Source organism: Pedococcus cremeus, from assembly GCF_900111375.1.
In the GTDB taxonomy this organism is placed as follows: domain Bacteria; phylum Actinomycetota; class Actinomycetes; order Actinomycetales; family Dermatophilaceae; genus Pedococcus_A; species Pedococcus_A cremeus.
Genome location: NZ_FOHB01000001.1, coordinates 676,649 through 730,782 on the forward strand (window position 1 = coordinate 676,649; position 54,134 = coordinate 730,782).

Consider the following 54,134-nt stretch of genomic DNA (forward strand, 5'->3'; position numbering starts at 1 on the left):
CGGGATCACCGCACGGCCCTAGTTCGAAGACTGGTGCCTCGTCCACGCCGTTCCCCGGATGCGTCGGACGACTCCGGAGCCTAGGGGCGGACTCGAAGGCCCACCACTCGAGCGGCGAGGGGAGCCGCCTCCAGCACGCGCCGCACACGGGATGAGACGCGGCGGTCAGAGCGCCGGCAGGCCGTCCTCGAGGTATGCCGTGGGGCCGGCATACGAGGACAGGAAGGCCAGCAGCCGCTGGTTGTAGGGGGCGACGCGTTCCTCGAGCTCTTCCTCGCCGACCCAGTGGACTGCTCGGATCTCCCTGGGCTGCAACGCCGCTCGTGCGACAAGGTCGTCGGCCACCACGCCGAGGTCGAAGACGAACACGGTCGCGTCGGTCCACCCCCGCCACGGCGGCAGCCAGTTCACCGCGAGCAGGCCCTGCGGCCGCACCTCGACGCCGAGCTCCTCGCGCACCTCACGCACGACGCACTCCGACGGCGACTCCATCGGGTCGACCACCCCGCCGGGGAGATCCCACTCGCCCTTGTAGGTGAGCTCGCACAGCAGCACCTGTCCGGCGTCGTTGCGCAGCACGCCCTGGGCGATGGCGCGCTTGGTCGGCAACGTCGCGTTGAGGATGCCGATGAAGCCCTCGCGCGTCCCAGGGTCGGGGTCGTCGCGCAGCCGGCCGAGCACCACGGTGTCGTGCCGCTGGTCACCGAGCGTGGTGTTGCCCCGCATCACGCCCTCGCGCCGCAGGCCGGAGCGCTGGGCCACCCGCAGAGCGGCGCGGTTCAGGGGGTTGACGTGGGCCTCGACGCGCTCGAGTCCGAGCTCGTCGAAGCCGAACCGCACGAGCATCCGCACCGCCCGCGACGCGAGCCCCCTCCCGCGGTAGGGCTCGTCGACCGCGCAGGACAGGACTCCGACGTGGTGGTCGCGCAGCTCGACCCCGACCGACCCCACGGGCCGGCCGTCCCACTCGCAGACGAAGCGCAGCTGTTCCTGCGCGGGGTCGTCAGGGCCGCACGGCCGCAGCACCAGGTCGCCGTCGGCGATGGCGGGCTGGTCGGGCATGCGGCCAGCCTACGGCGGGCTGTCGGCGTTCGCTGGCAGGGTCTGCGTCATGGATCTCGTGCTCGCCCTGCTCGCCGGCCTGGTGCTCGGCGCTCTCGCCTCCGCCGTCGTCGTCCGTCAGCTCGGTGCCGTGCGGGCCGCGGCGACGACCGCCGAGCGCGACCTGCTGCGCGAGCGGGTGCTCGACCTCGAGGCGGCGCTGGCCGACGACGCCCAGACCGCGGCCGCGCTCGCGCCGCTGCGCGACACCCTCAAGCGCGTCGAGACCCAGGTCGGCACCTTGGAGCGCGACCGCACCCACCAGTTCGCCGCGCTCGAGCGCACCATCGCCCAGGTGCACGCCTCCACCACCTCGCTCGACCGCCAGACCCAGAGCCTGGCCGGCTCGCTCAACGCGTCCACGGTGCGTGGCGCCTGGGGCGAGGTGCAGCTGCGCCGGGTGCTCGAGCACGCCGGGCTGCTCGCCCGGTGCGACTTCGACGAGCAGGTATGCCGCGTGAGCCGGCACGGCAAGCAGGTGCGCCCCGACGTCGTGGTCCAGCTGCCAGGCCGCAAGCACCTCGTGGTCGACTCCAAGGCCCCCATGACCGCCTTCCTCCAGGCCCAGGCCGACGACCTGCCGGCCGAGCGGCGCGGGGAGCTGCTGCGGCAGCACGCCGCCCACCTCGAGGGCCACGTCCGTTCCCTGGCCGACAAGGACTACTGGTCGGCGTTCGAGGCCGCGCCGGAGATGGTGGTCTGCTTCGTGCCGAGCGAGGCCATGCTCTCCGCGGCCCTGTCCGCGAACCCCAGCCTGCACGAGGAGGCCATGGCACGGCGCGTGGTGCTCGTCGGGCCGGGGGCCCTGCTGGCGCTGCTGCGCACGGTGGCGTTCACCTGGCAGCAGGACGCCCTCACCGCCAACGCCCGAGAGCTCATGAAGCTGGGCCGCGAGCTCTACGACCGGCTCGGCACCCTCGGCTCGCACACCGCCAAGATGGGCACGGCCCTGCAGCGCTCGGTCGAGGCCTACAACCAGATGGTCGGCGCCCTCGAGGCCCGGGTGCTCGTGTCGGCCCGCAAAATGCGCGACCTCGACGTCGTGGAGGCCGAGCTGCCCCAACCGGCTCCGATCGAGGCCGGCCCGCGGGTGCTCACCGCCATGGAGCTCATCGAGCAGGCGACCGCCGAGGACCGTCGCCCCGACCTCGACCTCGGCCTGCGCAGGCAGAGTGACTCGCCGGCTGTTGGTGGCGAAAAGACCCGCGAGGCCGGCTGACCTGCCAGACTCTCCGCAGTCGCCACGTCGATCTGGGGGGATCCGTCCGCATGCGCCGTTCTGTCCGCAGGGCCGGCACCGGCCTCGTCGCCACCGCCTTGGCCGCCACCGTCCCGCTCGCCGGCGCGATGCCCGGCTCAGCCGCCGCGCCCGCCACGACAGGGCTTTCTCGCTCTGCGGCTGCGCAGCCACAGTCTGCTGTCGCGGCTGCCGCCCTTCCCCTCGGCTGCCAGCCGCTCGCCTCGGCGCTGATGCCGACGGGACAGCTGGCCGAGGTGATCACGGTCAATGAGCACCCCCTGCGACCCCCGTACTGGGAGGACATCTACCGCTCCATCGCCCCAGCCGGCTCGGTCACGGCCCTCGCCAGCACCTCGACCCAGTGGGACCGGGTGAACTACCCGCCCGTGTACCTCTACAGCCGCCAGTTCTTCGTGCGCAGCGGCGCCCTCTACTTCGGCTCCACGACCTACAACACCGTCAAGCAGACCAAGAGCTTCACCTCCCGTCAGGTCGGGTCCAGCTGGCAGCCCTTCCGGCACCTCGCCGACTCCTCCGATCCCTGGACCGGGTACAAGAAGGCCGGCTCGCTCTACGGCGTCAACAGCAACACCGGCACACTCAACCGCTACCGGGTGAGCGAGCAGACCTGGGGCAAGCCGGTTCTGACGCACACGGGCTCCAAGACCGGGTTCGGCAGCATCCGGTCGCTGACCCTGGCCTACCAGTACCGCCCGTGGGCCAGCGACGGGCAGGACGCGCTGCTGGCCACGACCAGCAAGGGCGCGCTGCTGCTGATCACCATGCCGCGCACGGGCTCTTTCGCCCCGCGGACCACGGTGCTGCGGTCCTCCACGTGGTACTTCGACGACCTCGCCGTCTCGAACTGCGGCTCCGGCTGGGCGCTCATCGCCGTGAAGAAGGGCGTGAAGCAGGCGCACCTCTACTACATCCCCGCCTACAACGGCTCGCGCACGCGCTTCACCTACGTCGGCCGCATCGGGACGACGTGGTCCGCCTCGCGCACTGCGGGCTTCTGGAGCGACGCAGAGGTCCCACTGCGTCAGTGGAACCCATAGAAGCTCAGTCCGAGATGGCGTAGTCGATCGGCTTGCAGACGCCGCCGTTCGACTTCTCCGCCGAGCAGGCCGTCAGCCCGACGTGCAGGTCCATCTCCGCACGCACCGCGAACCGGTCCCCCGCCTTCGACGTCGGCGGGTCGATGTGCAGCTCGCCGGTCTCGTCCGTCCACACGTTCATGAAGATGTTGAGCGTGGTGCTGATCTCGTCGGGCTCGACGCCGAACTGCTCGAGCCCCAGGCACAGGTTCTCGAAGCAGCTGGGGTGGTAGGCACCCTCGAACTCCGGGTAGAGCAGGTCGAACGTCTGCTGGCTGCACGGCGTCAGCAGGAAGTCGTGCCGCCCGCAGGTGTCCTCGACGATGGTGGCCATCGGACGGCTGCGGTTGCTGTAGAGAAGGTCGCCCGTCGTGAAGTAGACCTTGTTGCCGTAGTCGATGGTGCGCCCGCTGGAGAGCCACTCCCCGTGGTCCTCGGCACTGAACGCGAAGAAGTCGCTGACTTGTACCCCGGTCGGGTCGACCACCGTCAGCACCTGCCCGGCCCGCAGCAGGAAGCCCGTACCGGTCTGCGGCGCCATCCGCGTGAAGCCGTCGGCCGGCGAGGAGGTCGAGGCGGCTGAGGTCATGCGGGGGTTCCTTCCTTCTCGGTGGCTGCTGTGTCAGGGGCGACGGCCTCGGGGTCGGGCTCGAAGGGCGGCTCCCAGCCCTCCTCCAGCTCACGGCCGGAGTACTGGCGGGCCTCGGAGACCGAGCCGTAGTCGCTCACCATCGGGTTGACCGTGCCCTGGAGGTCCTCGTCGCGGCGTCGGATCGTGTCGCGCATCCGCTCGAAGCCACCGCTCTCCCGCAGGGCCTGGAACTGCTCGTGCAGGTTGAACACCAGCACGGGCACCGGGAACCGTCGTGCGTCGCGGGACGCCTCGGGGTTCAGGCCGACGATGAAGAACGGTGTGCCGGCAACGCTGAACCCGAAGTGAGGGTCGCTGGGGTCGGCCGACACCTCCGGCGCCCACGGCTCCTCGTCGACGTCGTGGAGCCGCTGCAGGAGCGCCCACAGCATCTCCTCGAAGTGCTTCTCGTCGCGCACCTGCGGGCCGCGGAAGCCCGCGACGAAGGACGCGAAGCCCTCCTCGGCGTCGACCGACCCGGTGTACTCGCGCAGCTGCTCGAACAGGTGACGGGCGGTCTCCGGGCTCTCCATGTCGTCGTGCAGGACGACCGTCGCGCGGTCGCGCCGGAAGACCGACTTCGCGCCCAGGCAGGGGTAGTCGGGTCCGAGCACACGCTCGGACAGCAGCTCCTCGAGCTCCTCGACGGAGCTCACGGCGGCATGCGACATCGGCGACCTTCCTCGGACGGGTGCACAGGCTCTGACCTGCGCACTCGAGCCTAGGTCGGCCCCAGTGGAGTCGCGCGCCAAGTGGTGGTGCGCCGGATCACACGCCAGGCGGCGGCCGATGCGCTAGTGCAGGCTGCCGGCCTCGCTGAACGAGCCGTCGTGGCGCATCTTGTCCGACATGCCGCGCGCCTTGAGGTCGCGACGGATCTCGTTGGGCAGGGCGAAGAGCAGGCTCTCCTCCGCGGCCACGACCGGCTCGACGTCCTCGTAGCCGCGCTGCGCGAGGTAGTCGAGCACGTCGCGCACCAGCACCTCCGGCACCGACGCGCCCGAGGTCACGCCGACGGTCTGCACGCCCTCCAGCCAGGCCTCGTCGATCTCCTCGGCGTAGTCGACCAGGTGTCCGGCACGGGCGCCGTGCTCCAGGGCTACCTCGACGAGCCGCACCGAGTTCGAGGAGTTCCGCGAGCCGACGACGATCATCAGGTCGGTGTCCGGCGCCATCTGCTTCACCGCGAGCTGGCGGTTCTGGGTGGCGTAGCAGATGTCGTCGCTCGGCGGGTTCTGCAGCTTGGGGAAGCGCTCCTTCAGCCGCCTCACCGTCTCCATGGTCTCGTCGACCGACAGGGTGGTCTGCGAGAGCCACACGACCTTCTCCGGGTCGCGCACGGTGACGTTCTCCACGTCGTCGGGGCCGTCGACGAGCGTGATGTGCTCAGGCGCCTCGCCGGAGGTGCCGACGACCTCCTCGTGGCCCTCGTGGCCGATCAGGAGGATGTCGTAGTCGTCACCTGCGAACCGGACGGCCTCACGGTGCACCTTGGTCACCAGCGGGCAGGTCGCGTCGATCGTCTTGAGGCTGAGCGCCTTGGCCTCCTCGTGCACCACCGGCGCGACGCCGTGGGCTGAGAAGATCACGGTGGCACCCTCGGGCACCTCGTCGGTCTCCTCGACGAAGATGGCGCCCCTCTTCTGGAGGGTGGTCACGACGTGCTTGTTGTGGACGATCTCCTTGCGCACGTAGACCGGCGGCCCGTAGAGCTCCAGCGCCTTCTCGACCGTCACCACGGCCCGGTCGACGCCGGCGCAGTACCCACGCGGGGCAGCCAGCAGGACACGTTTCGAGGCAGAGGTCATGCCTCCATGGTAGGTGGCGGGTCCGGAACGCCCGAATCCGCGAGGCCGGTATGCCGCCGCCGGTGACCCGAGGTCTGGGACCTGGGCCAACCCCGCGTTCTTGACCCGAAGTCTGGGACCTCGGGCCAACCCGGCGCTCTTGACCCGAAGTCTGGGACTTCGGCAGCCCTTGGGCCGCCGACCGCGATCCGGTATGCCGCGCCCCCGGTCGCGAGGCCGGCCGCCTGCGGGTAGGCAGGGAGCCATGATCCGCGGACGCACCCCGGCCAGCCCGCTCGGCATCACCCTCGACGCCGCCGACGCGCAGGCCCTCGCCCGCTTCTACCGCGACCTGCTCGGGTGGGAGCTAGTCGAGGACACGTCGGCCTGGTGCACCCTGCGGGCACCCGGCTCACCGGTCACGCTCGCGGTCAAGGGCGAGCCGCTGCACCAGCGACCCACCTGGCCGGCCCGCGAGGGGGCCCAGCAGATGCAGGCCCACCTCGAGCTGCCGGTGGACGACCTCGACGGCGCCGTGCACGATGCCGTCGAGCTCGGCGCGGAGCTGCCCGGCCACCAGCCGCAGCCCCACGTGCGTGTCCTGCTCGACCCCGCCGGCCACCCGTTCTGCCTCTACACCGAGCCAGACGCCTGAGCCGCGCCTGCGCGCCTGTCCGCCCGCGGTGCACCACGCCCGTCCGCCAGTCGCCCCGCGACGCACCACCCCCGTCTGCGCCCGGGCGTGGTGCGCCGCCCCTCCGTCGGCGTCGGCTCCTAGAGTGGCGTCCGTGACGCCGCCAGACCTGCCCGAGCGGGCCGCCGACACCACGGCCGACCAGCCCTGGCCGGTGCGGCTGCTGAGCATGCGGATCGCCGAGTACGTCGAGAAGATGTCGGTGCTCTGGGTGGAGGGCCAGGTCGTGCAGCTCACCCGCCGGCCCGGTGCCCGCACCGCCTACCTCACGCTCCGCGACCCCGACGTCGACATGTCGCTGTCGGTGGCGATCCAGGTCAACGCGCTCGACGCGATGCCCACGCCGCTCAGCCAGGGCGCGCGGGTCGTGCTCCAGGCCAAGCCGGTCTTCTGGACCCAGCGTGGCTCCCTGATGCTCGACGCCCGCCAGATCCGGCCGGTCGGCGTGGGTGAGCTGCTGGCCCGCCTCGAGCACCTCAAGCGCACGCTGGCCTCGGAGGGCCTGTTCGACCGCGAGCGCAAGAAGCCCCTCCCCTTCCTCCCCCGCACCGTGGGGCTGGTCTGCGGCCGGGCGAGCGCGGCCGAGAAGGACGTCGTGGAGAACGCCCGCCGCCGCTGGCCGACCGTGCGCTTCGCCATCCGCGAGGTCGCCGTGCAGGGCCCGACCGCCGTCACCGAGGTCACCGCGGCCCTGGCGGAGCTCGACGCCGACCCCACGGTCGAGGTCATCGTCATCGCCCGTGGCGGTGGCTCGGTGGAGGACCTGCTGCCCTTCAGCAACGAGAGCCTGCTGCGCGCCGTGGCGGCCGCCCGCACGCCGGTGGTCAGCGCCATCGGGCACGACGTCGACAGCCCGCTGCTCGACCACGTCGCCGACTGGCGGGCCTCGACGCCGACCGACGCCGGCAAGCGGGTGGTGCCGGACGCCGCGGACGAGCGCCGCGGCATACAACAGTCGCGCGAGCGGGGCCGAAGGGCGCTGGCCGGGCGCATCGCCGGCGAGCGGCGCCACCTGACCTCGCTGCGCTCCCGCCCCGTGATGGCCGACCCCACGGCGATCATCAGGGCGCGTCGCGAGGAGCTCGAGGCCCTGCGGCAGCGTTCCCGGCACCGCGTCACCGCGGCCGTGCACCGCGCCGCCGACCAGGTCGCGCACCTGCGCGCCCAGGTGCGCACCCTCTCTCCCCTGTCCACGCTCGAGCGCGGGTATGCCGTGGTGCAGCACGCGGACGGACGGATCGTCATGGACCAGGCCGACCTCGAGGTCGAGGAGCTCCTGCGGGTGCGGGTGGCCCGAGGGGACTTCGCGGCCCGTGTCGTGGGGCTGCCCTAGGGTGTTCGCCATGGCGAAGGACACCCAGGCGCCCCCAACCCCGGCCGAGGAGTTCCCCGACATCGCGGAGCTGCCCTACGAGGCCGCGCGCGACGAGCTCGTCTCGATCGTCGCCCAGCTCGAGGGCGGCCAGGCCGGCCTCGAGGAGAGCATGCGTCTGTGGCGGCGGGGCGAGGCCCTGGCCGCCCACTGCAGCACCTGGCTCGACGAGGCGGAGGCCTCGCTGGCCGGCACCGACGAGGAGTGACCGGCCGAGGAGTGACCGGCGGAACTGTGACCAGCCGAGGAGTGCCGAGCCCGGGCGACTAGCTCGTCGGCTTGACGACCTGGAGCTTCTCCGCGAAGGCCTTCAGCTCGTCGAACGTACCCGTGCCGGTGATGAGGGTGGTCAGCCCGTCGGCGGTCTTCCGGGTGTCCAAGAGGCTGCGCTGCACCTTGGGGGTGCGCTCGAACGTCGTCCAGGTCCGCTCGGCCGCCTGCACCTCACCGGTGCGCTTGGCGCGGTTGGTCTGCGCCTCGATCCACCCGCTGGTGGCGCCCTTGGTCTGCTCGAGCGCGACGTAGTTGCCGCTGGGGGCGGTGTAGCCGGCATGCCAGGTCTGCAGCCCGTCGGTGCTGCGGACGTAGCGGACGCTGGTGGCCTTCCACCCCTCGGGCAGGCCGACCGGCTGCGAGATGCCCCAGCCGCTCTCCCGGGCCACGCCGACGGCGGCCGCGCCCACGTCGACGGGCGGCTGCGAGATGGTGCTGACCCGCGGCACGATGGCGATGAGCAGCGCCACGAGGGCAGCCACCACCAGCAGGGAACGGGCCATGTTGGACACCGAGCCGGAGGCGTAGGAACTGCGGGGCGACGTGCTCACCCCCATATGGTCCCTGACGGTCACCTCTCCGCGCGAACCGCCCCACCCCGCTAGAGTCGGGCGCATCACCCGCTGCCGCGTGAAGGAATGCCGCATGCCCGAAGACACCCTCCCCAGTGCCCTCCGCGTCGGTGGGGAGGCGCCGGACCGCAACCTCGCCCTGGAGCTGGTCCGGGTCACCGAGGCCGCGGCGATGGCCGGCGGCCGGTGGGTCGGCCGCGGCGACAAGAACGGCGCCGACGGCGCGGCCGTGGAGGCCATGCGAACGCTGATCTCGACGGTGTCGATGAAGGGTGTCGTCGTCATCGGCGAGGGTGAGAAGGACGACGCCCCCATGCTCTACAACGGGGAGCAGGTCGGCGACGGCAACGGCCCGGAGTGCGACGTCGCGGTCGACCCCATCGACGGCACCACCCTGACCGCCAAGGGCATGTCCAACGCCGTCTCGGTGCTCGCCGTGTCCGAGCGGGGCTCGATGTACGACCCGAGCGCCGTCTTCTACATGGACAAGCTGGTCACCGGGCCCGAGGCCGCCGACGTGGTCGACATCCGTCTCCCGGTGAAGGAGAACATCCGCCGCATCGCCAAGGCCAAGCGCGAGAGCCCCGAGGACGTCACGGTCGTCATGCTCGACCGCCCCCGGCACGCGGACGTCGCGCGCCAGGTGCGCGAAGCCGGCGCCCGGCTCCGCTTCATCTCGGACGGCGACGTGGCCGGCGCGATCATGGCCGCCCGCGACGACACCGGCATCGACCTGCTCCTCGGCATCGGCGGCACCCCGGAGGGCATCATCACCGCCTGCGCGATCAAGTGCCTCGGCGGTGTCATCCAGGGCCGCCTGTGGCCCAAGGACGACGACGAGCGCCAGCGCGCCCTCGACGCCGGTCACGACCTCGACGCCGTGCTCTCGACCAACGACCTCGTCACCAGCGAGAACTGCTTCTTCGTCGCCACCGGCATCACCGACGGCGAGCTGCTCCGGGGCGTCCGCTACCGCGCCGGGAGCATTACCACCCACTCCCTCGTCATGCGCTCGAAGTCGGGCACGATCCGCCTGATCGAGAGCCACCACCAGCTGGCCAAGCTGCGGGCCTACAGCTCGATCGACTTCGAGCGCAACACCGCGGCGGGCCAGGCGTGAGCGACCCGGCCGTGGACGAGCACGCTGTCACCGGTGACGCGGGGAACGACCGCGTCCTCGTCGTCGGCGAGGCCCTCATCGACCGTGTCCGCGACGCCGACGGCGACGTCGTCGAGCACGTGGGCGGCAGCCCCGCCAACGTGGCCGTCGGCCTGGCCCGGCTCGACCAGCGGGTCGACTTCGCCACCCGTCTAGGTCCGGACGCCCGCGGCACCCGCATCGCCGACCACCTGACCCGGCACGGCGTCTCGCTCCTGAGCACCACCGTCGGGGAACAGTCGACGTCGGTGGCGGAGGCCCACCTCGACGCGGCTGGGGCCGCCGAGTACACCTTCGACCTGCACTGGGACCTCCCCCACGTCGAGGTCCCGGCCGGCACGACCCACGTCCACACGGGCTCCATCGCGGCCATCCTCGAGCCGGGCGCGCGCTCGGTGGCGGCGGCCCTGCGCGACGCCCACGAGCAGGCCACGGTCTCCTACGACCCCAACATCCGGCCCGACATCATGGGCGACCTCGACGTCGTCCGTGGCCACGTCGAGGAGCTGGTCGCCCTCTCCGACGTCGTCAAGGCCAGCGAGGACGACCTGCTGCTGCTCTACCCCGGCTCGGCGGTCTCCGACGTGCTGCGCCGCTGGGGAGCGCTCGGCCCCGCCCTCGTCGTGGTGACGCGCGGGCCCGACGGCGTCGTCTTCGGTCTCAGCACCACCGGCGAGGTCGCGTCCGCCCCCACCCTGGCGCAGGCGGTCGTCGACACCGTCGGCGCGGGTGACTCCTTCATGGCCGGGCTGCTCTCCGGGCTGGCCTCGGCCGGCCTGACCGGCGCAGAGGGCCGCAAGCGGCTGGCCGACGCCACGCTGGCCGGCGTGCGGCCCGCCATCGACCGGGCGCTGGCCTGCGCGGCCGCCACCGTCGCGCGAGCCGGCGCCTACGCGCCCAGCCTCGACGAGCTCTGAGAGGTATGCCGCAGCCGGTCACCTTCGACGGCCACCCGCGGCCGGCCACCGTTGCCCCCGTGGCGTCGCGCAACCGGGGAGCCGCGGGGCCGCGCCGGCCCCGCGGCATACCACTGCGTGGAGGCGCCCGCGGGGCGCCACGGCGCCGGTCGTAGAGTGACCCCGAGTCCGCCGCGTCCCTGAGGAGCACACCTGCCCATGGCCGAGTTCGTCTACGAAGACCTGCTGCCGACCGGTCCTGACCAGACCGACTACCGCCTCCTCACCACCGAGGGTGTGCGCACGGTGGAGGGCCCGGGCGGCCGAACGTTCCTCGAGGTGTCGCCGGAGGCGCTGCGCACCCTGACGGCCGAGGCCATGCACGACATCGCGCACTACCTTCGTCCGGCCCACCTCGCCCAGCTGCGGCGGATCATCGACGACCCCGAGGCCTCCAACAACGACAAGTTCGTCGCGCTCGACCTGCTCAAGAACGCCAACATCGCCGCCGGCGGTGTGCTGCCGATGTGCCAAGACACCGGCACGGCGATCGTCATGGGCAAGCGCGGCCAGCACGTGCTGACCGAGGGCACCGACGAGGCGGCCGTCGCCCAGGGTGTCTACGACGCCTACACCAAGCTGAACCTGCGCTACTCCCAGATGGCCCCGGTCACGACGTGGGAGGAGAAGAACACCGGCTCCAACCTCCCCGCGCAGATCGAGCTGTACGCCGACACCGCGCCGGGCCACGAGAACACCTACAAGTTCCTCTTCATGGCCAAGGGCGGCGGCAGCGCGAACAAGTCGTTCCTCTACCAGGAGACCAAGGCGATCCTGAACCCCGAGCGGATGATCGCCTTCCTCGACGAGAAGCTGCGCTCGCTCGGCACCGCCGCCTGCCCGCCGTACCACCTGGCCATCGTCATCGGCGGCACGAGCGCCGAGTTCGCCCTGAAGACAGCCAAGTACGCGTCGGCGAAGTACCTCGACGAGTTGCCCACCACCGGCTCGGCCGAGACCGGCCGCGGCTTCCGCGACACCGAGCTCGAGGAGCGCGTGCTCGAGCTGACCCGCGACTTCGGTATCGGCGCCCAGTTCGGCGGCAAGTACTTCTGCCACGACGTCCGCGTGGTGCGCCTCCCCCGGCACGGGGCCTCCCTGCCCGTCGCCATCGCCGTCTCCTGCTCGGCCGACCGCCAGGTGCTCGGGAAGATCACCCCGGAGGGTGTCTTCCTCGAGCAGCTCGAGCGCGACCCGGCTCGATTCCTCCCCGAGACCACCGAGGAGCACCTCGAGGCTGCCGAGGGCGAGGCCGTCTCCGACGACGTCGTGCGCATCGACCTCAACCGTCCCATGGACGAGATCCGCGCCGAGCTGTCGAAGTACCCGGTGAAGACCCGTCTGTCGCTCTCCGGCCCGCTCGTGGTGGCGCGCGACATCGCCCACGCCAAGATCAAGGAGCGCCTCGACGCCGGCGAGGAGATGCCGCACTACCTCAAGGACCACGCGGTCTACTACGCCGGCCCCGCCAAGACGCCCGAGGGATACGCGTCCGGCTCGTTCGGCCCCACCACCGCCGGCCGGATGGACAGCTACGTCGACCAGTTCCAGGCCGCCGGCGGCTCGATGGTCATGCTGGCCAAGGGCAACCGGAGCAAGCAGGTCACCGACGCCTGCCAGGCGCACGGTGGCTTCTACCTCGGCTCCATCGGCGGCCCGGCCGCCCGCCTGGCGCAGGACTGCATCAAGTCCGTCGACGTGATCGAGTACCCCGAGCTCGGCATGGAGGCGGTCTGGAAGATCGAGGTCGAGGACTTCCCGGCGTTCATCGTCGTGGACGACAAGGGCAACGACTTCTTCGCCGAGACGGCCAAGCCCATGGCCATGAGCATCGGCAGGCGACCGGGCCTGCTCTGACAGGAGGACAGCAATGGACACCAGTGCGTTCGACGACCTTCTCGAGGCGAACCGCAAGTTCGCCGAGAGCTTCACCCTGAGCGGGTTCGACGGCGTCGCCCACGCGGGCGTCGCGATCGTCACCTGCATGGACTCGCGCATCGACCCGCTGGGCATGCTCGGGCTCAAGCCGGGTGACGCCAAGATCTTCCGCAACCCAGGCGGCCGCATCACCCCACAGGCACTCGAGGCCCTCGTGCTCGGGGTACACCTCCTGGGCGTCAACCGGATCCTCGTCATACCCCACACCCGGTGCGCGATGGCCACCCACACCGAGGAGCAGCTGCACGAGGAGGTCGGCAGGAAAGCCGGGCAGGATGCCTCCTGGCAGCCGTTCGGCGTGGTCGAGGACCAGGTCGAGGCCCTGCGGCAGGACCTCGCGAAGGTGCGCTCGCACCCGCTCGTCCCCGACTCCGTGGCCGTGGGTGGCTTCGTCTACGACGTCGACACGGGCCTGCTCGAGCCGATCGGCTGACGGCCCGCCGTCCGCGACAGGGACGACCGGGAACCCCGCCTGCGGGGCGCCCAGTCGCGGGTTGGGCCCGACGAAACCGTGCCTGCCCGTGAATCGCTCCCCCCGGGCCGATCGAGCCGGTGAACCCCTCCCGGCGGGCGCGTGACCGGCCTACCCTTGGTGACCTGACCACCCGGGAGGAGCCATGGACGACGTGCAGCGCTGGCTGGCTCTGTCGGCCGACGTCCTCGGCGAGCCCGACCCCCAGGTCGCCGAGGTGATGCTCGCCGAGGGGCTGTGCTCGTGGGGCCACGCGTACCTGACGGTGCGCGCGGTCACCAAGCCCGTCGTCCACCTCGACGAGGTCGCGGTGTACCCGCCGACCCCCTGGGAGGACACCGGCACCTGGGAGTCGGTCGTCGAGACCGGCGCGCAGGCCCACCCGCTGTACGCCTACAACGCCACCACCCGCACGTCTGCACCGACGACCATGGCCCAGGTGCTCGGCTGGGGCTGGGAGCTGCCCGAGGTGGTCTCCGCGCTGATGGAGGATCTCGGCTTCACCGAGCACCAGATGACCATCCCGCTCGCGGCGAACCCCCACGGTGCCCGTGACGCCTACGCCCTGGTCAGCGAGGATCCCTACCTCGACGACGACGTCGAGCGCGCCGCCACGCTGCAGTCGCTGGTGGCAGGCCTGGACGCGCACGTGCGGCTGCTCCGCGAAGCCCGCGCGCGTGGCGACGGCGCCCCCGACCCGCTCGGGGTGCCGCTCACACCGAGGGAGCGGGTGGTGCTCGACCTCGTCGCCCAGGGCCACACCGTCGAGGGCATCGCGACGCGTCTGGCCATCTCGCCCCGCACGGTGCACAAGCACCAGGAGCACCTCTACCGCAAGCTGGGCGCTGTGGACCGCCTCTCAGCGGTCCTCAGCGCCCAGCGTCGAGGTCTGCTCAGGTCCCCCGACCGCTGACCAGACCTGATCCCCCTGCATCGGGACCAGGACAAGCGTCGCGGCGGCAGGGCACCGGGCGCCATACGCACCAGTGCGTAGGCCGCGTGGGCTCCTCGACGGCCGCGCGGGCGCGGGCGTGCGGTCCCTACTGCAGCGAGAGACGGGCGCGGACGACCTCGACGAGACGGTCCGCCACCGCCTGGGCCTGCTCCTGCTCGGCGGCCTCGACCATGACCCGGACCACGGGCTCGGTGCCCGACTTGCGCAGCAGCACGCGGCCCGAGCCCGCGAGGGCGGCCTCCTCGGCCTTGACGGCCATCTGCAGCTCCTCGTCGGTCTCGACGCGCGACTTGTCGACGCCCTTGACGTTGACGAGCACCTGCGGGAGGCGGGTCATCACCCCGGCGAGCTCGGCGAGGCTCCGCTGCGTGTCGGCGACGCGAGCGGCCAGCATCAGGCCGGTGAGCACACCGTCGCCGGTGGTGCCGTGGTCGAGGAAGATGACGTGTCCGGACTGCTCGCCGCCGAGGGAGAGCTCGGAACGACGCATCTCCTCGAGCACGTAGCGGTCGCCCACGCCGGTCTGCACGACGGAGACACCCTCGCGCTCCATGGCCTGCAGCAGCCCGAGGTTGCTCATCACCGTGGTGACGAGGGTGTCCTTGGCGAGCGTTCCGCGGTCCTTCATGGCGAGCGCGAGGATCGCCATGATCTGGTCGCCGTCCACCTCCACGCCGTCGGCGTCGACTGCGAGGCACCGGTCGGCGTCGCCGTCGTGGGCGATACCGAGGTCGGCACCCCGTGCGACGACGGCCTCCTGGAGGTGCTCGAGGTGGGTCGAGCCGTAGCCGTCGTTGATGTTGAGCCCGTCGGGCTCGGTGCCGATCTCGTGGACCGTGGCGCCGGCGAGGCGGAACACCTCCGGCGAGACCTGGCTGGCGGCGCCGTGTGCCCCGTCGATGACGACCTTCAGGCCGTCGAGGCGGTTCGGCAGCACGGTCAGCAGGTGGCTGATGTAGCGGGTGTGGCCGTCACGCATCTGGTGCACGCGACCGACGTTGGCACCGGTGGGCCGGGTCCACTCCTGGTCGAGCCGGGCGGCGATCTCGTCCTCGACCTCGTCGGGCAGCTTGTGGCCACCCGCGGCGAAGAACTTGATGCCGTTGTCGGGCATCGCGTTGTGCGAGGCCGACAGCATGACGCCGAAGTCGGCGTGGGTGTCGGCAGTCAGGTAGGCGACTGCCGGGGTGGGCAGCACGCCGGCGTCGTAGACGTCGACCCCGGCGGAGGCCAGGCCGGCCACGACCGCGGCGGAGAGGAACTCACCCGACGCGCGCGGGTCGCGCCCGACCACGGCCTTGGGGCGGCGGCCCTGGGCGAGCGAGGCGTCCCCGAGGACGTGCGCTGCTGCCACTGAGAGGCTCAGGGCGAGCTCCGGGGTGATGTCGACGTTCGCGAGGCCGCGGACGCCGTCAGTGCCGAAGAGTCGTGCCATGAAGGGGGAACCTTTCGCGGTCAGGGGCACGCGGCACACCCGGCAGGAGTGACCGCCGCCCTCGTGAGCAGGCGCGTCCGACGCAACCTACTCCCGAAAACGCCGATGGCGGCACCCGACACTTCCGGGTGCCGCCATCGGCAGGCGCGGATCGAGGACCAGCGCTTGTGGAGCCGAGCGGTGAGACCGGCGCCAGCCGGGATCAGCGCTTGGAGTACTGCGGGGCCTTGCGGGCCTTCTTGAGACCAGCCTTCTTGCGCTCCGGGACGCGGGCGTCGCGGGTCAGGAAGCCGGCCTTCTTCAGCGTCGGACGGTTCAGCTCCTCGTCCACGCCGTTGAGCGAGCGCGCCACGCCGAGGCGGACCGCACCGGCCTGGCCGGAGGGGCCACCACCGTGCACGCGCACGAGCACGTCGTAGGCGCCGTCGAGCTCGAGCACCTTGAGGGGCTCGTTGACGAGCTGCTGGTGGACCTTGTTCGGGAAGTAGTCCTCGAGCGTGCGCCCGTTGATCTTCCACTCGCCGGTGCCGGGGACGATGCGCACGCGGGCGATGGCCTGCTTGCGTCGACCGGTGGCGGCGCCCGGGGCCGAGGCGCTCGGGCGGCGGGTCTGCTCGCCGGAGACGGGGCCCTCGGACTCGGAGGTGTACTCGGTCAGCTCGACGTCGTCGCCCTGGGCGTCGATGTTCTCAGTGGTGTCAGCCACGAAATATCCTCAATTCGCTTTCTGCACAGGTCCTTGGCGGACTTACTGCGCGACCTGTGAGATCTCGAAGGGCTGCGGCTTCTGCGCAGCGTGCGGGTGCTCGGGGCCGGCGTAGACCTTCAGGTGGGTCAGCTGCTCGCGCCCGAGGGTGGTGTGCGGCAGCATGCCGCGCACGGCCTTCTCCACGGCCTTGGCCGGGCTCTTGGCCAGCAGCTCGGTGTAGGAGGTGCTCTTCAGGCCGCCCGGGAAGCCCGAGTGGCGGTAGGCCTTCTTCTGCTCGAGCTTGGCGCCGGTGAGGGCGACCTTCTCGGCGTTGATGACGATGACGAAGTCACCACCGTCGACGTGGGGCGCGAAGGTCGTCTTGTGCTTGCCGCGCAGGAGAACGGCGACCTGGCTCGCGAGGCGGCCCAGCACGACGTCCGTCGCGTCGATCACGTGCCAGGTGCGAGTGACCTCGGCCGGCTTCGGTGTGTAGGTGCGCAAAGTGTCTTACCTTACGTTCGGTTCTTCACTGGGTGCGTATGCCGCGTGCTCCCGAGGGCGCTGATGTCGCCCTGGAGGGCGCGCGACACAACAGTGCTCAAGTTTACGGGTGGCGGACCACTCGCCCAAATCGCACCACGTCGGCCAGGAAACCCCCGCTGACCTGCGGCGATGCACAAGCACAATGTTTGTGCACAAATCTTGTGCAAAGAGAGTGTGCACAGGTATTGTGCACGTATGAGCACCACCGACGACGCCGGCTTCACCGGCATCCGGCTCGACGCGGCGGCCCTGCGGGTCCTGGCCCATCCCCTGCGTTCGCGCCTGCTGAGCACCCTCCGCCGGGGAGGCCCCGCCACCGCGACCGCCCTGGCAGCCACGCTGGGCACCAACTCGGGCGCGACCTCGTACCACCTGCGCAAGCTGGAGTCGGTCGGCCTCGTCGCCGACACCGGCGAGGGCGAGGGCAAGCGCCGCCTGTGGCGGGCGGCCACCGACTTCCACTCCTTCGACCCGAGCGACTTCGCCGGTGACGAGGACTCCGAGACCGCGCTCAACTGGCTGGTCCGTGACTACATCCGCCACCTCGCCGAGCAGTTCGAGCGGTGGCTCGACGTCGAGCAGGCCTGGCCGATGGCCTGGCGCGACGCCGCCGGCATGAGCGACTCCTTCGTCATCGCCACCCCCGAACAGCTCCAACAGCTCAAGGCCGAGGTCGACGAGGTCCTCGCCCGCTACCGCCGGGTGGGGCAGGGCAACCCGGAGGCCCGCCGTGTCGCCGTCTACTCGGTCGCCTACCCCATCGACCTCGACCGTGCCCCCCGGGCGGACAGCGCACCCCGGGGCAGGGCCTCCAGGACGAAGGAGCAGCCATGAGCCACACCCCTGCGCCGCTCTCGGCGGCCGCCGCCCGACGGGTCTTCCTGCTGCTCACCGTGACCCGCTGGTTCCCGGTGGGCCTGGTGATCGGCATCCTCACCCTGATCGCCCTCCAGCGCGGCATGAGCGTGGCCCAGCTGGGCGTCATCTTCTCGGCGCAGGGTTTCGTCGTCCTCGCCCTGGAGCTGCCGACCGGCGGGTTCGCCGACGCGCTCGGCCGGCGGCCGGTGCTGGTCGCCTCGGCCGTGGTGAACCTGGCGTCGTGGGGGCTCTTCCTGGCGGCGCACACGTTCTGGGTGTTCTTCGCGGCGCTCGCGCTGCAGGGCGTCTTCCGCGCCCTCGACTCCGGTCCCCTGGAGGCGTGGTACGTCGACACCGCCCACGCCGACGACCCGACCGTGCCGGTGGAGAAGGCCCTCGCTGCGGCCGGCACCGCCCTCGGCGTGGCCATCGCCGCCGGTGCGCTGGTCTCCGGTGGGCTCATCGCCTGGCACCCGGTCAGCGCCGTCACGGCCATCGAGCTGCCGGCCTATGTCGCTCTCGCCCTGGGCGTCGTCCACCTGGTCGCCATCGCCGTCCTCATGAAGGAGCCGCGCACCCACGTCGACGCCACCGGGTTCCGCCGCGCCATGCGCTCGGCGAAGGAGGCCCCCCGCACCGTGGCGGACGGCATACGGCTCCTCGGCTCCTCACGGGTGCTGCTCACGCTGGTGCTCGTGGAGGTGTTCTGGAGCGTCGGGATGATCGCCTTCGAGACCTTCCACCCCATCCGGCTCGCCGAGCTCGTGGGTGGCGAGGACCGTGCGGGCGCGATCCTCGGCCCGGTCTCCGCGGCGGCGTGGGGCCTGTTCGCCGCCGGCTCGGCCGCGGCCGGGCTGTCGACCCGGCGCATCGGCGTGGCGTGGACGGCGGTGGCCGCCCGGGTGCTGCAGGGCGTGTTCATCGTGGTCATGGGACTCATGGGCGGTCCGGTCGGCCTCGTGACGGCGTTCCTCATCACCTACACGCTGCACGGGTTCGCCGGCCCGGCGCACGCCACGCTGCTCCACCGCCAGGCCACGCCCACCAACCGGGCGACGGTGCTCTCGATGAACTCGATGGTCGCCGGCGGCACCTTCAGCCTGGCCCTGCTGGTCCTCGGCCCGTTGGCGGAGCAGACGTCGACGGCGCTGGCCATCATCGTCGCCGGCGCGTTCAGCATCCTCGGCGCGGCCCTCTACCTCCCGGCCGTCCGCCAGGAGCGTGCCCTCCCCGAGGCCGCGGTCGAGGCGCAGCCGGTCGTCGCCTGACGACTCCCCTCAAGCCCTCCCGGTTCCGGCGGCGGACCGTCCTCCCTACCGCCGGACCCGGGAGCCCCACCTGCGAGCGACGTCGGACAGCCACGCCTGACAGCCACGCCTGACAGCCACGCCTGAGAGCCACGCGCCGGCCACGGCAGACTGGGGCCCATGAGCTACCCGCCCCCGATCTACCGCAGCGACACGGGCGAGGCCAGTGCCTGGCTGCGGCCCGCCGACGCCGCGCCCGAGCTGCAGGGCGTCAACACGCAGGTGCACTACCTCGCCACCGGCGCCACGACGGGCGGCCTCTTCGGGCTGTACCGCTACGAGATGAGCGCGGCGCGCAGCGGCCCGGACCCGCACTTCCACAAGACCATGGCCGAGTCGTTCTTCGTCCTGCGGGGCACGCTGCGCCTCCACGACGGCACCGGCTGGCGCGACCTGCGGGAGGGCGAGTTCGCGCACGTGCCGCCCGGCGGCATCCACGGCTTCCGCAACGAGTCGGGCGAGCCGGTCTCGATGCTGCTGCACTTCGCACCGGGAGCACCGCGGGAGTCCTACTTCGAGGCGGTCGCCGAGGTGGCCAGGGGCGAGCGCACCCTCAGCCCCGAGGAGTGGACCGAGCTGTACAGCCGCCACGACCAGTACATGGTGTGACCGGCGTGCGCACCTTCCTCCTCGGCCTCGTCACCGGGGTGCTCGCCGTCGTGGTCGGCCTGGCCGCGGTCGTGCTCGTCGCCGCTGACCCCGGCCGCCCCGGGGCGGCCGGGGTCCCGCCGCAGCCGGGCGCCACGTCGCGCCCGCTGCCCTCGCCGCCGACGGACCTGCGGCGCGGCGAGACCTGGCTGCAGGCAGTCGTCCTCGACTCCTCCGCGGTGCTGACCTCCGACGGCGGCTTCCGTGACGTGCACGCCACCGGCCAGGACGTGCGCATGACCAGCAGCGGCCTGCGCGCCGGCACCCTCCGCCTCGTGGCGACCCTCCCGTTCGACGCCGCGGCTCGCCAGGTCGGCCGCGGGGTCCAGCTGTATGCCGCGGGCGGCGGGAAGGCTGGCGTGCGCCGGACCACGACCCTGCTCGGTCGCCAGGTGCAGGTGCGTGCGACCGGCACCGTCCGGGCGGTCGGCGGCCAGCTCGTCATCGAACCCGAGACGGTCGACCTTGGCGGACCCGAGGTGCTCGACGCGGCCCTGTCCGCGACCGTCCGCCGCCTGGTGACGATCCGTCACACCGTCCAGGGGCTCCCGGCGGGCATGCGGCTCACCCACGTCGAGGTGACCGACGGCGGGTTCCGGGCCACGCTGGACGGCACCGGAGTCGTGCTCACGGGCTGATCGCCACACCGACGGGAGCCGGGGCCGGCTCCGCCCCGGCCCGAACGAGGTCGCGCGACCCGCGCACCAGCATCGGCGCGAACGACGCGAGCGCCATCACCACTGCTGCGGTCAGGATCACCCGGCCCGCGCCGACCGCGTGGGCCAGCGGGCCGGCGAGCGCGTTGCCCGCGGGGATCGCGACGAACGACGTGAGGATGTCCCACGACGCCACGCGCGCGAGCACCCTGTGCGGCACGCCGTCCTGCAGCGCGGTGTCCCAGCAGACCGAGAAGTACATCAGCCCGCCGAACCCGACCGCGCCGGCCACCACCACGGCCGGCAGCGTGCCCGGCCAGGCGAACGCCGCGGCATACACCGCCATCAGGGCGACGCAGGGCCAGCCGACGAGCAGCGGCCGCGAGGGCGGCAGGCGCAGCGCCACCACGCCGCCGAGCAGCCCACCGGCACCCGAGGCGGCCGAGATCCAGCCGAGCGAGGTGGGTCCACCAAGGTCGCGGACGGCGATGACGTCGACGAGGACCACGACGGCACCGAAGGCTGCGTGGTATGCCGTGGCGGCGAGCAGCCCGGCCAGCAGCCAGCTGCGGCTGGTCACCTCGCGCCACCCCTCGCGCAGCTCGGCGAGCATCCCCGTGCGGTCGGCACGGAGCGCGTCGACGCGGATCGCGGCGACGGTCGCGGCGGAGACGAGGAACGACACGGCGTTGAGGACGAACGCCCACGGCGCCCCGGCCCACGCGACGAAGACCCCTGCGCTCGCGGGCCCTGCGATGAAGGCACCGTTCTGGAGGATGTTGAGGGTGGCATTCGCGGCATGGCGGCGCGAGGCGGGCACCAACAGCGGCCGCAGCGAGGTGAACGCGGGTCCGAAGAACGCCGCCGCTCCCCCAGTGGCCGCAGCGAGTGCGCAGAGCGCGAGCGGACGGTCCTGCCCGGTGGCGAAGTAGGCCGCGGTCCCGAGGGTGCTCGCGGCCCGGACGAGGTCGCTGACGACCATGATCCGTGCGGGCGCGACCCGGTCGGCCCACACACCACCCACGAGGGTGCAGGCGAGCCGGGCAGCCATGGTCACCGCCAGGACGAGGCCGAGCTCGGTGGCACTGCCTCCCCCGGCCACCACGGCGACGGCCAGGGCGATCGGCCCGAACGCGTCGCCGAACCACGAGAGGCCCTGACCGGTGGCGAGGAGCCGGAAACCGGCGGGTGCAGGGGTGCTGGTCATGGTGGACCATAGTAGTTAACCGTCTAACTATTAGCCAGTTGATTTTCAGACGGTGTGCACACCTGCGAGGATGGCGGCATGGCACAGCAGCGGGACTGGGTCGACCAGCACGTCGACCGGTGGCGACGGACCTTCGACGGCTTCGACCCCGAGGTGGAGGGAGCGATCGTCCGCATGGGGGCGATCAACCGGCACATCAAGCGCGCCAACACGGCAGCGTTCGGGGAGATGGGCCTCGCGCCCTCCGAGTACGACACCCTGCACACGCTCCTCATCCAGCCTGAACCGGCCGAGACCACCCCGGCACAGCTCGCCGAGGCGTCCCACGTCACGCGGGCGGCGATGACCTCACGGCTGGACCGCCTGCTCGAGCTGGGCTACGTCACCCGGGAGAGCGACCCCCTCGACCGGCGCCGGATCCTGGTCCGACCCACGCCGGCCGGCCGCGCGGTCTGGAAGAAGGCGCTCGAGCTCGCCCTGGTCCAGGAGAAGGCGACCCTCGGGGTCCTCAGCGACCGCGAGCAGGTCCAGCTCAACACCCTGCTGCGCAAGGTCGTCCTCGGCATCCAGCCCTGACCCCTCTCACGGGGCTGGGCCCCGTCACCGCACGCCTCGACGTGTCGGTGACGGGGCCCAGCTCGGCGTGGGTGCCCTGGTGGCTCAGTGCTGGACGAACACCGCCACGGTGCGTGCCGGCACGGTGGCCGATCCGCTGGCAGCGTCCCACCCGGAGGTCTTGACCACCGGGTCGGAGCCGTTCGCCTGCACCGGCGAGAGCGACAGGGCAGCTCCCGCGAGGCCCGGCACCTTCTGGTTCACCGGCTCGGCGGAGGCGTTGAACACCACCACGAGGCCCTTGAGCGCCGGGTCCGCGTCGGTGCCCTTGGTGTCGTCGACGCGCATGGCGATGACGCCCTGGTGCGCGTCGGCGGTGCCGCTCGCCGGGAACGAGACCTTGGCGTTGATCGCATCCGCCGTCCCGAGGCGGAACAGCGGCGAGGAGAACCGCAGCCGCAGGAGGTCCTGCGCCTGGGCGCTCGCGCTCTGCACGTCGGAGGCGCCCGGCTTCAGCGCAGGGTTCCCGAGCAGCGGCTTCATGTAGGACCACTTGCCGCCGTTGTCGCCCTTGAGCGGCAGCCCGTGCCCGAAGCCGTTGTCCTTGCCGGTCCAGTCGAGGGTGTTGAACCAGTCGCCACTGTCGTAGCTGTTGCGGTCCAGCGACTTCGAGCGCAGCAGGTCTGCGCCCGCGTGCCAGAACGACGGGGTCTGCGACAGCGCCGTGGTGGCCAGCGAGACGGTGTTCATCCGCACCCGGTCGGCCATGGTGGTGGCCTGGGGCAGCTTGTAGGTCAGGCTGTCGAACAGCGTCTCGTTGTCGTGGGCGTCGACATAGCTGATGACCTCGTCGGGCTGGTCGGCGTAGCCGGCCGGGGCGTCGCCGTACTTCAGCTGGTCGCCCCGCTGGACGTCGCCGGACTCGTTGCTGCGGAAGGCGAACGAGCGCAGGTTGCCGGCCAGTCCGAGCTCCACCAGGTCGGTGTCGTGCTTCAGCGAGGCCGCGGCCCCGTCGTTGATCGGCGCACCGTTGGGGGCGGTCGCCTCACCGCTGCCGAAGCCCTGCTTGCGCGGGTCGTCGTCGAAGGGTCCGCCGCCGCGGACGGCGTCGCGCAGCCGGTCGGAGAACGACCCGATGCCGGTGCCGCCGAGCTGGCCCTGGGTCGCCTGCGTGAAGCGGGCGTTGTTCGCCACCTCACCGAAGTTCCAGCCCTCGCCGTAGAGGTAGATGGACTTCCCGTCGACGCCGTCCTTCGTCAGGGTGAGCGCGTCGAGCGCGTGCCGGACCGCCAGCATGTTGTCGCGCGAGTGGTGGCCCATGAGGTCGAACCGGAAGCCGTCGACCTTGTAGTCGCGCGCCCACAGCACCACGGCGTCGACCATCAGCTTCTGCGCCATGGCGTGCTCCGTGGCGACGTTCTGGCAGCAGGTGCTGGTCTCGACGGCGCCGGTGGCGTTCAGGCGGTGGTAGTAGCCGGGCACGATCTTGTCGAGCACCGACTTCGCGTCCTGGCCCGAGGCGGCGGTGTGGTTGAACACCTGGTCGAGCACCACGCGCAGGCCGTCACGGTGCAGACCGCCGACCATGGTGCGGAACTCGGCGACCCGCCTGCCGCCGTCGGCCTCGGCGGGGGTCGAGGTGTAGGAGCCCTCCGGCGCCATGAAGTGCCACGGGTCGTAGCCCCAGTTGAAGGCGTCCTTCTCGCGCACCTTGTCGACGCACGCCTGCTGCTCCTCGCTGTCGGCCGGGTACGAGGCCAGGTCGCAGTCGGGCTTGGCCTGCTTGGCCGGGTCCTCCTCGATCGAGGCGATGTCGAAGGTCGGCAGCAGGTGCACGGTGTTCAGACCGGCGTCGGCGAGCGCCTTGAGGTGCTTGGTGCCGTCACCGTTCTCCGCGAACGCCAGGTAGGAGCCCCGGTTCTCGGCGCTGACCGTCTTGTCGCCCACCGAGAAGTCGCGCACGTGCAGCTCGTAGATGGTCGAGTCGACGTCCTGCGCGAGCTTCGGCGACGCCGCCGTGCGCCACAGCTGTGGCTGGAACGTCTTGTCCCGCAGGTCGACCGCGACCGACCGGGTCGAGTTCAGCGTCAGCGCCGTCGAGTACGGGTCGGTGACGAGGTTGGTCTCGACCTGGCCGGTGGTGGGCGCGAACACCGTCACCTCGTAGAGGTAGCGGGCGTTGCGCTCGCCCGCCGCCGCCGACCAGGAGCCGTCGCCGGCGCGCTCCATCGGCATGCGCTTCGCCTGCGACACCGGGGCGTCCGCCGCCGAGCCGGCCGGCCAGGTCAGGACGGCGACCTTCGCCGCCGTCGGCGCCCACACCCGGTATGCCGGCTGGCCACCGTCGAACGTGGCGCCGTAGGTGCGGGTGGCGGCCTTGGCGGCATACAGGCTGTCGAGGACGTAGGCGGTCTGGACGCCGGTGGCGTCGAGCAGCGCACCGTTGTTGTCGTACATCGCGACCGCGACCTGGCCGCGCAGGATGTCGCCCGCCTTGCGAGCGGTCTTGTCAGACAGCCGGAGGGCGAGGTAGCCCTTCAGCTCGGGATGGGCCGAGGTGACCGAGCCGGGCAGGCCGGCGGCGTCGTAGGCCAGGTCGGCGACCGAGCCGCCGGTGACCGCCTCGGCGTCGACGGCCAGGCCACCGTCGGGCGACCAGTGCAGGCGCCAGTGCAGCAGCGCCGGGTTGGCCCCTGCGGGCACGCCGTTCGCCGGCCAGGCCAGCAGGCCCGGCTCGACCCAGAACGCCTTGGCCTTCTTCAGGTCCGGCGCGGCGCCGGGCTTGGAGACCTTGGCCGTCACCTGGTGGGTGGCGAGGACATACGAGAGCGTCACGACGACGCCGTCGGACGGCACGGACAGCGAGATGTTGGAGCCGCCGGCCGCGCCGCCGTCACCGTAGTTCTCGTTCCAGTTCAGGCCGTGCGCGATCTTGAACTCGTAGGAGCCGGCAGGGATCTGGTTGGTCGACCAGGTGTAGGTGCCGTCACCGTCGGGGTCCTGCATCCACGGGCGCATGCAGGAGGGGTCCCAGTCGCCGGGGCAGCCGAGCTCGCTCTGGAAGGAGCCGGGCGCGGTGATGATCGGGCCCTGCGCGTCGGAGGTCACCCAGTGCGTCGAGTGGTCGTAGTAGAAGGTCACCGGGGTGCCGGGGGCGGTGTACTCGATGTTCGAGCCGCCCGGCTGGCCGCCCGCACCGTAGTTCTCGTCCCACGACTTGTTGATCGCGGCCTTGTAGGCGTGCGGGGCTGCCGGCAGGGTGTAGGTGCCCTTCCAGATCTGGTCCTTCGCGTCGAGCGTCAGCTGTGCCTGGTCGCAGTCGGGCGCCCAGTCACCGGCACAGCCCATCTCGGAGTTGTGGTCGCCCGGGACGCTGACGTTCGCCGGCTGCACGACCGGCCCGACACCGCCGCCGTCGCCTCCGCTGGAGCCCGCGGCTGCGTCACCGACGACGCCGTAGGAGGAGGTGGCCGAGATGTTGCCGCTGCTGTCCTTGACGAGCGCGCGGTACTCGAGCAGCGTGCCCTTGGCGATGCCGGAGACGTCCTGGTAGACGCGGTACGGCGCGCTGTCGTCGGTGCCGATGGTCTTCCAGCCGGTGGTGCCGACCGGGCGGTAGAGGAAGGTCGTCTGCGCGAAGGTGTTCTCGGTGATGGCGGCACCGATCTCCGCACGGCCGCCCACGACCGCACCCGGCTGGGGCGAGGTGAGGTATGCGGCCGGCGCGGCGTCGCGCTTGGCGAACCCGGAGGTGGCCTTGAAGACCTGCACCGACAGGGCCGGGACGCTGACCGTGACCCGGCTGTCCTTGCCGGACGTCACGCCCTCACCGGCGCCGTAGACCGGCTGGAACCGCTGCTTGTCGCTGAAGGTCGAGAAGGTCGCCTTCTTCGTGGTCGTCGCGTTGTTGGCGACGACGAGGTACTCCGTGCCGCTCGCCCGGTCGACCCGGGAGAATGCGTAGATGCCGGGGCCGTCGCTGGCGTACCGGTGCACCTGGGCGCCGTCGGTCAGGCCGGGGTTCGCCGCGCGCACCTTCGCGAGCTTCGAGATCTGCTGGTAGAGAGGCGCGTTCGTGTCGTAGCGGTCACGCGAACCGGACGGGCCGCCGAGGACCGGCTCGTCGGCATACTGCTGGGTCTTGGTCGCGAACATGTCCTGCCGGGCGTCCTTGTCGCCACCGGCGCCCATGAAGCCCTGCTCGTCGCCGTAGTAGACGACCGGCTGGCCGCGGGTGAGGTACATGAGGCTGTTGGCGAGCTTCGTGCGCTGCATGAGCTCGTCGCCGCTGGCGGACTTGCCCAGCATCATCGCCACCCGGCCCATGTCGTGGTTGCCGAGGAAGGTCGGCGTCTCGTAGACGTTGGAGTCGGTGTCGGTGTACCAGTCGTCGCCGGCGAAGAAGTCGCGCAGCTTGGTGGTGGCCGCGCCCTTGGCGAAGTCGACCGCGCTGGCCTGGAAACCGAAGTCGAGCGTGGCGGGCAGCTTGCCCTCCGTCGTGTACTGGCTCATGAACTCCGGCCGCGAGTCGTAGACCTCGCCGAACATGAAGAAGTCCTTGTTGCCGATGGCCTTGGCGTGGTTCATGACGTCGGGGCTGAACTTCTTCCAGAAGTCCATGTTGACGTGCTTGACGGTGTCGATGCGGAAGCCGTCGATGCCGAGGTCGACCCACGACTTGTAGATCTTGCCCATGCCGTCGACGACCTCGGGGCGCTCGGTGAACAGGTCGTCGAGGCCGACGAAGTCGCCGTACTCGGCCGACTCACCGGCGAAGGTCGAGTCACCGCGGTTGTGGTACATCGTCGGGTCGTTCAGCCAGGCCGGCGTCTTCGCGGTGCGGTCGGCGTCGTTGCGGAAGACGGGCGTGTACGGGAAGGACGTCTTGGCGTCGAGCGCCGGGAAGGTGTCCTTGCCGGCGTAGTCGCGGTCGTCGAAGGTCTTCCCGGAGGCGTCCTTGTACGGGTAGTCGGCCTTGGGCCGGTAGGAGTACTGGTTCTCGGCGTAGCTGATGACGTCGGCCGTGTGGTTGGTGATGATGTCGAAGAAGACCTTCATGCCCTTGGCGTGGGCGGCGTCGATCAGCGCCTTCATGTCCTGGTTGGTGCCGAGGTGGGGGTCGATCTGGGTGAAGTCGGTGATCCAGTAGCCGTGGTAGCCGGCGCTGGCGTTGTCGCCCTCCCCCTGCACCGGGCGGTTCTTGAACGACGGCGTCAGCCAGATCGCACTGGTGCCGAGACCCTTGATGTAGTCGAGCTTCTGGGTCACGCCCTTGAGGTCGCCACCGTGGTAGAAGCCCTTGTCCGTGGGGTCGAAGCCGGTCTCCATGCGGCCGCCGACGAGGCCGCCCTTGTCGTTGCCGGTGTCGCCGTTGGCGAACCGGTCGGCCATGAGGAAGTAGAAGCGCTCCTTGGTCAGCGGTGCCCGCAGCGAGTTCCCGGCGAGCGCCTTGTCGGCCTTCGTCGCGGGTCCGGACAGCTGCACGGGTGCGATGCCGATGCGGTGCGTCGCGTCGTCGTAGGACAGCTCGAGCTTCGCGGGGCCCTCGAGCACCAGGGGGATGTTGGCTCCGCCCTTGGCGCCGTCCTTGCCGTAGTTCTCGTCCCACGAGCCGTTGATGGTCACCTTCAGCTCGTAGGAGCCGGCGGGCACGTCGAAGACCTTCCGGTATGCCGTGGTGTCGCCGTCGCGGGTCAGCCGCGTCTGCGCGCAGTCGGGCTGCCAGTCGCCCGAGCAGCCGAGCTCGTCCTGCAACGAGCCGACGATGGTGGCGGTGCGGTCTGCGGCCCGGGCGGGCCCGGCGGTGAGCGGGACCGTCAGCCCCGAGGCGACGACGGCGAGGCCGCTGACGAGGGCGACGAGGGCGGGGCGGCGAACGGCCACGGACAGCTCCCTTGCTGTGGCTGGGCGCGGGCTGTCGCCGGGGCGAAGCCTGCTCGAAGAGCGCAGCCGTCAGCGGCTGCCGCGTCACCCTAGAGCCAGGTGACATAGTTGCGCCAGACCCCGGCCGCAAGTTGCTGCAAGATTTTGCAGTCCCTTGACCTGCACCGTTCGCCGAGATGGACCCCCACCGCACGCCCCGCGGCGCGTCACGGGGCAGGGGTCCACCTCGGCGGGGCGTCAGCGAGCGCGGTCGACGCGCCCCTCGTCCCACACCGGCTCGTCCGCCTCATAGACCCGGCCGTCGGCCCCGAAGACGAGGAACCGGTCGAAGCCCCGGGCGAACCAGCGGTCGTGCGTGACGGCGAGCACCGTTCCCTCGAAGGCCGCCAGGCCCTCCTCGAGCGCCTCGGCCGAGTGCAGGTCGAGGTTGTCGGTCGGCTCGTCGAGGAGCAGGCAGGTCGCACCGCTCAGCTCGAGCAGCAGGATCTGGAACCGTGCCTGCTGGCCGCCCGACAGCGAGTCGAAGGCCTGCTCCCCCGCCCGGGCCAGGCCGTAGCGGTCGAGGGCCCGGGACGCCTCGTCGCGCGGCTTGCCGGCCCGGTGCTCGTCGCCGCGGTGCAGGACCTCCAGCAGCGTGCGGCCCATCAGCGAGGGGTGCTCGTGGGTCTGGGCGAACCAGCCCGGTCGCACCCGCGAGCCGAGCCGCAGCCGGCCGGTGTGCGCGACCGGAGCCGGTCGCACGTCGCCCACGGGCAGGTGCTCGGGCTCGGGGTCGCTGCCACCCGCCGCGACGAGGCGCAGGAAGTGCGACTTGCCCGAGCCGTTGCTGCCGAGCACCGCGACCCGCTCGCCGTACCAGACCTCGAGGTCGAAGGGCTTCATGAGGCCGGTCAGCTCGAGGCGGTCGGCGATGACGGCCCGCTTGGCCGTTCGTCCACCCGTCAGGCGCATCCGCACGTTCTGCTTCAACGGCAGCGCCTCGGGCGGCCCGGCCGCCTCGAACCGGGCCAGCCGGTTGCGGGCCGCCTGGAGCCGCGAGGCCATGTCGGAGTTGTAGGCCGCCTTCTGCTTGTACATCACCACGAGGGCCTTGAGCTTGGCGTGCTCCTCGTCCCAGCGCCGACGCAGCTCGTCGAGCCGCTCGAACCGCTCCTCGCGGGCCCGGTGGTACGTCGAGAACCGCCCGGGGTGCACCCACAGCGTCGAGCCCGCCCCACCCGGCTCGAGGGTCGCGATGCGCGTCGCGACGCGGTCGAGCAGCTCACGGTCGTGGCTGATGAAGAGCACCGTCTTGGGCGACTCGACGAGCCGTTCCTCGAGCCACCGCTTGGCGGGCACGTCGAGGTAGTTGTCGGGCTCGTCGAGCAGCAGCACCTCCTCGGGGCCCCGCAGCAACGCCTCGAGCACCAGCCGTTTCTGCTCCCCGCCCGAGAGGGTGGTGACCTTGCGCCACTGCGCCTTCTCGTAGGGCACGCCCAGCGCCGCCACGGTGCAGACGTCCCACAGCGTCTCGTAGTCGTAGCCGCCCGCGTCGGCCCAGTCGACGAGCGCCTGCGCGTAGTCGAGCTGGTCCTGCTCGCTGTCGCGCTCCATCATCCGCAGCTCGGTGCGGTCGACGGCCGCAGCCGCACGACGCACCGGCTCCGGGGCCACGGAGACGAGCAGGTCGCGCACCGTCGAGTCGTCGCGCACCTTGCCGACGAACTGGCGCATCACCCCCAACCCTCCCGAGCGGGTGACCGCACCCTCGTGCGCGTCGAGGTCGCCGGCGACGATGCGCCCGAGGGTGGTCTTGCCGGTGCCGTTGGGGCCGATGAGCGCGACCTTCGCGCCCTCGCCGACGCGCAGGCTCACGTCGTTGAGGAGCGGCCTGCCGTCGGCGAGGGTGAAGCTGACGCTGTTGATGTCGACGTGGCCCACAAGGTGCCAGTCTGCTGCATCGGCGAGGTGCGGCTCACCCGCATTTCCCGTATGCCGCGCGGCAGGTGCCGCTGCCGCCTCACCCCTCGAGGAGCAACCGGCGCCAGGCGTCGTCGAGGTGGCGCGCGTAGCGGCGGGCGCTCCACCCCCGGGAGCGGAGCAGCAGGAAGTACTCGGGGCTGTTCATCGCCCACACCACGTCGGCCAGCTCCGACGGGCGCAGGTCGGTCCGCACCCCACCGGCCGCGCGCAGGTCGGCGACGAAGAGCCGCATGTTGGCGGCACGGCGGTCCACGAGGTGCTGCCACACCCGGCAACATCCGGGGTCGGTCTCCCCCGCGCGACGGAGCGCCTCGACCAGCGGGGCGACGGCCGGCATGAGCCGGCCCAGCGCCGCGGCATACACCGCGATCTTGTCCTCGGCGGTCGCGGCGGCGCGGACCGCTCGCACGTAGTCGCGCTGCTCGGCCGGGACGGGCTCCTCCGCGCTGCCGAGCACCATGTCGACCACGGCGAGCAGGAGCTCGGGCTTGCGCCCGACGCTGGCGTAGACGGTGTCGACGGAGACGCCGGCCGCACGCGCCACGTCGGCCACGGACGTCGCGTCCCACCCGCGCGCGGTGAAGAGCTCGCGCGCCGCCGCGAGCACTGCGGTCCGGGTCGCCGCGGCCTGCTGCTCGCGAAGCGCGGAGCGGTACCGCCGGGTCTTGACCGTGCCTGCCACGGAACCTACTGTAGCAATATTCATCCGAAACGAGTTCGGGCGAATTGGCCCAAGGAGGCCAGGATGAGTCAGCACACGTCATCCCCCACCGCCACGGCCGTCCACCGACCGGCCGGCACCGGGCGCGCTACCTGGGCGATGGGCTCGTTGTTCGAGCACCTGCTCGGGGCCGAGGAGTCCGACGGCCGACTGGGCGTGGCCCTCGTGACCCAACCGCCCGGCGTGGCCACCCCGCTGCACCGGCACACCCACGAGGCGGAGGCCTTCTTCCTCCTCGAGGGCACGATGACCTACCGCGCGGGCGAGGAGGTCTTCCACCTCGCTCCCGGCGACTTCATCTGGCTGCCCCAGGGCCTGCCGCACGCCTTCCGCGTCACCGGCGACCAGCCACTGAAGATGCTCGCCCTCACCGAGCCGGGAGGACTGCTCGGCCTCTACGACGAGGTGGGCATCCCCGCCACCGAGCGGAGGCTCCCGGGCGACGACGGGCTGGCCATGGAGGTCGAGATCCCGCGCTGGAACGAGGTGGGACCCCGCTACGGCCTCGAGGTCGTCGGTCCACCGCTGCCCGTCGATGCCTGACCAGCCGTCCTGACCAGAGGGCCTGACCGGCGGGCCTGACCGGCGGGTAAAGAGTTCACCAAGTCGGCAGGGAGGGCGTCAACGGGTTGCGACCATGGAGGTCGAACCTCCCCGGAAGGACTGCTGTGCCCCACCGCCCCGCCGCCTCGACGCGTCGCCCCGCGCACCTGCTGGCTAGGCTCGCGCTCGTGCCGCTGCTGGCGGTCACCGCCCTGTTGGCCACCGGGTGGGACTCCGCCTCCTCGGCCAGGGCCACCGCCACGACGCCGCCGCAGACGGCTTCCTCGCCCCGCGCGATGTGGGTCTGGGACACCTCGACCCCTGCCGCCACCGTGGCGCTGGCGCAACAGGCTGGCGTCGGGCAGCTCTTCGTCGCGGTGCCGCCGCGGCTGCCCAGCTCGTCGGTGCTGCCGCAGGTGCGGGAGATCTCGCAGCGGGCTGCGACCGCCGGCATCCGGGTCGACGCCCTGGGCGGCGACCCCGGCTGGGTCGACAACCCCACCTGGGTCGTCGACAACTGGCTCAGGCCCGCCATGGGCACCGGGCTGTTCACCGGCGTGCACGTCGACATCGAGCCGTACACGACCAGCGCCTGGCAGACCGACCAGGCCGGGGTGGTGCAGCGCTACCTCAGCACGCTCGACACGCTGGTCGCGGCTGCGGCGCCGGCTGCGGTGGAGGCCGACGTCCCGTTCTGGCTGCACGAGGTGCCGGCCGGTGCGTCGACCCTCGACCGCGAGATCCTCCGTCGGGTGCCCGGTGTCTCGGTGATGGCCTACCGGGACACCGCCGCCGGCGACGACGGCAGCATCGCCCTCGCCACGCCGTCCATCACCGCCGCCACCGAGCTCGGCAGGCACGCACGGGTGGGCCAGGAGACCAACGACCTCGGCGACGACCCCGTGGCCCAGAAGCAGACCTTCTACGGCCAGACGCGCACCGAGCTCGAGCAGCAGGTGGCCCAGATCGGGGCGGCGTTCGCCGGCCAGCCCGGCTACGCCGGCATCGCGATCCACGACTCGGTCGGCTACGCAGCCCTGGCCCCCTGACCGGCGCCCCTCGTCCGGGGCACGCGGTCTCGCCCCGGGCCCACGCGGGCCCCCTCACTCGGAGAGGACGCGCACCGACCTGGCCTGCTCAGCCCTCGCGGCCAGCTCCTCGTCGGGCGGGTAGACGACCTCCTCCAGCGACAGCCCGTGGGCCGGCATGACGGACACCGCCGGGTCGCGTCGGCGAGCGGCCAGCACCTGGGCGGGCCACTCGGCGGGCCGCCGTCCCTCGCCCACCGGCACCACGGCCCCTACGAGGGCGCGCACCATCGAGTGGCAGAACGCGTCGGCCTCGACGGTGCCGGCCAGCGTGCCGTCGTCGAGCCGGGCCCAGCGGTAGGACAGGAGCGTGCGCACGGTCGTGGCGCCCTCGCGCTTCTTGCAGAACGCCGCGAAGTCGTTCAAGCCGAGCAGCGTGCGCGCCGCTGCATCCATCACCTCGACGTCGAGCGCGTTCCTGGAGACCACCGTGTCACGCCGCCGCAGCGGGTCGAGCGACGCGGGGTCGTCGCAGATCCGGTAGAGGTAGCGCCGCCGCACGGCGGAGAAGCGGGCGTCGAACCCCTCGGGCGCCTGCCGCACCCGGCGCACGACGATGTCCGGCGGCAGGATGCCGTTCAGGCGGGTGACGGCCGCGGCCTCCGGAGGGCGGTCGGAGCGGCCCGGCACGGCGGCCCAGGCCGCCGCGTCGAGGTCGGCGTGCACGACCTGCCCCCGGGCGTGCACCCCGGCGTCGGTGCGACCCGCCACCGTCAGCTTCACCGGTTCCGCAGCCCGCAGCATCGTCGTCACGGCGGCGGTCAGCTCCCCCTCGACGGTGCGGCGGCCGGGCTGGGCGGCCCAGCCGGAGAAGTCGGTGCCGTCGTAGGCGAGGTCGACCCGCACCCGCAGCGACGCGGCCGCCGAGCTGCCGCTCACCTCTGCCTGCTCCACGCGGCCACCCTACGACCCGGCAGCCCCCGGCGACGGCGAAGGCCGCCCACCCCGGAGGGTGAGCGGCCTTCGTCAGTGACCAGCCGGAGCGGTTGCTCAGGCGCCGGCCTTCGTGAAGCCAGCGGCCTCGGCGTCCTCGGCGGACTGGAACCACACCTCGGCAACGGTCTGCTCGAACCACTGGCCATCCGGCTCGTGGTACTTCATCGAGTTCATGTTGCCCTTGACGGTGTAGGCGTCGTCGGGGGACGAGCCGTCCTCGTTCGCGGCGACAGCGCCCTGGGGCAGCTCAGCGGCGGCCTCGGCGGCCTCGGTGGCCTCGGTCTGCTCGACCTCGACCTCCACGACCTCCTCGTCCTTCGCCGGCTTCTCCGCCTTCTTGGCGTCCTTGGCCGCGCGCTTGGTGGCGGCCTCGGCCTCCTTGACGGTGGCCTTCTTGGCGATGGGCTCGCGGACGAGCTCGATCACGGCCATGGGGGCGTTGTCACCCTTGCGGGCGCCAATCTTGGTGATGCGGGTGTAGCCACCCGGCCGCTCCGCCATGTCGGGCGCGATCTCGGTGAAGAGACGGTGCACGACGCCCTTGTCACGGACGACGGTCATGACCCGGCGACGGGCGTGCAGGTCACCGCGCTTGGCGAAGGTGATCAGACGCTCGGCGAGGGGGCGCAGCCGCTTGGCCTTGGCCTCGGTGGTGGTGATCGAGTCGTTCTCGAACAGCGAGGTGGCCAGGTTGGCCAGGATCAGCCGCTCGTGAGCCGGACCGCCGCCGAGACGGGGACCCTTGGTGGGGGTGGGCATGGTTCAGGTTCTCCTTGGATGGGGACCGTACGGTCGGTCAGAGCTGCTCGTCCTCGGCGAACGACTGGTCGTCGTCGGCCGTCTCGTCGTAGTCGTCGCCGTAGGAGTCAGCGATCGCGCTCGGGTCGAACCCGGGCGGGCTGTCCTTGAGCGCCAGACCCATGCCGACCAGCTTCGCCTTGACCTCGTCGATCGACTTCGCACCGAAGTTGCGGATGTCGAGCAGGTCCGCCTCGCTGCGGCTCACGAGCTCACCCACGGTGTGGATGCCCTCGCGCTTGAGGCAGTTGTACGACCGGACGGTCAGGTCGAGGTCCTCGATCGGCAGCGCCAGGTCAGCGGCCAGGGCCGCGTCGGTCGGCGACGGACCCATGTCGATGCCCTCGGCCTCGACGTTGAGCTCGCGGGCCAGGCCGAACAGCTCGACCAGGGTCTTGCCGGCGGACGCCATGGCGTCGCGGGGAGCCATCGAGTTCTTGGTCTCGACGTCGACGATCAGCTTGTCGAAGTCGGTGCGCTGCTCGACACGGGTCGCCTCGACCTTGTAGGTCACGGCCAGGACCGGGCTGTAGATGGAGTCGACCGGGATGCGGCCGATCTCCTGGTCGCCGGACTTGTTCTGGGCGGCCGAGACGTAGCCGCGACCGCGCTCGACGGTCAGCTCCATCTCGATCTTGCCCTTGCCGTTCAGCGTGGCGATGTGCAGGTCGGGGTTGTGCACCTCGACACCCGCGGGCGGGGCGATGTCGGCGGCGGTGACCGCGCCGGGGCCCTGCTTGCGCAGGTACATCACGACCGGCTCGTCGTGCTCCGAGGAGACGACCAGGCCCTTGACGTTGAGGATGATCTCGGTGACGTCCTCCTTGACCCCGGGGATCGTGGAGAACTCGTGCAGCACGCCGTCGATGCGGATGCTGGTCACCGCGGCACCCGGGATGCTCGAGAGCAGGGTGCGACGGAGCGAGTTGCCGAGCGTGTAGCCGAAGCCGGGCTCGAGGGGCTCGATGACGAAGCGGCTGCGGTTGTCCGCAACGACCTCTTCGCCGAGGGTGGGGCGCTGTGCAATCAGCACGGTGATCTTCCTTCCCACAGGCGACCGCTATTTGACGCCTTGTGAAAGTGCCGGTCCGACCGGCTGTCTGGCTGCCTCTGTCCGCAGACCAGACCAGTGCGCCCGTATGCCGCGTACGCACGGGGCGCACGCGGCATACGGATCGCGGGTCAGCTCTTGGAGTAGAGCTCGACGATGAGCTGCTCGGTGAGGATCGTGTCGATCTGCTCACGGACGGGCAGCTGGTGGATGAGGATCTGCAGCGAGCCGGGGACGACCTGCATCCAGGCCGGGACCGGGCGCTCACCGAACGTCTGGCGGGCCAGCTCGAACGGGAACGTGTTCACGGACTGCTTGCGCACGGTGATGATGTCGTACTGCTCGACGCGGTAGGACGGGACGTCCACGCGCACGCCGTTGACCTCGAAGTGGCCGTGGGTCACCAGCTGGCGAGCCGCACGACGGGTGCGGGCCAGGCCGGCGCGGTAGACCACGTTGTCCAGGCGGGACTCGAGGATCTGCAGCAGGTTGTCACCGGTCTTGCCCGAGCGGCGCGAGGCCTCCTCGTAGTAACCGCGGAACTGCTTCTCCATGACGCCGTAGGTGAAGCGAGCCTTCTGCTTCTCCTGCAGCTGGGTGAGGTACTCCTTCTCCTGCATCCGGCGACGGCCGTGCTGGCCGGGCGGGAAGGGACGGAGCTCGAAGTTCTTGTCGCCGCCGACGAGGTCGACCTTGAGGCGACGCGACTTCTTGGTGATCGGTCCGGTGTAACGGGCCATGAGTTGTTATCTACCTTTCCCGTTAGTCAGACGCGGCGGCGCTTGGGCGGGCGGACACCGTTGTGCGGCGAGGGCGTGACGTCGCTGATCGCGCCGACCTCGAGGCCGGTGGCGGTCAGGGAGCGGATGGCGGTCTCACGACCGGAACCCGGGCCCTTGACGAAGACGTCGACCTTGCGCATGCCGTGCTCCATGGCGCGGCGGGCGGCAGCCTCGGCGGCCATCTGCGCGGCGAACGGGGTGGACTTGCGCGAGCCCTTGAAGCCGACCTGGCCGGCCGAGGCCCACGAGATCACGGCCCCGGTCGGGTCGGTGATCGAGATGATGGTGTTGTTGAACGTGCTCTTGATGTGAGCGTGCCCGTGGGCGACGTTCTTCTTCTCCTTGCGGCGCACCTTCTTGGCGCCGGCCGCAGTACGGCTCTTGGGGGGCATTACTTACCGACCTTCTTCTTACCGGCGACGGTGCGCTTCGGGCCCTTGCGGGTGCGCGCGTTGGTCTTGGTGCGCTGGCCGCGCACGGGCAGGCCGCGACGGTGACGCAGACCCTCGTAGGAGCCGATCTCGACCTTGCGGCGGATGTCGGCCTGGATCTCGCGACGGAGGTCACCCTCCATCTTGACGTTCGCGTCGAGGTAGTCGCGGAGCTTCACGAGCTCCTCGTCCCCGAGGTCGCGCACGCGGGTGTTCGGGTCGACGCCCGTGGCCGCGAGAGCTTCCTTGGAGGTGGTGCGACCCACCCCGAAGATGTAGGTGAGAGCGACCTCGACGCGCTTCTCGCGCGGCAGGTCGACACCAACAAGACGTGCCATCTTGTTCAGTTTCCTTTGATCACTCGGAGGTCTGGAGCAGTACCAGTCCGGATGTCGTCCCTCGCTCTGGTGTGGAGGGATCCGGTCCTCGGCCTCCGAGCCGAGGGTGACGTCCTGGGCCGACTCGACGGTCGGGCCGACAGGGGCCGGGTACTGCAGTCATTCACTTGTGTCGCGCTTCTTCGAAGAGATGCGGTTCGTGCTAGGCCGGAGGCCTGCTCAGCCCTGGCGCTGCTTGTGGCGCAGGTTCTCGCAGATCACCATGACCCGGCCGTGACGGCGGATCACCTTGCACTTGTCGCAGATCTTCTTGACGCTCGGCTGAACCTTCATTGCCTCTGCTGTCTGTGTCGATCTGGCACCACCGCCCCGGCGGGGCGGCAGGTCTTGCTCGTCAGCGGTAGCGGAAGACGATGCGGCCGCGGGTCAGGTCATAGGGGCTGAGCTCGACGACAACCCGGTCCTCGGGGAGGATCCGGATGTAGTGCTGACGCATCTTGCCCGAAATGTGAGCGAGAACCTTGTGACCGTTGGTCAGCTCCACGCGGAACATCGCGTTCGGCAGAGCCTCGACGATCGTGCCCTCGATCTCAATGACACCGTCCTTCTTCGCCATATCCTCCACAATCCGTGACTCGGCCCACCCCAGGTTGGGACAGGCACAACTGCAGTCGGCACACGCAGACACGCATGCCGACGCATCAGTCTAAGGGCTGCTACCACGATCAGGGAAATCGCGCCAGCGCCCTCACCGCAGCACCGGCACCGCGTCGGCCGCCGGACCCAGCGCCACCCGGTCCTCCTCCGTCAACGGCACGCGGCCCGTCGCGCGCAGCACTCCCCCGGCGTCACCCCAGCCTGCAGGGAACGACCTGCCCAGCAGCGCGGTGGTCACCTCGACCGTCTCGCGCAGTGCCGGCTGGGGCAGCGCCGGCCCGGGCAGCCCGGGGGCCTCGAGCGCCACGGTCAGGTCGAGCCCGTGCACGGCGGCCTCGACCACCAACGTGCTCACGAAGTCGGGCACCGCGAGCACGACCCCCTGGGTGCCCACCCGGGCACGAGGGTCCGCCGCCTCCGCGGCGCGGGCGGCTGCCGGGCGGTGTCCGTCCACTGGGCCACCAGCCCGGCCGCGCCGTCGTAGGCCGCCGCGGCGCGCCGCACGAACGCCGCGTGCCGCTGCGCCCTACCGGGTCGGCCCGTTGTCTAGGAGTTCTCGTCGAGCCCCGCCACCAAGTCGGTCCAGCCGCGCCACAGCGTGGCCAGCACGGGGACGAGAGCGGGCCGACCATCCCTGCCGCCGTCCATCCCCCCGCCCATGCCCCGGTCCGCGCCGGCGGCTCAGGCGAGCGGTGCGTATGCCGCGCCGGCGGCTTCCAGCCGCGCCTGACCGCCGTCGAGGGAGGTCAGCACCCACAGGCCCTCGTCGGTCACCGCGACCGAGTTCTCCCAGTGGGCGGCCCGCGAGCCGTCGGTCGTCACGACCGTCCACTCGTCCTCGAGGACGTGGGTGTCCGCCGTGCCGAGGGTCACCATCGGCTCGATCGCCACGGTGACGCCGGAGCGCACGGTCGGCCCCTTGTCGCGCACGCGGTAGTTCGGGACCTGCGGGTCCTCGTGCATCTCGGTGCCGATCCCGTGCCCGACGTAGTCCTCGACGATGCCGTACTCGCGCTCGTCCCGCTCCCCCGCGGCGGTGATGCTGTCCTCGACAGCCGCGCCGACGGCATACAGGGGCTGGCCCACGGCCAAAGCGGCGATGCCGGCCCACATCGAGTCCTCGGTGGCGTCGATGAGGGCGAGGTCCTCGGGGCGCCCCGCCTCGCGGCCGCCGACGATCACCGAGATCGCGGCGTCACCGTGCCAGCCGTCGACGATCGCCCCGCAGTCGATGGAGAGCAGGTCGCCCTCGGTGAGCACGCGCCCACCCGGGATGCCGTGGACGACCTCCTGGTTCACCGACGTGCAGAGCGTGTGCCGGTAGCCGGGCACGCCCTTGAACGACGGCGTCGCGCCGCTGCCCAGGATGTGCTCCTCGGCGAGCTCGTCGAGCTGGAGGGTCGTCATCCCCGGCCGCACGGTCTGTGCCAGCAGCTGGAGGGTCTGCCCCACCACCAGGCCAGCCCGCCGCATGACGGCGATCTGGTCCGGGGTCTTGGTGTCGATACGGGACCGGCCGAACATCAGGAGCGCCGCGCCCCCTTGAGCGCGTCGTCGATGCGGGAGGTGACCTCGTCGACCTCACCCATGCCGTCGACCTGCACCAGGAGCTCGCGGCCGGCGTAGACGTCGGCGAGCGGGGCGGTCTCGCGGCGGTAGATGGCCTGCCGCTCGCGGATGACCTCCTCGGTGTCGTCGGCGCGGCCCTCGATCTCGGCCCGCTTGAGCAGCCGGTGCACGACGGCGTCCTCGTCGACGGTGAGCTCGATCACCGCGTCGAGGGCCTGGCCGTCCTCGGCCAGCATCGCGTCGAGCGCGTCGACCTGGGCCAGGGTCCGCGGGTAGCCGTCGAGCAGGAAGCCGCCCTCGGCGTCGGCCTCGCGGAGGCGGTCGCGCACGATGGCGTTGGTGATCTCGTCGGTGACGTAGCCGCCGGAGGCCAAGATGTCCTTGACCTGCCTGCCGAGCTCGGTCTCGTTCTTGATGTTGGCGCGGAAGATGTCGCCGGTGGAGATGGCGGGGATGCCGAGCCGGGCGGCCACGCGCGTGGCCTGGGTGCCCTTACCCGCACCGGGAGGGCCGAGGATGATGAGACGCATCAGCGGAGGAACCCTTCGTAGTGACGCTGCTGCAGCTGGGACTCGATCTGCTTCACGGTTTCCAGACCAACACCGACGATGATCAGGATGGACGTGCCACCGAACGGGAAGTTCTGGTTGGCGCCGACGAGCACGAGCGCAACGAGCGGGATCAGCGAGATCAGGGCCAGGTAGATGGCCCCGGGAACCGTGATGCGGGTGATCACGTAGTCCAGGTACTCCGCCGTGGGTCGCCCGGCCCGGATGCCTGGGATGAAGCCGCCGTACTTCTTCATGTTGTCGGCGACCTCGGTGGGGTTGAACGTGATCGACACGTAGAAGAACGTGAAGAACAGGATCAGCCCGATGTAGAGAGCCATGTAGATGGGGTGGTCACCCTTGACGAGGTTCGCGTCGATCCAGGTCACCCAGCCCGGCTGGTTGCCGGTCGCAGAGCGGTTGAACTGCGCGACCAGGGTCGGCAGGGCCAGCAGCGAGCTGGCGAAGATGACCGGGATGACGCCGGCCATGTTGACCTTGAGCGGGATATAGGTCGAGGTGCCGCCGTACATCTGGCGGCCCACCTGGCGCTTGGCGTACTGCACGGGGATGCGCCGCTGGCTCTGCTCGACGAAGACGACGAGCGCGATGATGAGGAAGCCGAGCAGGATCACGCCGAAGAAGATGTCCCAGCGGCCGTCGCGCTGCTGGATCGCCCACAGCGAGCTCGGGAACGAGGCCGCGATCGAGGTGAAGATCAGCAGCGACATGCCGTTGCCGATGCCCTTGTCGGTGACGAGCTCGCCGAGCCACATCACCAGGCCGGTGCCGGCGGTCATGGTGAGCACCATGATCACCAGAGTCGGGATCGAGTCGTTCGGGAGGATGCTGGTGCAGGTGGGGCCGAACAGGTTCTGCGGGTTCTGCGCGAACGTGATCAGGGTCGAGGACTGCAGCACCGCCAGACCGATGGTCAGGTAGCGGGTGTACTGCGTCATCTTGGTCTGGCCCTGCTGGCCCTCCTTCTTGAGGGCCTCGAACCGCGGGATGACCACGGTGAGCAGCTGCACGATGATGCTCGCGGTGATGTACGGCATGATGCCGAGCGCGAAGATCGACAGCTGGAGCAGCGCGCCGCCGCTGAACAGGTTGGCCAGGCCCAGCACGCCCGTCGTGGTCGGGGCGTTCTTGATGCACGCCTGGACCGCCGAGTAGCTCACCCCCGGGACGGGGACGTGGCTGCCGAGGCGGAAGATCGCGATGATCCCGAAGGTGAACAGCAGCTTCCTGCGCAGGTCCGGCGTCTTGAACGCTCGGGTGAAGGCGGTGAGCACTGGTCCTCCTGGGTGCTGCGGGGGTGTGGTGCGGGTTCCCCGCGACGTGGCTGGTGTGGCTGGGGCTGGCTCGCCGGAGTGGTGGATCCGGCGCAGGTTCTTCTGCGCAGCCCACGGAACAATACCCCGCCCCCGTTGACGGGAACTCTACCGCTCCTGCGAGTAGCCCCGGGAACCGGACCGCTACGGCCCGGCGCCCGGGGCGCTCAGGTACTGCTGGGGTGCTGCGAGGTGCGGTGCAAGCTCAGGCGTTCGCCGTCACGGAGCCGCCGGCCGCCTCGATCTTGTCCTTGGCCGTGGCCGAGAACTTGTCGGCGGTGACGTTCACCTTGACGGTGATCTCGCCGGTGCCGAGCACCTTGACCGGCTGGCCGGCGCGGACCGCGCCCTTGGCCGCGAGGTCGGTCGCGGTGACGTCGCCACCCTCGGGGTACAGCGCCGAGATGCGGTCGAGGTTCACGACCTGGTACTGCACCTTGAACGGGTTCTTGAACCCACGCAGCTTCGGCAGGCGCATGTGGAGCGGCATGGCGCCACCCTCGAAGCGCTCCGGGACCTGGTAGCGGGCCTTGGTGCCCTTGGTGCCGCGACCGGCGGTCTTGCCCTTGGAGCCCTCACCGCGACCCACACGGGTCCTGGCGGTCTTGGCACCCGGGGCGGGACGCAGGTGGTGCACCTTCAGGGCCGCACCCTCCGACGTGGCGGCGGTGTCGGCTGCCTTCTTGGTAGCCATGGTCAGTCAACCTCCTCGACGGCGACGAGGTGCGTCACGGTGCGGACCATCCCGCGGATCTCGGGGCGGTCCTCCTTGACGACGACGTCGCCGATGCGCTTCAGACCGAGGCTGCGCAGCGTGTCACGCTGGTTCTGCTTGCCACCGATCTCGGAACGGGTCTGGGTCACCTTCAGACGAGCCATCACGCACCAGCCTTCGCGGCGGCAGCGGCCTCACGGCCGGCAGCCTGGGCGCGCAGCATCGCAGCCGGCGCGACCTGGTCCAGCGGCAGGCCACGGCGAGCCGCGACCGCCTCGGGACGCTCGAGGCCCTTGAGGGCCTCGACGGTCGCGTGGACGATGTTGATGGCGTTGCTGGAGCCGAGCGACTTGCTGAGCACGTCGTGGATACCGGCGCACTCGAGCACGGCGCGGACCGGGCCACCGGCGATCACACCGGTACCGGGAGCGGCCGGGCGCAGCATGACGACACCGGCAGCGGCCTCACCCTGCACGGGGTGCGGGATGGTGCCCTGGATGCGCGGGACCTTGAAGAACTGCTTCTTGGCCTCCTCAACACCCTTGGCGATGGCCGCGGGGACCTCCTTGGCCTTGCCGTAGCCGACACCCACGGTGCCGTCGCCGTCGCCGACCACCACGAGGGCGGTGAAGCTGAAGCGGCGGCCACCCTTGACGACCTTGGCAACGCGGTTGATGGTCACCACGCGCTCGACGTAGGCGTTCTTCTCGGCCTGGTCGCGGCCGCCGTCGCGACGGTTGTCGCGGCGGTCGCGGCGGTCACCGCGCTCGCCACGGGCGTTGTCGCCAGCGGCTCCAGTGCCTCGACGCTGGGGTCCGGGCATCAGATGTTCCTCATCTCAACGGTTGCGATCTGGTTCTGGGTCACAGCGACAGCCCACCCTCGCGGGCGCCGTCGGCGATGGCGGCGATACGGCCGTGGTACTTGTTGCCGCCACGGTCGAAGACGACGGCCTCGACACCGGCGCTCTTGGCGCGCTCGGCGACGAGCTCACCGACACGACGCGCCTTCGCAGTCTTGTCACCCTCGAACGTGCGCAGGTCCGCCTCCATGGTGGAGGCCGACGCGACGGTCTTGCCGACCGTGTCGTCGACGATCTGCACGAAGACGTGGCGCGACGAGCGCGACACGACCAGGCGCGGACGCATCGCGGTGCCGGACACCTTCTTGCGGACGCGCAGGTGGCGACGCCCGCGTGCAGCGGACTTGCCCTTGGCTCGCTTGACGATCATTGCCATGGCTTACTTACCAGCCTTTCCGACCTTGCGGCGGATGTGCTCGCCCGAGTACCGCACACCCTTGCCCTTGTACGGGTCGGGCTTGCGCAGCTTGCGGATGTTCGCGGCAACCTCGCCAACCAGCTGCTTGTCGATGCCCTGGACCGAGAACCGGGTGGGGGTCTCGACAGCGAAGGAGATGCCCTCGGGGGCCTCCACGGTGATCGGGTGGCTGTAGCCGAGCGCGAACTCGAGGTTCCCGCCCTTGTTGGCCACGCGGTAACCCGTGCCGTGGATCTCCATCTTCTTCTCGTAGCCCTCGGTGACACCGAGGACCATGTTGTTGATGAGCGAGCGGGTCAGGCCGTGCAGGGCACGGGACTGGCGCTCGTCGTTCGGGCGCTTGACCGCGATGCCCTCGTCACCCTTCTCCACGGTGATCGGCTCGGCCACAACGTGCTTCAGCTCGCCCTTGGGGCCCTTCACCGTGACGGCCTGGCCGTCGATGGTGATGTCGACACCGCTCGGGACGGCGACAGGAAGTCGTCCAATACGCGACATGTCGGTTACCCCTTACCAGACGTAGGCGAGGACTTCCCCGCCCACACCCTTGGAAGCCGCCTGACGATCCGTGAGGAGGCCAGACGACGTGGAAATGATGGCCACACCGAGCCCACCGAGCACCTTGGGAAGGTTGGTGGACTTCGCGTAGACGCGCAGACCGGGCTTGGACACCCGACGCACGCCGGCGATGGACCGCTCGCGGTTCGGGCCGTACTTCAGCTCGATGGTCAGCGTCTTGCCGACCTCGGCGTCCTCGACCTTCCAGCCGGCGATGTAGCCCTCGGCCTGGAGGATCTCGGCGATGTGGGACTTCAGCTTGGAAAACGGCATGGAGACTGCGTCGTGGTGCGCCGAGTTGGCGTTCCGGACGCGGGTCAGCATGTCCGCAATCGGGTCAGTCATTGTCATGGGCTTCTCCGCCCTCTCTCACCGCGGTTTCACTGCTGTGTGCAGCGACCTTCGATGTAGAACGATCAAAACAGTGGATGTTGCTGGACTCTTACCAGGAGCTCTTGGTGATACCGGGGAGCTCGCCGCGGTGCGCCATCTCGCGGAGGCAGACACGGCACAGGCCGAACTTGCGGTACACCGAGTGGGGACGGCCACAACGCTGGCAGCGCGTGTAGGCGCGGACCTTGAACTTCGGCGTCTTGTTGGCCTTGTTGATCAGTGCGGTCTTGGCCATGTCAGTTCTCCTTGAAGGGGAAGCCCAGCGCCTTGAGCAGGGCGCGACCCTCGTCGTCGTTGGTGGCGCTGGTCACCACGGTGATGTCCATGCCACGCACGCGGTCGATCTTGTCCTGGTCGATCTCGTGGAACATCGACTGCTCGTTGAGGCCGAACGTGTAGTTGCCACGGCCGTCGAACTGACGCGGCGAGAGGCCACGGAAGTCGCGGATACGGGGCAGCCCGACGCTGACCAGGCGGTCGAGGAACTCCCACATCCGGTCGCCGCGCAGCGTGGTGTGCGCGCCGATCGGCATGCCCTCGCGCAGCTTGAACTGCGCGATGGACTTGCGGGCCCGGGTCACGACCGGCTTCTGGCCGGTGATGGCGGTCAGGTCGCGGACCGCACCCTCGATGAGCTTGGCGTCACGGGCGGCGTCGCCGACACCCATGTTGACGACGACCTTGACAACGCCCGGCACCTGCATGACGTTCTCGTGGCCGAACTGCTTCTGCAGCTGGCCCTTGATCTCGTCCGCGTACCGCTGCTTGAGGCGGGGCTTGGTGGCAATCTCAGTCATCAGAGGTCCTTACCAGAGCGCACGGAGACGCGGGTGCGGGACGCCTTCTGGCGGCCGTCGCGCTCCACGCTCTCGACGCGGGTCTTGATCCGGGTCGGCTTCTTGTCGGACGGGTCGACCACGGCCACGTTGCTGATGTGCACCGGGGCCTCCTGCACCACCAGGCCGCCGGTGCGCGAGCCGCGCGCCGTCTGACCGGCCTTGGTGTGGCGGGTGACGCGGTTGACGCCCTCGACCAGCACACGCTGGGTGTCGGGGTAGACCGCGATGACCTTGCCCTGCTTGGCCTTGTCCTTGCCCGTGAGGACCTGGACGAGGTCGCCCTTCTTGATCTTCATCTTTGCAGCCATGGGTCAGAGCACCTCCGGCGCCAGCGAGATGATCTTCATGAACTTCTTCTCACGCAGCTCGCGGCCGACGGGGCCGAAGATGCGGGTACCACGAGGGTCGCCGTCACCCTTGAGGATGACTGCGGCGTTCTCGTCGAACTTGATGTAGGAACCGTCCTGGCGGCGACGCTCCTTGGAGGTCCGCACGATGACGGCCTTGACGACGTCGCCCTTCTTGACGTTGCCGCCCGGGATGGCGTCCTTGACGGTGGCGACGATCACGTCACCGATGCCGGCGTAACGACGACCGGAACCACCGAGAACACGGATGCAAAGGATCTCCTTGGCACCGGTGTTGTCGGCGACGCGCAGTCGCGACTCCTGCTGGATCACTGTCTAACTCCTGTCGTCGAGCTGGTTCTCCCCGGGGCGCTACCCGGCTGAGCCTGGCCGAACTGTGGGTGGTTTCGTTTCGGTCGTGCGCGGCACACCGGACGGGTCCGGCATGCCGCGTGCGGCCTGGTCGTGCTCGCTTACTTGGCCTTCTCGAGGATCTCCACCACGCGCCAGCGCTTGGTGGCCGAGAGCGGGCGGGTCTCCATCAGCAGCACACGGTCGCCGACACCGGCGGTGTTCTGCTCGTCGTGGGCCTTGACCTTGCTGGTGCGACGGATGACCTTGCCGTAGAGCGCGTGCTTCACGCGGTCCTCGACCTCGACCACGACGGTCTTGTCCATCTTGTCGCTGACGACATAGCCCTGACGGGTCTTGCGGTAGTTGCGGTCCGCAGCTGCCTTCACGGCCTCATCCTTCGTGTTCTCGCTCATGCCTGCTCCTCCCGGCCGATGTTGAGCTCGCGCTCACGCATCTCGGTGTAGATCCGCGCGATGTCCTTGCGGACGGCGCGCAGACGGCCGTGGTTGTCCAGCTGGCCGGTGGCCGACTGGAACCGGAGGTTGAACAGCTCCTCCTTGGCCTTGCGGAGCTCGTCGACCAGACGGTCGTCGTCGAGACCACGCAGGTTCTGCGACGTCAGGTCCTTGGAACCGACTGCCATCAGAAGTCACCACCCTCACGCCGGACGAAGCGGCACTTCATCGGCAGCTTGTGCATCGCCAGGCGCAGGGCCTCGCGAGCAATCTCCTCGGACACACCGGAGATCTCGAACATGACGCGGCCCGGCTTGACGTTTGCGATCCACCACTCCGGCGAGCCCTTACCGGAACCCATGCGGGTCTCGGCAGGCTTCTTGGTGAGCGGACGGTCCGGGTAGATGTTGATCCAGACCTTTCCGCCACGCTTCATGTAACGGGTCATCGCGATACGAGCGGACTCGATCTGGCGGTTGGTGACGTAGGCGGGCTCGAGGGCCTGGATGCCGTAGTCGCCGAACGCGATCGTGGTGCCACCCTTCGCAGCGCCACTCCGGCCGGGGTGGTGCTGCTTGCGGTGCTTGACTCGACGAGGAATCAACATGTCAGGACTCTCCCTCAGTGCTCGCCGGGGCAGCGGTGTTGGCAGCCTCGGCAGCCTCGGTCACCGGCGCCTCGGCCGCGGGGGCCTCGGAAGCGGGACGCTCGCGGCGGGCGCGGGCGGGGCGGTCGGCCCCGTCACGACGCGGGCCGCGGGACGGACGCGGGGCAGCGGCCTGCTGCTGCGCCAGCTCGCGGGCGGTGACGTCACCCTTGTAGATCCACACCTTCACGCCGATGCGGCCGAAGGTGGTGCGGGCCTCGTAGAAGCCGTAGTCGATGTTCGCGCGGAGGGTGTGCAGCGGCACGCGACCCTCGCGGTAGAACTCGGTGCGGGACATCTCGGCGCCACCGAGGCGACCGGAGACCTGGACACGGATGCCCTTGGCACCGGCGCGGGTGGCGGACTGCATGCCCTTGCGCATCGCGCGACGGAAGGACACACGCGCCGAGAGCTGCTCGGCGATGCCCTGGGCCACCAGCTGGGCGTCGACCTCGGGGTTCTTGACCTCGAGGATGTTCAGCTGCACCTGCTTGCCCGTGAGCTTCTCAAGCTCGCCGCGGATGCGGTCCGCCTCGGCGCCGCGGCGGCCGATGACGATGCCCGGGCGGGCGGTGTGGATGTCGACGCGGACGCGGTCGCGGGTGCGCTCGATCTCGACGCGGGAGATGCCCGCGCGCTCCATGCCCTCGGACATGAGCTTGCGGATCGCCACGTCCTCCTTGACGTAGTCGCGGTAGCGCTGGCCCTCCTTGGTGGAGTCAGCGAACCAGCGGCTCTTGTGCTCGGTGGTGATGCCCAGACGGAAGCCGTGCGGGTTGACCTTCTGGCCCATTAGCGGTTGCCTCCCTTGGACTTCTGGTTCGGGGCGACGACCACGGTGATGTGGCTCGTGCGCTTGTTGATGCGGGCGGCCCGGCCCTGGGCGCGCGGGCGGAACCGCTTCATCGTCGGGCCCTCGTCCACGAAGGCCTCGCTGATGACGAGGTTGCGCTCGTCGAACGCCTCGGAGGCCTGGTCGGCCTTGACCCGGGCGTTGGCGATGGCGCTCTGCAGCACCTTCCGGACCGGGTCGGACGCGGCCTGCGGCGCGAACTGCAGCACCGCGAGGGCCTCGACGGCCTGCTTGCCGCGGACCAGGTCCACGACACGGCGCGCCTTCATCGGCGTGACGCGCACGTGGCGCGCGACAGCCTTGGCTTCCATCACGTTGTCCTTGTTGTCGGTGGAGGCGGCCATCAGCGACGACGCCCCTTCTTGTCGTCCTTCACGTGACCCTTGAACGTGCGGGTCGGTGCGAACTCGCCGAGCTTGTGGCCGACCATCGACTCGGTCACGAAGACCGGGACGTGCTTGCGGCCGTCGTGGACGGCGAGGGTGTGACCCAGCATGTCCGGCGAGATCACCGAGCGACGCGACCAGGTCTTGATGACGTTCTTGCTGCCCGCTTCGTTCTGAGCGTCCACCTTCTTCTGAAGGTGGTCGTCGATGAAGGGGCCCTTCTTCAAGCTACGAGGCATGTTTCTTCAGGCTCCTACTCAGCGCTTCTTGCCAGTACGGCGGCGGCGAACGATCAGCTTGTCGCTGGGCTTGCCGGGGCGGCGGGTGCGGCCCTCCGGCTGGCCCCACGGGCTCACCGGGTTACGACCACCGGAGGTCTTGCCCTCACCACCACCGTGCGGGTGGTCCACCGGGTTCATGGCGACACCACGGACGGTCGGGCGCTTGCCCTTCCAGCGCATGCGGCCGGCCTTGCCCCAGTTGATGTTGGACTGCTCGGCGTTGCCGACCTCGCCGACCGTGGCGCGGCAGCGCAGGTCGACGTTGCGGATCTCACCGGACGGCATGCGCAGCTGGGCGTAGGGGCCGTCCTTGGCGACGAGCTGCACGCGCACACCGGCCGAGCGGGCGATCTTCGCGCCGCCACCGGGCTTCAGCTCGACGGCGTGGATGACCGTACCGGTCGGGATGTTGCGCAGCGGCAGGCTGTTGCCCGGCTTGATGTCGGCGCCCGCGCCGTTCTCGATCATGTCGCCCTGACGCAGCCGGTTCGGCGCGAGGATGTAGCGCTTCTCGCCGTCGGCGTAGTGCAGCAGCGCGATGCGGGCCGTGCGGTTGGGGTCGTACTCGATGTGAGCGACCTTGGCCGGCACGCCGTCCTTGTCGTGGCGACGGAAGTCGATCACCCGGTAGGCACGCTTGTGGCCACCACCGATGTGACGGGTGGTGATGCGGCCGTTGCTGTTGCGGCCACCGGTCTTGGTCAGCGGACGGACCAGCGACTTCTCCGGGGTCGAGCGCGTGACCTCGACGAAGTCGGCCACGCTCGAGCCGCGGCGACCAGGCGTCGTCGGCTTGTACTTACGGATACCCATGTTCTAGTTCCTCAGTTCCTCAAGCTCGTCAGGCGCCCGCACCGAAGATGTCGATCGAGCCCTCGCGGAGGGTGACGATCGCGCGCTTGGTGTCCTTGCGCTTTCCGATGCCGAACCGCGTGCGACGGGTCTTGCCCGCACGGTTCAGGGTGTTGACCGAGTCGACCTTCACGCCGAACACGCGCTCGACCGCGATCTTGATCTCGGTCTTGTTCGCGCGGGGGTCGACGATGAAGGTGTACTTGCCCTCGTCGAGGAGGCCGTACGACTTCTCCGAGACGACCGGTGCGATCAGGATGTCGCGGGGGTCCTTGTGAGCGCTCACTTGGCCTCCTCCTTGTCAGCCTTGGCCGGGCCCGCGACGAACGCGTCGAGGGCGGCCTGGGTGAAGACGACGTCGTCGGCGCAGAGCACGTCGTAGGTGTTCAGCTGGTCGGCCACGAGGACGTGGACGTCGGCCAGGTTGCGCACCGACTTGAACGAGACCTCGTCGTCGCGCGTCAGCACGACGAGCAGGTTCTTGCGCTCGGTCAGGCCGGACAGCAGCGCCAGTGCGTCCTTGGCGGACGGGACGTCAGCGGTGACCAGGCTGTCGACGACGTGGATGCGGCCGTGGCGCGCCCGGTCCGAGAGGGCACCGCGCAGGGCGGCGGCCTTCATCTTCTTGGGGGTGCGCTGCGCGTAGTCGCGCGGCTGCGGGCCGTGGACGGTGCCACCGCCGGCGAACTGCGGCGCGCGGGTCGAGCCCTGGCGGGCGCGGCCGGTGCCCTTCTGGCGGTAGGGCTTCCTGCCACCGCCGCGGACCTCGCCGCGGGTCTTGGTGGAGTGCGTGCCCTGACGCGCGGCAGCGAGCTGCGCCACGACGACCTGGTGGATCAGGGGGACGTTGACCTGGACGTCGAAGATCTCGGCGGGCAGGTTCTTCTCAGTGGTAGGCATCAGGCTCAGGCTCCCTTGGCAGCCGTGCGAACCAGGACGAGGCCGCCGCGGGGGCCGGGAACGGCACCCTTGACGAGCAGCAGACCCTTCTCCGCGTCCACGGCGTGGATGGTGAGGTTCTGGGTGGTCTGGCGCACGCCACCCATGCGGCCGGCCATGCGCATGCCCTTGAACACGCGACCCGGGGTGGCGCAGCCACCGATCGAGCCCGGCTTGCGGTGGTTGCGGTGCGCACCGTGGGAGGCCGAGACGCCCTTGAAGCCGTGACGCTTCATGACGCCCGCGAAGCCCTTGCCCTTGGTGGTGCCGGTGACGTCGATCTCCTGGCCGGCCTCGAAGGACTCGGCGGTGATCTCCTGGCCCAGCGCGTACTCGCCGGCGTCGGCGGTGCGCAGCTCGACGAGGTGGCGGCGCGGGGTCACGCCGGCCTTCTCGAAGTGGCCGCCCATCGGCTTGTTGACCTTGCGCGGGTCGATCGCGCCGTAGGCGATCTGGACCGCGGCGTAGCCATCGGTGTCGGCGTCGCGCACCTGGGTGACGACGCAGGGGCCGGCCTTGATCACGGTCACGGGGACGAGCCGGTTCTCGGCGTCCCAGACCTGGGTCATGCCCAGCTTCTCGCCGAGCACACCCTTCACCGTCTTGGTAGCAGTCGTGGTCATGTCGTCAGCCTCAGAGCTTGATCTCGATGTTGACGTCAGCCGGCAGGTCGAGTCGCATCAGCGAGTCGACGGCCTTCGGCGTCGGGTCGATGATGTCGATGAGGCGCTTGTGGGTTCGCATCTCGAAGTGCTCGCGGCTGTCCTTGTACTTGTGGGGCGAGCGGATGACCACGAAGACGTTCTTCTCCGTGGGGAGCGGCACGGGGCCGACCACCGTCGCGCCAGCACGGGTCACCGTGTCGACGATCTTGCGCGCCGAGTTGTCGATGACCTCGTGGTCATACGACTTCAAGCGGATGCGGATCTTCTGTCCCGCCATCTCCGTTACGTCTCTCTCTCGCCGTACAGCTTGCATAGGGCCGGCTCACGGATCTCCGACCCCCGCGGTCGGGTGTGTCGCACCCGTTTCACGGTCCGACGACATGCGTGGTCACGCAGTCGTGCGGCTTTTTGTCAGATATCCGGCGGAGCCGGGGCTTGCGCTTCCCCGGAGTGTCGCCCCGGCCCGCGTCAGCGGCCGGTTCGAGGTGTGTCACCGGGGGTGGCACCGCCGACATGGGTCAGCGACGCGCGACAAGCAACCTGACCAGTGTGCCAGAGCCTCGGCGACCTACCAAATCGGGTCCGGAGCACCCGGCATCCGCGCGCGCGTGGCGCGTCGCGCCCCCCGTCCAGCGCCCGACAGGGTATGCCGTGTGGGCGCCTCAGCGGTCCTGGGACCCGTTGGGAGCCCCGGTGTGGGCCCCCGGGGCCACCTCGTTGCGCTGGGCCTCCTCGCGCAGGCGGCGACCCTCCTCCACCTTCTCCTGGAGCTTCCCGGCCTTCTTGTCCGAGGCGCGGGTGTCGCGAGGCGGGAGCTGGATCGTCTCCTCCGCCTCGATGCCGGCCTGCAGCTCACGGGAGCGCTCGAGCTCGGCGTCGACCTCGGCCCCGAAGAGCAGGGCCAGGTTGGTGATCCACAGCCACAACAGGAAGACGATGACGCCGGCGAGGGAGCCGTAGGTCTTGTTGTAGGAGCCGAAGTTGGCGACGTAGAAGCCGAACGCGACGGAGGCCACCAGCCACACGAGGATGGCGATGCCGGCGCCCACGCTCATCCAGCGGAACTTCGGCTGCTTGACGTTCGGGGTCGCGTAGTAGAGCACCGCGACCAGGACGACGACGATCGCGAGCATCACGGGCCACTTGGCGATGTTCCAGACCGTGACCGCGGTGTCGCCCAGGCCGATGACGTCACCGATCGACTTCGCGAGCGAGCCGCTCACGACGAGGCCGATGAGCACGAGCGCGACGAGGATCACGCCGGCCAGCGTGAGCACGAGCTGCAGCGGTCGCAGCTTCCACACCGGGCGCCCCTCGTCGATCTGGTAGATCCGGTTCATCGCGCGACCGAAGGCCCCGATGTAGCCCGAGGCCGACCAGATGGCGCCGAGGATCCCGAAGACGAAGGCGAAGCCGGCGGCCCGGGTCTGGGTCATCTGCTCGATGGGCCCCTGCAGGGCGTTGGCCGCCGAGCCCTGCCCCAGCTGCCGGACGATGTCGAGCAGCGCGGTGGTGGTCGACTTGCCCTGGCCGAACACGCCGAGCAGGGAGACCAGGGCGAGCATGGCCGGGAAGATCGCCAGCACGGCGTAGTAGGTCAGGGCCGCCGCGAGGTCGGTGCACTGGTCGCGGCCGAACTCCATCCACGCCTTCTTGGCCGTGTAGGTCCACGCCGGCTTCACGAGGTCGGACGGCGAGTCCGGCTTGCGGCTGTCGTCCTCGTGAGGTGCTGTCTGCGCCTTCTCGACGCTGGTGCCTTCGCGAGCCATCGCGGGCTCCTTTCGGTGCGGGAAGTCGCCTTTGTCTCGACTGTAGGCACCACGCCGCCGACCCGCGCGTCGGGCGATACTGGCCGCCGGACCCACCACCGGCGACAGGGAGCGACGATGACGAGCACCGAGCGAGCGGCCGCGGATGCCGGCCGAGCCCGCCAGGGCGAGGTCTTCCGGGCCGGGGTGCTCGGGCGCCGGCCACGGGTGCCCGTCGGTGTCGATGCCCTGGAGCGGCGGGCGCGACGCGCCATGTCAGCCAAGGCGTGGGCCTACGTCGCGGGTGGGGCCGGGGCCGGGCTGACCATGGCGGCCAACCGTGCGGCATTCGCGCGCTGGTCGATCGTCCCGCGCATGCTGGCCGGCTCCACGGCTCGCGACCTCGGCGTCGAGCTGTTCGGACGGCGGCTGCCCACTCCCCTGCTCCTGTCCCCGATCGGGGCGGCGGCGCTGGCCCACCCCGACAGCGACCGGTTGGCGGCGTCGGCCGCGGCCGCCCTCGGCATCCCGTTCGTCATCTCCAGCCAGGGGTGCAGCCCGATGGAGGACGTCGCGGCCGCGATGGGCGCGGGTCCGCGGTGGTACCAGCTGTACTGGAGCACCGACGACCAGCTCGTCGACAGCATGATCGCCCGCGCCGAGGCCATCGGGTGCGACGCGCTCGTCGTCACCGTCGACACGACGATGCTCGGGTGGCGGCCGGAGGACCTCACCCTCGGCAGCCTGCCGTTCAGCCAGGGCATCGGCATCGCGCAGTACACCTCGGACCCGCGCTTCCAGCAGGTCGTGGCCGAGCGGCTGGCCGCGCCCCGTGCGCCGACGGCCCCGGTGCGGGTCACCCCGGCCGCGGTGCGCTCGCTGCTCTCCCTCACCCGGGCCCACCCCGGCCGGTTCGCGGACAACCTGCGCTCCCCCGTCCCGCGCGCTGCGGTCGAGGCCTTCCTGGACATCTACTCCAACCCCGGCCTCGGCTGGGACGACCTGGCCACGCTGCGGCGGCGCACCCGGCTGCCCGTGCTGGTCAAAGGAATCCTCCACCCCGACGACGCCCGGCTCGCCGTGGAGGCCGGGGCGAGCGGCGTGGTGGTCTCGAACCACGGCGGTCGCCAGGTCGACGGCGCCATCGCCTCGCTCGACGCGCTGCCGGACGTCCGGGAGGCGGTCGGCCCCGACACGGTGGTCGTGCTCGACAGCGGGGTGCGCACCGGGGCCGACGTCCTCAAGGCCCTGGCGCTGGGCGCCGACGCCGTGGGCGTCGGACGGCCGTGGGTCTACGGCCTCGCGGTCGCCGGGCGTGAGGGCGTCCGCGAGGTGCTGGCCAACCTCGTGGCCGAGCTCGAGCTCACCATGGGCCTCAGCGGCGTCAGCTCGGTGCGGTCGGCCGGAGCGGAGCTGCTGCGGCAGGGGTGAGCGCCATCGTGCCGGTCTCGATGTAGCGCTGGTGCCAGCTGAGGGCCTCTCCGAGCAGGTGCGGGGTGTGCCGCCCCCACGCACCGGCCGTCGCCCGCTCGAGGTAGTCGTGCAGCATCGGCCGGTATGCCGGGTGCGCGCACTGCTCGATGATCCGGGCGGCGCGGCGCCGCGGGGCGAGCCCGCGCAGGTCGGCGAGGCCCTGCTCGGTGATGACGACGTCGACGTCGTGCTCGGTGTGGTCGACGTGCGAGACCATCGGCACGATGCAGGACAGCGCGCCTCCCTTCGCGGTCGACGGCGTCACGAACGTGGAGATGTAGGCGTTGCGCGCGAAGTCGCCGGAGCCGCCGATGCCGTTCTGGATCCGTGAGCCCATGACGTGCGTGGAGTTCACGTTGCCGTAGATGTCGGCCTCGATCATCCCGTTGCTCGCAATGACGCCGAGCCGGCGGATCACCTCGGGGTGGTTGGAGATCTCCTGCGGCCGCAGGACGATCCGGTCACGGAAGAAGGCCACGTTGTCGTTGAAGCGCTCGATCCCGGCCGGGCTCAGCGAGAAGGCGGTGGCCGACGCGAGGGTGATGGTGCCCGACTCGAGGAG

The 54,134-nt window shown here is 70.6% G+C and carries 64 protein-coding genes and 1 pseudogene (1 of these 65 cut by a window edge); 18 read left to right on the plus strand and 47 right to left on the minus strand.

What is annotated here, in order from left to right; all coding sequences use genetic code 11:
• Positions 1-165: 165 nt before the first annotated feature.
• Entirely contained in the window at positions 166-1,062 is an 897-nt protein-coding gene (locus BMW78_RS03225; RefSeq protein ID WP_091756277.1) for an NUDIX hydrolase, read from the minus strand.
• A 49-nt stretch (positions 1,063-1,111) separates the two neighbouring features.
• Here BMW78_RS03225 and BMW78_RS03230 point away from each other — a divergent pair, with 49 nt between their 5' ends.
• Both BMW78_RS03230 and BMW78_RS03235 read left to right on the plus strand, forming a co-directional pair.
• Complete coding sequence (locus BMW78_RS03230; protein ID WP_091756567.1) at positions 1,112-2,320, plus strand: DNA recombination protein RmuC; 1,209 nt, start codon at positions 1,112-1,114, stop codon at positions 2,318-2,320.
• Between the two features lie 50 nt (positions 2,321-2,370).
• On the plus strand, positions 2,371-3,399 hold the full coding sequence (locus BMW78_RS03235) for a hypothetical protein (protein ID WP_091756279.1): 1,029 nt from the start codon (positions 2,371-2,373) through the stop codon (positions 3,397-3,399).
• Positions 3,400-3,403: 4 nt separating this feature from the next.
• Here BMW78_RS03235 and BMW78_RS03240 read toward each other — a convergent pair whose 3' ends face one another.
• The 3 genes from BMW78_RS03240 to BMW78_RS03250 form a co-directional block, all read right to left on the minus strand.
• Positions 3,404-4,027, minus strand: coding sequence for a DUF1989 domain-containing protein (locus BMW78_RS03240; RefSeq protein WP_091756281.1), 624 nt, complete (start codon positions 4,025-4,027; stop codon positions 3,404-3,406).
• On the minus strand, positions 4,024-4,740 hold the full coding sequence (gntA, locus tag BMW78_RS03245; protein ID WP_091756283.1) for a guanitoxin biosynthesis heme-dependent pre-guanitoxin N-hydroxylase GntA: 717 nt from the start codon (positions 4,738-4,740) through the stop codon (positions 4,024-4,026). Before gntA ends, BMW78_RS03240 begins: the two co-directional genes overlap by 4 nt.
• 123 nt (positions 4,741-4,863) lie before the next feature.
• Positions 4,864-5,877 carry a 4-hydroxy-3-methylbut-2-enyl diphosphate reductase gene (locus tag BMW78_RS03250; RefSeq protein ID WP_091756285.1) on the minus strand — a complete coding sequence of 338 codons (1,014 nt, stop codon included), beginning with the start codon at positions 5,875-5,877 and terminating at the stop codon, positions 4,864-4,866.
• 244 nt (positions 5,878-6,121) lie between these two features.
• On the opposite strand from BMW78_RS03250, the gene BMW78_RS03255 reads away from it, so the two are divergent.
• The 3 genes from BMW78_RS03255 to BMW78_RS03265 all read left to right on the plus strand — a co-directional run bounded on the left by BMW78_RS03255 (position 6,122) and on the right by BMW78_RS03265 (position 8,130).
• Positions 6,122-6,511 carry a VOC family protein gene (locus BMW78_RS03255; protein ID WP_091756286.1) on the plus strand — a complete coding sequence of 130 codons (390 nt, stop codon included), beginning with the start codon at positions 6,122-6,124 and terminating at the stop codon, positions 6,509-6,511.
• A gap of 133 nt (positions 6,512-6,644) precedes the next feature.
• On the plus strand, positions 6,645-7,883 hold the full coding sequence (gene xseA, locus BMW78_RS03260) for an exodeoxyribonuclease VII large subunit (protein WP_245735627.1): 1,239 nt from the start codon (positions 6,645-6,647) through the stop codon (positions 7,881-7,883).
• Between the two features lie 10 nt (positions 7,884-7,893).
• A complete protein-coding gene (locus tag BMW78_RS03265; protein WP_091756569.1) occupies positions 7,894-8,130 on the plus strand; it encodes an exodeoxyribonuclease VII small subunit in 237 nt (78 codons plus the stop codon).
• Between the two features lie 58 nt (positions 8,131-8,188).
• Here the strand turns inward: BMW78_RS03265 and BMW78_RS03270 are convergent, their stop codons facing one another.
• Positions 8,189-8,746 (minus strand): DUF4245 domain-containing protein, encoded by a 558-nt coding sequence (locus BMW78_RS03270; RefSeq protein ID WP_245735628.1) that lies wholly within the window; start codon positions 8,744-8,746, stop codon positions 8,189-8,191.
• A gap of 94 nt (positions 8,747-8,840) precedes the next feature.
• Between BMW78_RS03270 and glpX the strand changes: the two genes are divergently transcribed.
• The 5 genes from glpX to BMW78_RS03295 all read left to right on the plus strand — a co-directional run bounded on the left by glpX (position 8,841) and on the right by BMW78_RS03295 (position 14,205).
• A complete protein-coding gene (gene glpX, locus BMW78_RS03275; protein ID WP_091756292.1) occupies positions 8,841-9,887 on the plus strand; it encodes a class II fructose-bisphosphatase in 1,047 nt (348 codons plus the stop codon).
• 11 nt (positions 9,888-9,898) lie between these two features.
• Positions 9,899-10,843 carry a carbohydrate kinase family protein gene (locus tag BMW78_RS03280; RefSeq protein ID WP_091756571.1) on the plus strand — a complete coding sequence of 315 codons (945 nt, stop codon included), beginning with the start codon at positions 9,899-9,901 and terminating at the stop codon, positions 10,841-10,843.
• A gap of 198 nt (positions 10,844-11,041) precedes the next feature.
• Complete coding sequence (locus tag BMW78_RS03285) at positions 11,042-12,739, plus strand: fumarate hydratase (protein WP_091756294.1); 1,698 nt, start codon at positions 11,042-11,044, stop codon at positions 12,737-12,739.
• Positions 12,740-12,752: 13 nt separating this feature from the next.
• Positions 12,753-13,253, plus strand: coding sequence for a beta-class carbonic anhydrase (locus tag BMW78_RS03290; RefSeq protein WP_091756295.1), 501 nt, complete (start codon positions 12,753-12,755; stop codon positions 13,251-13,253).
• A gap of 184 nt (positions 13,254-13,437) precedes the next feature.
• Positions 13,438-14,205, plus strand: a complete 768-nt coding sequence (locus BMW78_RS03295) for a helix-turn-helix transcriptional regulator (RefSeq protein ID WP_091756297.1) — start codon at positions 13,438-13,440, stop codon at positions 14,203-14,205.
• A 127-nt stretch (positions 14,206-14,332) separates the two neighbouring features.
• On the opposite strand, the gene glmM is transcribed toward BMW78_RS03295, so the two are convergent.
• The 3 genes from glmM to rplM form a co-directional block, all read right to left on the minus strand.
• A complete protein-coding gene (gene glmM, locus BMW78_RS03300) occupies positions 14,333-15,682 on the minus strand; it encodes a phosphoglucosamine mutase (RefSeq protein ID WP_091756298.1) in 1,350 nt (449 codons plus the stop codon).
• Between the two features lie 202 nt (positions 15,683-15,884).
• On the minus strand, positions 15,885-16,388 hold the full coding sequence (rpsI, locus tag BMW78_RS03305; protein WP_091756300.1) for a 30S ribosomal protein S9: 504 nt from the start codon (positions 16,386-16,388) through the stop codon (positions 15,885-15,887).
• A gap of 42 nt (positions 16,389-16,430) precedes the next feature.
• Positions 16,431-16,874: a 50S ribosomal protein L13 gene (gene rplM, locus BMW78_RS03310; RefSeq protein WP_091756301.1), complete on the minus strand. Its 444-nt coding sequence runs from the start codon at positions 16,872-16,874 to the stop codon at positions 16,431-16,433.
• A 237-nt stretch (positions 16,875-17,111) separates the two neighbouring features.
• On the opposite strand from rplM, the gene BMW78_RS03315 reads away from it, so the two are divergent.
• The 4 genes from BMW78_RS03315 (at position 17,112) to BMW78_RS03330 (ending at position 20,367) form a co-directional block, all read left to right on the plus strand.
• Positions 17,112-17,750 (plus strand): helix-turn-helix domain-containing protein, encoded by a 639-nt coding sequence (locus tag BMW78_RS03315; protein WP_091756303.1) that lies wholly within the window; start codon positions 17,112-17,114, stop codon positions 17,748-17,750.
• Positions 17,747-19,042 carry an MFS transporter gene (locus BMW78_RS03320; RefSeq protein ID WP_091756304.1) on the plus strand — a complete coding sequence of 432 codons (1,296 nt, stop codon included), beginning with the start codon at positions 17,747-17,749 and terminating at the stop codon, positions 19,040-19,042. The genes BMW78_RS03315 and BMW78_RS03320 overlap by 4 nt, the downstream gene beginning before the upstream one ends.
• 159 nt (positions 19,043-19,201) lie before the next feature.
• Entirely contained in the window at positions 19,202-19,690 is a 489-nt protein-coding gene (locus tag BMW78_RS03325) for a cupin domain-containing protein (RefSeq protein ID WP_091756306.1), read from the plus strand.
• Between the two features lie 5 nt (positions 19,691-19,695).
• Entirely contained in the window at positions 19,696-20,367 is a 672-nt protein-coding gene (locus tag BMW78_RS03330; RefSeq protein ID WP_177180248.1) for an LmeA family phospholipid-binding protein, read from the plus strand.
• Here BMW78_RS03330 and BMW78_RS03335 read toward each other — a convergent pair.
• A complete protein-coding gene (locus BMW78_RS03335; RefSeq protein ID WP_091756310.1) occupies positions 20,357-21,592 on the minus strand; it encodes an MFS transporter in 1,236 nt (411 codons plus the stop codon). The two genes, BMW78_RS03330 and BMW78_RS03335, sit on opposite strands and share 11 nt — an antisense overlap.
• A 78-nt stretch (positions 21,593-21,670) precedes the next feature.
• Between BMW78_RS03335 and BMW78_RS03340 the strand changes: the two genes are divergently transcribed.
• Entirely contained in the window at positions 21,671-22,168 is a 498-nt protein-coding gene (locus BMW78_RS03340) for a MarR family winged helix-turn-helix transcriptional regulator (RefSeq protein WP_091756312.1), read from the plus strand.
• Between the two features lie 84 nt (positions 22,169-22,252).
• Here the strand turns inward: BMW78_RS03340 and pulA are convergent, their stop codons facing one another.
• The 3 genes from pulA to BMW78_RS03355 form a co-directional block, all read right to left on the minus strand.
• Complete coding sequence (pulA, locus tag BMW78_RS03345; RefSeq protein ID WP_091756314.1) at positions 22,253-28,030, minus strand: pullulanase-type alpha-1,6-glucosidase; 5,778 nt, start codon at positions 28,028-28,030, stop codon at positions 22,253-22,255.
• A 237-nt stretch (positions 28,031-28,267) separates the two neighbouring features.
• A complete protein-coding gene (locus tag BMW78_RS03350; RefSeq protein ID WP_091756316.1) occupies positions 28,268-29,950 on the minus strand; it encodes an ABC-F family ATP-binding cassette domain-containing protein in 1,683 nt (560 codons plus the stop codon).
• 79 nt (positions 29,951-30,029) lie between these two features.
• A complete protein-coding gene (locus BMW78_RS03355) occupies positions 30,030-30,674 on the minus strand; it encodes a TetR/AcrR family transcriptional regulator (protein ID WP_245735629.1) in 645 nt (214 codons plus the stop codon).
• 63 nt (positions 30,675-30,737) lie between these two features.
• Between BMW78_RS03355 and BMW78_RS03360 the strand changes: the two genes are divergently transcribed.
• Both BMW78_RS03360 and BMW78_RS03365 read left to right on the plus strand, forming a co-directional pair.
• The gene (locus BMW78_RS03360) at positions 30,738-31,256 is read left to right on the plus strand and encodes a dimethylsulfonioproprionate lyase family protein (RefSeq protein WP_091756319.1); all 519 of its coding nucleotides are present in this window, start codon (positions 30,738-30,740) and stop codon (positions 31,254-31,256) included.
• Between the two features lie 125 nt (positions 31,257-31,381).
• Entirely contained in the window at positions 31,382-32,305 is a 924-nt protein-coding gene (locus BMW78_RS03365) for a hypothetical protein (protein ID WP_091756321.1), read from the plus strand.
• A gap of 54 nt (positions 32,306-32,359) precedes the next feature.
• On the opposite strand, the gene truA is transcribed toward BMW78_RS03365, so the two are convergent.
• From truA to BMW78_RS03535, 34 genes and pseudogenes are all read right to left on the minus strand, one after another.
• The gene (gene truA, locus BMW78_RS03370; protein WP_091756573.1) at positions 32,360-33,196 is read right to left on the minus strand and encodes a tRNA pseudouridine(38-40) synthase TruA; all 837 of its coding nucleotides are present in this window, start codon (positions 33,194-33,196) and stop codon (positions 32,360-32,362) included.
• A 138-nt stretch (positions 33,197-33,334) separates the two neighbouring features.
• A complete protein-coding gene (rplQ, locus tag BMW78_RS03375) occupies positions 33,335-34,039 on the minus strand; it encodes a 50S ribosomal protein L17, sunset domain variant (RefSeq protein WP_091756323.1) in 705 nt (234 codons plus the stop codon).
• Between the two features lie 37 nt (positions 34,040-34,076).
• The gene (locus BMW78_RS03380; protein ID WP_091756325.1) at positions 34,077-35,111 is read right to left on the minus strand and encodes a DNA-directed RNA polymerase subunit alpha; all 1,035 of its coding nucleotides are present in this window, start codon (positions 35,109-35,111) and stop codon (positions 34,077-34,079) included.
• A gap of 149 nt (positions 35,112-35,260) precedes the next feature.
• On the minus strand, positions 35,261-35,869 hold the full coding sequence (rpsD, locus tag BMW78_RS03385; RefSeq protein WP_091756327.1) for a 30S ribosomal protein S4: 609 nt from the start codon (positions 35,867-35,869) through the stop codon (positions 35,261-35,263).
• Positions 35,870-35,895: 26 nt separating this feature from the next.
• The gene (gene rpsK, locus BMW78_RS03390) at positions 35,896-36,303 is read right to left on the minus strand and encodes a 30S ribosomal protein S11 (protein WP_091756329.1); all 408 of its coding nucleotides are present in this window, start codon (positions 36,301-36,303) and stop codon (positions 35,896-35,898) included.
• Positions 36,303-36,680 carry a 30S ribosomal protein S13 gene (rpsM, locus tag BMW78_RS03395; protein WP_091756331.1) on the minus strand — a complete coding sequence of 126 codons (378 nt, stop codon included), beginning with the start codon at positions 36,678-36,680 and terminating at the stop codon, positions 36,303-36,305. Before rpsM ends, rpsK begins: the two co-directional genes overlap by 1 nt.
• 219 nt (positions 36,681-36,899) lie before the next feature.
• Complete coding sequence (rpmJ, locus tag BMW78_RS03400; RefSeq protein WP_010148647.1) at positions 36,900-37,013, minus strand: 50S ribosomal protein L36; 114 nt, start codon at positions 37,011-37,013, stop codon at positions 36,900-36,902.
• Between the two features lie 61 nt (positions 37,014-37,074).
• Positions 37,075-37,296 carry a translation initiation factor IF-1 gene (gene infA / locus BMW78_RS03405; RefSeq protein ID WP_006946284.1) on the minus strand — a complete coding sequence of 74 codons (222 nt, stop codon included), beginning with the start codon at positions 37,294-37,296 and terminating at the stop codon, positions 37,075-37,077.
• A 132-nt stretch (positions 37,297-37,428) separates the two neighbouring features.
• The gene (locus tag BMW78_RS03410) at positions 37,429-37,731 is read right to left on the minus strand and encodes a hypothetical protein (RefSeq protein WP_218144202.1); all 303 of its coding nucleotides are present in this window, start codon (positions 37,729-37,731) and stop codon (positions 37,429-37,431) included.
• Between the two features lie 287 nt (positions 37,732-38,018).
• Positions 38,019-38,861, minus strand: coding sequence for a type I methionyl aminopeptidase (gene map / locus BMW78_RS03415; RefSeq protein WP_091756334.1), 843 nt, complete (start codon positions 38,859-38,861; stop codon positions 38,019-38,021).
• A complete protein-coding gene (locus BMW78_RS03420; protein WP_091756336.1) occupies positions 38,861-39,436 on the minus strand; it encodes an adenylate kinase in 576 nt (191 codons plus the stop codon). The genes map and BMW78_RS03420 overlap by 1 nt, the downstream gene beginning before the upstream one ends.
• Entirely contained in the window at positions 39,436-40,749 is a 1,314-nt protein-coding gene (secY, locus tag BMW78_RS03425; RefSeq protein ID WP_091756339.1) for a preprotein translocase subunit SecY, read from the minus strand. Before secY ends, BMW78_RS03420 begins: the two co-directional genes overlap by 1 nt.
• A gap of 244 nt (positions 40,750-40,993) precedes the next feature.
• Positions 40,994-41,482: a 50S ribosomal protein L15 gene (rplO, locus tag BMW78_RS03430; protein WP_091756341.1), complete on the minus strand. Its 489-nt coding sequence runs from the start codon at positions 41,480-41,482 to the stop codon at positions 40,994-40,996.
• Between the two features lie 2 nt (positions 41,483-41,484).
• A complete protein-coding gene (rpmD, locus tag BMW78_RS03435) occupies positions 41,485-41,667 on the minus strand; it encodes a 50S ribosomal protein L30 (RefSeq protein WP_091756343.1) in 183 nt (60 codons plus the stop codon).
• Positions 41,667-42,326 (minus strand): 30S ribosomal protein S5, encoded by a 660-nt coding sequence (gene rpsE, locus BMW78_RS03440; protein WP_091756345.1) that lies wholly within the window; start codon positions 42,324-42,326, stop codon positions 41,667-41,669. Before rpsE ends, rpmD begins: the two co-directional genes overlap by 1 nt.
• Before the next feature lie 40 nt (positions 42,327-42,366).
• Positions 42,367-42,741, minus strand: coding sequence for a 50S ribosomal protein L18 (gene rplR / locus BMW78_RS03445; RefSeq protein WP_091756347.1), 375 nt, complete (start codon positions 42,739-42,741; stop codon positions 42,367-42,369).
• A 3-nt stretch (positions 42,742-42,744) separates the two neighbouring features.
• Positions 42,745-43,281 (minus strand): 50S ribosomal protein L6, encoded by a 537-nt coding sequence (gene rplF / locus BMW78_RS03450; RefSeq protein WP_091756349.1) that lies wholly within the window; start codon positions 43,279-43,281, stop codon positions 42,745-42,747.
• A gap of 12 nt (positions 43,282-43,293) precedes the next feature.
• Positions 43,294-43,692 (minus strand): 30S ribosomal protein S8, encoded by a 399-nt coding sequence (gene rpsH, locus BMW78_RS03455; RefSeq protein ID WP_091756351.1) that lies wholly within the window; start codon positions 43,690-43,692, stop codon positions 43,294-43,296.
• 91 nt (positions 43,693-43,783) lie between these two features.
• Positions 43,784-43,969, minus strand: a complete 186-nt coding sequence (locus BMW78_RS03460; RefSeq protein ID WP_091756353.1) for a type Z 30S ribosomal protein S14 — start codon at positions 43,967-43,969, stop codon at positions 43,784-43,786.
• A 1-nt stretch (position 43,970) separates the two neighbouring features.
• Entirely contained in the window at positions 43,971-44,531 is a 561-nt protein-coding gene (gene rplE / locus BMW78_RS03465; RefSeq protein ID WP_091756355.1) for a 50S ribosomal protein L5, read from the minus strand.
• Positions 44,531-44,881, minus strand: a complete 351-nt coding sequence (rplX, locus tag BMW78_RS03470) for a 50S ribosomal protein L24 (RefSeq protein WP_091756357.1) — start codon at positions 44,879-44,881, stop codon at positions 44,531-44,533. The genes rplE and rplX overlap by 1 nt, the downstream gene beginning before the upstream one ends.
• A gap of 3 nt (positions 44,882-44,884) precedes the next feature.
• Positions 44,885-45,253 (minus strand): 50S ribosomal protein L14, encoded by a 369-nt coding sequence (gene rplN / locus BMW78_RS03475; protein WP_091756359.1) that lies wholly within the window; start codon positions 45,251-45,253, stop codon positions 44,885-44,887.
• Between the two features lie 140 nt (positions 45,254-45,393).
• Positions 45,394-45,687, minus strand: coding sequence for a 30S ribosomal protein S17 (gene rpsQ / locus BMW78_RS03480; RefSeq protein WP_091756361.1), 294 nt, complete (start codon positions 45,685-45,687; stop codon positions 45,394-45,396).
• A pseudogene (rpmC, locus tag BMW78_RS03485) lies at positions 45,687-45,917 on the minus strand (50S ribosomal protein L29); the annotation flags it as partial. The gene rpsQ and the pseudogene rpmC, both read right to left, overlap by 1 nt.
• Positions 45,917-46,336, minus strand: a complete 420-nt coding sequence (gene rplP, locus BMW78_RS03490; protein WP_091756365.1) for a 50S ribosomal protein L16 — start codon at positions 46,334-46,336, stop codon at positions 45,917-45,919. The pseudogene rpmC and the gene rplP, both read right to left, overlap by 1 nt.
• A 1-nt stretch (position 46,337) precedes the next feature.
• Positions 46,338-47,168 (minus strand): 30S ribosomal protein S3, encoded by an 831-nt coding sequence (gene rpsC / locus BMW78_RS03495; RefSeq protein WP_091756367.1) that lies wholly within the window; start codon positions 47,166-47,168, stop codon positions 46,338-46,340.
• Positions 47,168-47,539 (minus strand): 50S ribosomal protein L22, encoded by a 372-nt coding sequence (rplV, locus tag BMW78_RS03500; protein ID WP_091756575.1) that lies wholly within the window; start codon positions 47,537-47,539, stop codon positions 47,168-47,170. The genes rpsC and rplV overlap by 1 nt, the downstream gene beginning before the upstream one ends.
• A 32-nt stretch (positions 47,540-47,571) precedes the next feature.
• Positions 47,572-47,853 carry a 30S ribosomal protein S19 gene (gene rpsS / locus BMW78_RS03505; RefSeq protein ID WP_091756369.1) on the minus strand — a complete coding sequence of 94 codons (282 nt, stop codon included), beginning with the start codon at positions 47,851-47,853 and terminating at the stop codon, positions 47,572-47,574.
• 18 nt (positions 47,854-47,871) lie between these two features.
• Complete coding sequence (gene rplB, locus BMW78_RS03510) at positions 47,872-48,708, minus strand: 50S ribosomal protein L2 (RefSeq protein WP_091756370.1); 837 nt, start codon at positions 48,706-48,708, stop codon at positions 47,872-47,874.
• A gap of 28 nt (positions 48,709-48,736) precedes the next feature.
• The gene (gene rplW / locus BMW78_RS03515) at positions 48,737-49,033 is read right to left on the minus strand and encodes a 50S ribosomal protein L23 (protein ID WP_091756372.1); all 297 of its coding nucleotides are present in this window, start codon (positions 49,031-49,033) and stop codon (positions 48,737-48,739) included.
• A complete protein-coding gene (gene rplD, locus BMW78_RS03520) occupies positions 49,030-49,647 on the minus strand; it encodes a 50S ribosomal protein L4 (protein WP_091756374.1) in 618 nt (205 codons plus the stop codon). Before rplD ends, rplW begins: the two co-directional genes overlap by 4 nt.
• A 5-nt stretch (positions 49,648-49,652) precedes the next feature.
• Positions 49,653-50,309: a 50S ribosomal protein L3 gene (gene rplC, locus BMW78_RS03525; RefSeq protein ID WP_091756376.1), complete on the minus strand. Its 657-nt coding sequence runs from the start codon at positions 50,307-50,309 to the stop codon at positions 49,653-49,655.
• Between the two features lie 10 nt (positions 50,310-50,319).
• Positions 50,320-50,628 (minus strand): 30S ribosomal protein S10, encoded by a 309-nt coding sequence (gene rpsJ / locus BMW78_RS03530; protein WP_009775966.1) that lies wholly within the window; start codon positions 50,626-50,628, stop codon positions 50,320-50,322.
• 385 nt (positions 50,629-51,013) lie between these two features.
• Positions 51,014-52,120 (minus strand): YihY/virulence factor BrkB family protein, encoded by a 1,107-nt coding sequence (locus BMW78_RS03535; protein WP_218144203.1) that lies wholly within the window; start codon positions 52,118-52,120, stop codon positions 51,014-51,016.
• A gap of 117 nt (positions 52,121-52,237) precedes the next feature.
• Here BMW78_RS03535 and BMW78_RS03540 point away from each other — a divergent pair, with 117 nt between their 5' ends.
• The gene (locus BMW78_RS03540) at positions 52,238-53,530 is read left to right on the plus strand and encodes an alpha-hydroxy-acid oxidizing protein (protein WP_091756378.1); all 1,293 of its coding nucleotides are present in this window, start codon (positions 52,238-52,240) and stop codon (positions 53,528-53,530) included.
• Here BMW78_RS03540 and scpC read toward each other — a convergent pair.
• On the minus strand, positions 53,484-54,134 hold the end of the coding sequence (scpC, locus tag BMW78_RS03545; protein ID WP_091756380.1) for a succinyl-CoA:acetate CoA-transferase ScpC. It continues 903 nt past the right edge of the window; 651 of the gene's 1,554 nt are visible here — the last part of the coding sequence; its start codon lies off the right edge, out of view; its stop codon occupies positions 53,484-53,486. The genes BMW78_RS03540 and scpC overlap by 47 nt on opposite strands.

Coding starts and splice junctions, on each gene's coding strand:
- BMW78_RS03225 (WP_091756277.1), bottom strand. CDS start 1,062: ATGCCCGACCAGCCCGCCATCGCCGACGGCGACCTGGTGCTGCGGCCG.
- BMW78_RS03230 (WP_091756567.1), top strand. CDS start 1,112: ATGGATCTCGTGCTCGCCCTGCTCGCCGGCCTGGTGCTCGGCGCTCTC.
- BMW78_RS03235 (WP_091756279.1), top strand. CDS start 2,371: ATGCGCCGTTCTGTCCGCAGGGCCGGCACCGGCCTCGTCGCCACCGCC.
- BMW78_RS03240 (WP_091756281.1), bottom strand. CDS start 4,027: ATGACCTCAGCCGCCTCGACCTCCTCGCCGGCCGACGGCTTCACGCGG.
- gntA (WP_091756283.1), bottom strand. CDS start 4,740: ATGTCGCATGCCGCCGTGAGCTCCGTCGAGGAGCTCGAGGAGCTGCTG.
- BMW78_RS03250 (WP_091756285.1), bottom strand. CDS start 5,877: ATGACCTCTGCCTCGAAACGTGTCCTGCTGGCTGCCCCGCGTGGGTAC.
- BMW78_RS03255 (WP_091756286.1), top strand. CDS start 6,122: ATGATCCGCGGACGCACCCCGGCCAGCCCGCTCGGCATCACCCTCGAC.
- BMW78_RS03265 (WP_091756569.1), top strand. CDS start 7,894: ATGGCGAAGGACACCCAGGCGCCCCCAACCCCGGCCGAGGAGTTCCCC.
- glpX (WP_091756292.1), top strand. CDS start 8,841: ATGCCCGAAGACACCCTCCCCAGTGCCCTCCGCGTCGGTGGGGAGGCG.
- BMW78_RS03285 (WP_091756294.1), top strand. CDS start 11,042: ATGGCCGAGTTCGTCTACGAAGACCTGCTGCCGACCGGTCCTGACCAG.
- BMW78_RS03290 (WP_091756295.1), top strand. CDS start 12,753: ATGGACACCAGTGCGTTCGACGACCTTCTCGAGGCGAACCGCAAGTTC.
- BMW78_RS03295 (WP_091756297.1), top strand. CDS start 13,438: ATGGACGACGTGCAGCGCTGGCTGGCTCTGTCGGCCGACGTCCTCGGC.
- glmM (WP_091756298.1), bottom strand. CDS start 15,682: ATGGCACGACTCTTCGGCACTGACGGCGTCCGCGGCCTCGCGAACGTC.
- BMW78_RS03315 (WP_091756303.1), top strand. CDS start 17,112: ATGAGCACCACCGACGACGCCGGCTTCACCGGCATCCGGCTCGACGCG.
- BMW78_RS03320 (WP_091756304.1), top strand. CDS start 17,747: ATGAGCCACACCCCTGCGCCGCTCTCGGCGGCCGCCGCCCGACGGGTC.
- BMW78_RS03325 (WP_091756306.1), top strand. CDS start 19,202: ATGAGCTACCCGCCCCCGATCTACCGCAGCGACACGGGCGAGGCCAGT.
- BMW78_RS03335 (WP_091756310.1), bottom strand. CDS start 21,592: ATGACCAGCACCCCTGCACCCGCCGGTTTCCGGCTCCTCGCCACCGGT.
- BMW78_RS03340 (WP_091756312.1), top strand. CDS start 21,671: ATGGCACAGCAGCGGGACTGGGTCGACCAGCACGTCGACCGGTGGCGA.
- BMW78_RS03360 (WP_091756319.1), top strand. CDS start 30,738: ATGAGTCAGCACACGTCATCCCCCACCGCCACGGCCGTCCACCGACCG.
- rplQ (WP_091756323.1), bottom strand. CDS start 34,039: ATGCCCACCCCCACCAAGGGTCCCCGTCTCGGCGGCGGTCCGGCTCAC.
- rpsD (WP_091756327.1), bottom strand. CDS start 35,869: ATGGCCCGTTACACCGGACCGATCACCAAGAAGTCGCGTCGCCTCAAG.
- rpsK (WP_091756329.1), bottom strand. CDS start 36,303: ATGCCCCCCAAGAGCCGTACTGCGGCCGGCGCCAAGAAGGTGCGCCGC.
- rpsM (WP_091756331.1), bottom strand. CDS start 36,680: ATGGCACGTCTTGTTGGTGTCGACCTGCCGCGCGAGAAGCGCGTCGAG.
- rpmJ (WP_010148647.1), bottom strand. CDS start 37,013: ATGAAGGTTCAGCCGAGCGTCAAGAAGATCTGCGACAAGTGCAAGGTG.
- infA (WP_006946284.1), bottom strand. CDS start 37,296: ATGGCGAAGAAGGACGGTGTCATTGAGATCGAGGGCACGATCGTCGAG.
- map (WP_091756334.1), bottom strand. CDS start 38,861: ATGTTCGGCCGGTCCCGTATCGACACCAAGACCCCGGACCAGATCGCC.
- BMW78_RS03420 (WP_091756336.1), bottom strand. CDS start 39,436: ATGCGTCTCATCATCCTCGGCCCTCCCGGTGCGGGTAAGGGCACCCAG.
- rplO (WP_091756341.1), bottom strand. CDS start 41,482: ATGGCTACCAAGAAGGCAGCCGACACCGCCGCCACGTCGGAGGGTGCG.
- rpmD (WP_091756343.1), bottom strand. CDS start 41,667: ATGGCTCGTCTGAAGGTGACCCAGACCCGTTCCGAGATCGGTGGCAAG.
- rpsE (WP_091756345.1), bottom strand. CDS start 42,326: ATGCCCGGACCCCAGCGTCGAGGCACTGGAGCCGCTGGCGACAACGCC.
- rplR (WP_091756347.1), bottom strand. CDS start 42,741: ATGGCAATGATCGTCAAGCGAGCCAAGGGCAAGTCCGCTGCACGCGGG.
- rplF (WP_091756349.1), bottom strand. CDS start 43,281: ATGTCGCGTATTGGACGACTTCCTGTCGCCGTCCCGAGCGGTGTCGAC.
- rpsH (WP_091756351.1), bottom strand. CDS start 43,692: ATGACAATGACTGACCCGATTGCGGACATGCTGACCCGCGTCCGGAAC.
- BMW78_RS03460 (WP_091756353.1), bottom strand. CDS start 43,969: ATGGCCAAGACCGCACTGATCAACAAGGCCAACAAGACGCCGAAGTTC.
- rplE (WP_091756355.1), bottom strand. CDS start 44,531: ATGACTGAGATTGCCACCAAGCCCCGCCTCAAGCAGCGGTACGCGGAC.
- rplX (WP_091756357.1), bottom strand. CDS start 44,881: ATGGCTGCAAAGATGAAGATCAAGAAGGGCGACCTCGTCCAGGTCCTC.
- rpsQ (WP_091756361.1), bottom strand. CDS start 45,687: ATGAGCGAGAACACGAAGGATGAGGCCGTGAAGGCAGCTGCGGACCGC.
- rplP (WP_091756365.1), bottom strand. CDS start 46,336: ATGTTGATTCCTCGTCGAGTCAAGCACCGCAAGCAGCACCACCCCGGC.
- rpsC (WP_091756367.1), bottom strand. CDS start 47,168: ATGGGCCAGAAGGTCAACCCGCACGGCTTCCGTCTGGGCATCACCACC.
- rplV (WP_091756575.1), bottom strand. CDS start 47,539: ATGGAAGCCAAGGCTGTCGCGCGCCACGTGCGCGTCACGCCGATGAAG.
- rpsS (WP_091756369.1), bottom strand. CDS start 47,853: ATGCCTCGTAGCTTGAAGAAGGGCCCCTTCATCGACGACCACCTTCAG.
- rplB (WP_091756370.1), bottom strand. CDS start 48,708: ATGGGTATCCGTAAGTACAAGCCGACGACGCCTGGTCGCCGCGGCTCG.
- rplD (WP_091756374.1), bottom strand. CDS start 49,647: ATGCCTACCACTGAGAAGAACCTGCCCGCCGAGATCTTCGACGTCCAG.
- rplC (WP_091756376.1), bottom strand. CDS start 50,309: ATGACCACGACTGCTACCAAGACGGTGAAGGGTGTGCTCGGCGAGAAG.
- rpsJ (WP_009775966.1), bottom strand. CDS start 50,628: ATGGCGGGACAGAAGATCCGCATCCGCTTGAAGTCGTATGACCACGAG.
- BMW78_RS03535 (WP_218144203.1), bottom strand. CDS start 52,120: ATGGCTCGCGAAGGCACCAGCGTCGAGAAGGCGCAGACAGCACCTCAC.
- BMW78_RS03540 (WP_091756378.1), top strand. CDS start 52,238: ATGACGAGCACCGAGCGAGCGGCCGCGGATGCCGGCCGAGCCCGCCAG.